Genomic DNA, 57671 nt, shown 5'->3' with positions numbered 1-57671 from the left:
TTTCTGAAACTCACCTCGATGCCCTCTAATCTTCTCTATCAAATCACCCAATCTTTGTTTATCCTGAATATAAACTATTAGTTGTTCAACATCGGAGCGTTTTGACAGAGCTTCTATATCCTGTAAGATTTCCCCTTGTCTTTCCTTAGTTAAATCAGTCTCTTTATCTGGCAAAGCATCTTCACTAAACTTGCAGGATTCAATAAAAACCTTATAGGTAATGCTTAAACTTTTGGCAGGATACGAGTTAGTATTAATCAGAGTTGAGTCAGTACCTTGAAACTTAAAATGCTCCACTGACAGAGGTAAACCTGGATGTTCAGCTTTCCGAAAATAGATTTTATCTGGTTCAGCAGAGGTATCGCTTAAGTGTTGATTAATTACAGCCTTATCAACGATAGAAGCATCTGCAACAATCACCTTTGTATTAAACCCGTGAGAATTATTTTTCAATCCATACGTGTCTAGGATCTTGTTGAGGCCATTTAAAAATTCTACGCCTCCCTCATCCCCAGTAATCTCATCGATCATGATAAACAAATGCTTGATGCGACTGGAGATGTCTTTCATGCGATCGGGAATAACGTGATTTTCGGTTTCGATGTAAGCATTCCTGAAAATCTTTTCAAAATGTTTTAACGTGTCGCCTGCATCAGTTTTCTTTAAAGCTTGGATAGAAACAGTCGCGACAATGTTGTTGGAATGTTTAGTATCAATCAGGGTAGAAATGGCTTCACAAATGCTGTTAAGTACGCCCTTAGTATTCCGTCCACCATCTTCAATCACATTTTCTGTTTGTCTCTTTAGTCGGTTCGATCGCCTATTTTGACGCTTAGTCTGTCTGCTATCTTGAAAATTAACAACCTGTAATGGAAATTCTCCCTGCTGCTGATTCGAGAGATACTGCACAGTATATTTATGGCCGCTATCTTTAATTAAGTCGCTATAAGTATTTATTGCTAATATTCTGTCATCGCATAAATCGTCAGTACCAGGTTTTTTGAACTTGTCGATAATATCCAGATTTACCTGTTTTCTGGGACTGACATAAAAGAATAGAAATCCATCGTCTACATGATCTGTGAGAAAATTGGCGATCGCAGTTGTTTTGCCAATACCCGGATTTCCAGTCAAAAAGATATAAGTAGCAGCAGATTCTAGAGCTTTTTCAATCAGTTGAGCGTGAGCATCTCGCAAACTCACGCTTCCGCTCAATCCCAACTGCTCCATCAATTCATCCGGCACAATTCCCACCGAGTTGACAAAACCCTCAAGTCGCTCTGTGTGGCGCACAACATTGATTTTATCTGCCGACATTGCGAATATGTCGTCAACAAGCTCTTTCCCGCGATCGAAGCTGTGGTAAGCACTACGCTTGATTTTATTTAAAACTAGCTTGCGAGCATCGACGATTTCTTGAGGACTCGAATCATGCTTATAAATTAGGTGGCAAGTTTTCAAAACATCTAAATTTTCGGGACGGACAGACATAGCGCTAATTCCGCGATCGCTATATCCCACCGCATTAAATATGACTGGCGAATCATCAGCAAGTATCCCCGTTTCTCGGAGAAATTCATAAAAACTATAAGCATAACCGCCAGCTTGAATTAACTTAGCACTCTCCTTATCCTCATGTTTAAAAGCAGTAAAATAACTCTTCAAACCTTCCGAAAAATGGACATCACAACTATCAGTATCTATGCGAAGTTTAGAAAACACACTTTTCGATCGCAAATAGTTCATATCTCGTCTCAAAGAACGTCTGATAATCTCTAAATAGTTTAGATCCGTAACATCCTCGGATGTCCTCATCGAAAACACCGACAAATCTACACACAGAATCCTAAATTGCCTACCACATCGCAGTAATATTAGAGTGTCAGCTCTCAGAAACTCGCCTTTCTCTTTGTAATCTCCGATATACTGAGAAACATTATCAATCTGGTCAAATTGAGATAAGACTTCTCCAAACCATTGTTTCTCACCTTTAGCGTAAGTGCCAATACTGCTCTCATCGCAAAAACAGGATTGGTAATACAAAATTTCCAAACGTCGTAGTTTATTTGGCTCATTCCAACCTGTAGATTCCAGGTATTCTCGAAAAAAGTTCAAACCTGATAGAAAGCCTTTTTGTAGGAAAAATACACTCCACTTTTCAGCCATCTTCCTTTCTAGGGGACTGGTTATTTTATCAGTGATTTTCCTCAGCATCCTCGGAAACTCTAACTTCTGTAATTCCTGAAGGTACAAATTTGCAAACTTATGCTTAATTTGCTTCTCTTTAATGCAAGCAAGAATCCCAATATTAAACCCAACTTCAAACAAACGCCCCAAATCTTCTGCTATTTTAGATTTCATGACTGCGCGCCTCCTTCCGGTGTATTTAAGACTTCTTTAACTTTGGTTAAAAATGCCAAGGCATTAAACTCCGCAATTCCTCCCATATGCTTGTACAAAGATAGTTTACCTACGGATTGATCTCCTATGAGGTTGTCGTAAGGATCTAATTTAAAACTAATTTTACCATTTTTACCGCTTTCTTTTTCGTAGCGAGAAAAGTGGAACAAAGTCAAATACTGCAAAATGTCATTTTTGAGTTGAGTATCATCAATCAATCCCTGGTAAATATGTCGATCATCCAGTATATCTTTATAGATATTCAACAAAGTAGCATAGGAAATTACACCCCTATAATTGCGTTCTGCCTCTGCGCCTACTACCAGCCCATTAAACAGGTTGAAAAATACAATCGAGCGCTTGCTTGGGTCTTTTACTAAAGCTGTCAACTCTAGCGTATCCTGAATATACAAAGAATTTACTCCCAATCTTTCTGACAATTTAACTGCATAGTATTTATCAAAAAACATCGGGTAAATTTTGATGTCGTCGTAGTTTTTTTTGAAATATTTAATCACATCTTTCGACATGAAAAATAAAGCTTCCTCTTTTTGTGTCATGTGCAATGTACTAGAATAGGGAGCTTTGGCTATGTAGAGAAAATGCCTGTATCCCATTTGGTAAATTTTCCCGATTTCATCTCGCACGACAGTAGGTTCTTTAAACATCTTTTCGTGTTCGTAGGTTTCGGAGAAGGTTTTGAGCAATTGTAGCCTGACAGAACCATCTTTCTGACGAATTGCTCCGACAATTTCTCCTTGCAAATTCGATAGTTTTTGATCGCTATTCCACCTAGCATCGCTCTCCCGACTGGAAACTATAACTATAGCGAGTTTGTCCAGTTCTTTTGGAGAATCTGACGGGTTTGCAAAAGTAAACTTTTTAGGCAACACAGAATATAGAGAACTCATCACATTGGGAGCTTTGTATTCTAAATTCCTGATATCAATACCCTGAGAATTAGAACGATGTTCTTCATTGAATAAATGCGATAACCTTTTAGATAAAGAACGCATGAACTCTTCTACGGGTGAATCAGACTGTTGGTTGCTCAGTTGCAGCCGCAGTATGGGAATGAATAATCTGCTTTGCTTTTCCAACAACAACTTGAGGCAAGTATAGGCAAGTAAGTCGAAGGTAAACCGATAGACAAAACTTTTTTTTGCCTCCCATTTATTGCTAGCTAGACTGTAGGTGAATTCGATTAGCTTGCGCTGTTGATAAAACCGATTGTATACTGTTGTACACTGCTGCTCATTTGGTCTTATCAGCACTGGCAGAGCTTTCACGCCTGTGATATCATACTCCATGCTGAAGCTTTGCAGGTCATCAGTAGCAAAATAATGAACATCACTAATTTCAATTTTAGCTGTGAGAGTACATAGGGAATTTTCAGTAGCTTTTGCTTGACCAATCGCTATATATTTTAATGCTTTTTTCTCTTTTATTCCGAAAACAGGCTGAAAAAATGTAGAAGTTTTAGAAATATTTTTAATATCCCGATCTAAAATACTGCTTTTTACTGAAATATGGAGCGGAAATTCTTTCGGTAAATGGTTTTGTTTCAGAAGTTTTTGCAGGAGATTCTTGAGCGTGTCTATTTTAGACGCGATATTATATTGTTCAAAACCTCTTTTGATCCCTCGCAACAGTTTTTGCTTTGCTGCTTGATCAGATCCGTTGAATATTTTTAATATTTTTTCTTCAAATCCTGGAATTGGATCGTATTCTAAATCTGAATTAACTGTATAATCTTTTGCTGATGCGTCTTTTCCGGCAAAAACAATGTAGTATAAAAATACTAACTTTAATAGCTTTCTCGCGAAAATTTCTTTTCTAATAGGGTCAGCAAGTTCGGCTTTGTGTTCCTCACTTTCCGGGTCAAGTAGATTCAAATAATACTCAAAGACTGTTTTGCCACCATAGGCTTGAACTGGGTTATTAAACTTGAGCTTTAGTCCAAAAATAAACTGAATATCTCCCTTGCTTTCGTCTTTTGTTTCTCCTAAATATCCTTCTATTTTGGGAATAATCGGCAGCATATCGAAGGATTCGGCACGAGCAAAAGCATCTCGGTAGTTTAAGTCAGTATCGGCATAGCTAACCGAGTAATGACCGTCGCCGTTTTCGAGATTGCCGACATATTTATCAATCAGCTTGAGACGCCGGATTAGGTCTTGTAAATAGATGATCCCCTCGGCATTTGACGGGTTATTGCTGGTGCTAAGATTGTCTTCCAGAAATTCTAAATAACATATCTGTGCCTGTTTTTTGAGTTTGCCGATTGTTTCTGTATCTACAATTTCTTTGAGTTTGTAAAAGTCTGATTTAGCATCTTCTTCTAAATCTTGAAGAATGAAATCTAAGTCTTCCCGCTGGCTGTCACTAGCGCTAGTAAACTGAGATTTGATATAATTTTCTAAGCCTTGTTTGAGTTCGGTATTAAATGTGCTAGTTTTACCAACGGTGATAGTTAGTTTATGAAATTTTAGCAGTTCTTTGCTGCTAGAATTTTTTGTGATACTCAAACGTTGCTTTTGTAACCCTGGATAGTTGCCAAAGGGATAGCTAAAGTCTAAGTTGGCAGAGGGTCTTTTAAAATCTTTCAAATCTGTGATTAAGTTAGCAACAAATTGTTCGATGTCAAGCTGTTGATTTTGTTGCTTAATTGCTGACTCTAGCCTGGTTCTTAAACTATTTTTGATTTTAGTAATTTGACCGGGAAAACGTTCTTTGAAACCGGGAGTAAAGTTGACTGTGGCGGTACGAACACCGCGTTCGGAAGCACCTAAAGGATTTTCTACTCCCAAACCTGCGACTTGTTCGGCGATGCTGTCAATGTCGATGAGTAGCCGATCGCACTTACCATGTATCTTAAAAGGATTCTGAGTCTGCGGCTTCTCTAAAATTTCTAGAATCTTGTCCAATAAGTCGCCACAGTCAACCGCAACTAAATCCCCGCCTGCCGTTTTTAGGGTATTCACTCTGCAACCTCCTCGCACCGCTGGATAATTTATGCAATTGGGCTATGATAGCAGATATTGATTTATTAGTCAAATAAATTTATTTCTGCACTAACTTATGAAATAATTCCGAAGTTCTATAGAGGTTCAAAAAGCTTGAATCCACTCTTTCACTTCGTATTCAGTCCAAACCTGATTTACCCAATAAGGATCGGTTTCAACTAATTGTCGCACAGCCGCCTCATCTTCTGCTTCGTAAATTGCAAAAACTTTGGTTAAGTCTTTGGTTGGGCCGATGGTAATCAATACTCCTGATTCTTTTTGTTTGGCAAGTCCGGCTAGGTGCGCGTCTCGAAATGGTGCGCGTTTTTCGAGAACGTCTTGGCAGTAATTTCCCCACATTACATATTTGGTCACGGTTTTGAGCCTTGGATGAATTTCTTTTAAATTTATTGTACAATAAATGTAGCAGGATTTGACGATTTTTTTTAGGATAAGATTGATTAACCGCAGAGGGCGCAGAGGGCGCAGAGGGAGAGGGGAAGAGTTAGGATTGTTAGATAGGAGGAGACAACTATGACTTTATTAGATATTCGGCTGTTGACGGTTCAAGAATATGACCTGATGACAGAAATTGGTATTCTTGATGAAGATGAACGGGTAGAATTATTGGCAGGGCAGATAGTAAAGATGGCAGCAAAAGGAACAGCCCACGGTGCCGCGATTACGCGCACGAGGATATTACTGGAAAACAGTTTAGTACAGCAGGTTTTGGTGCGGCTGCAAGACCCAGTTCGGATGAATAATTACTCGCAACCTGAGCCGGATATTTCTGTAGTTATACCAGATCCACTTTACTATGAAGACCACCATCCAACGCCATCGGAAATTTATCTAATTATTGAAGTTGCGGATACTACGCTGAGAACAGATTGCGGCATAAAAGCGAAAATTTATGCTGAGTCGGGGATTGATGATTATTGGGTTTTGGATGTGAATAATAGGCAACTTCATGTTTTTCGAGAACCGAGTCAGGATGGTTATCAAAGTCGGGTGATTCTGGCGGATGATGCGAGTATTTCTCTTTTGCGATTTCCTGATTGCTATTTTTTGGTGTCGGAGATGTTGCGGCCTTTAAATTATTGATTTTTTCAGTGAATCTAGGACTCGCTTCGCCGCAGAAACCGGGTTTCTATGAATATATTCGTTTGCTGGCGGGAAATGTTGGAAGAAACCCGGTTTCTCAATCTTTGCCGCAAATCTAGGACTCGCTTCGCCGCAGAAACCGGGTTTCTATGAATATATTGGTTTGGTGGCGGGAAATGTTGGAAGAAACCCGGTTTCTAAGTCTTTGCGTGTAAGTCGAGAGAGGGCGGGCACTCTTGACACCGCCCCTACGGTTAGCTTCTGAGGCTGACTCCGAATTTTTCAACTAGGATGTCGCGGACTTTTTGTTGGGCTGGTTCGACATCGCTTTCGCTGAGTGTCCGATCGCCCGATCGATAAATCAACCGAAATGCTAAACTACGTTGTCCCGCCGGCACGTTGTCACCACGGTATTCATCGAACAATTCCACCGAATCTAGCAAGCTACCGCCCGCCTTTTTCATCGCGCCAGCCATCTCAACCACCGGAACTTCAACCGGTGCGAAAAATGCAATGTCTCTGTCAGAAGCAGGGAAACTGGAATAAGCTGCAAATTTGCGAGTCGAATTTGTAGATCGCCCTAATTCATCCAACAGCACCGCTAAATCTAATTGAAACACATAAACCTGTTCCGGTAAACCCTTTTCCTGCTGCAATTGCGGGTGTAACTGTCCGAAGATTCCCAACCGTTTCTTTTCCCCCTTTTCTAAGGGGGGGTAGGGGGGGATCGATAACGCGGCTGTGCGGCCCGGATGCAGGCGCGGATTAGACGAATCCCCCGCATATTCCACAGCCAAACCCAACTGCTGAAACACACTTTCTAAGACACCTTTCGCCTCAAACCAAGTCAAAGGTCGATCGCGCCCACCTTGCTGCCATTTCCACACAGTCGGGTCGCCTCCAATAATCCCCGCTACGGCATCTGCTTCTTTCTTGGCATCCCCATCTTTCCAGAAAATGCGTCCGACCTCAAAACCGTTAAGCGCGCCGTTTCCTTGCTCCAAATTGTACTGGAAAGCATCAATCAAACCCGACAGCATTTCTGTCCGCAACGCCGAATACTCGACAAACAGCGGATTTGCCAGCACAACTTGATTCTCTCCTTCGGTTTTCACTAAAGAATAGTGCATTAATTCTGTCAAACCGGCCGCCCGAAAAGCCGATCGCACATTCCGTATTTGCGCGTATTCTGGAGATAGATAACCAGGTTCTGTTTCGCTGGGTAAAGTATCGCAGAAGTTGTCGTAACCGTGGAGTCTCGCGACTTCTTCAATTAAGTCTATTTCCCTTTCTAAATCCCGGTAGCGGTAAGGAGGAATTGCGATCGCAAAAACTCGTTCTTTTTCCGTCGCAGTCACTTCGCAGCCCAGGGCTGTGAGGATATTTTTTACCTCTGCCGGTTCCAGATATGCCGAACCTCCGGTTTCTCCTCTTTTCAACTGTCCTAACACCAAGTTTACTCGATCGAGACGCAATTCGAGCGATCGCGAAAAACTCAAATCTTCCCCCGAACTCGCGGTTTTCTGCACCGTTGCAGCGCCTCCAGCCAGCTCCAAAATTAGGGCGACAGCGCGATCGCAAGCCGTCGTCAAGGCCGCCTGATTCACCCCTCGTTCGTAGCGGATCGAAGCCTCGCTCCGCAGGCCTTGAGCGCGGGCAGAACGGCGAATCGTTGCCTGGTCAAAAATCGCAGCTTCCAAGACTAAATTTTCGGTGCCTTCGTGAACTTCCGTATCTTCGCCACCCATTACCCCAGCTAAGGCTACGGGTTTGTCGCTAGCAGTAATTAACAGGTTTTGTGCTTGCAGATTGCGGTTTTGTCCGTCCAAGGTTTTGAAGGATTCCCCTGGTTTGGCAAAGCGCACGCCGATGCTGATGTCAGAAGTGCCGGTGAAGGATTGCAGGCGATCGCGATCGAAAGCGTGCAGCGGTTGTCCCCATTCGAGTAAAATGTAATTAGTGACATCAACCACATTACTAATCGGCCGCACTCCCGCCGCCTGCAACCGCTGCTGCAACCAAGCTGGAGACGGTGCAATTTTCACTCCTGAAATTTCCGTACAGATGTAAATCGGGCATCCTTGTGGCTCCGATATTTCTACTGCTAAATTAACACTTGCTTCCCCTGCAATCGCCACATTATTAGCTTCAGGAATTCTCAAACTTGCGCCAGTCAGCGCCGCCACTTCCCGGGCTACGCCCACCATGCTCAAAGCATCTGCACGGTTGGCAGTTGCTGTCAAGTCTAAAATCACGTCGTCTAAACCCAAAAGCGGGCGAATATCGCTGCCCAATTCTGGATTTTCTAACTCGAAAATGTGAATTCCTGCTGACTCTTTAGATAATCCCAATTCTGCCAGAGAGCAAATCATTCCTTCAGAAGGAACGCCGCGCAATTTAGCAGGTTTAATCTTTAAATCAATCGTCGATAAAAAAGTGCCGACAACGGCGACGGGCACGTAAATATCTGCCCTGGCGTTGGGGGCGCCGCACACAATATTCAAAGCTTCTGATTTGCCGACATCCACTTGACAAACTCTCAATTTGTCGGCGTTGGGATGCTGTTCGCAGGCGACTATTTTGCCCAATACTACGCCGTCGGCCCACGGGCGGCGGTCTTCGATTTCTTCGACTTCAAATCCGGCCATTGTCAGGGTTTCGGCTAATTCTTCCGGGGATATTGCCACATCCACCAATTCCCGCAGCCAGTTTAGAGAAATACGCATAATTTTGTCAGTAGTTAGTTTTCAGTGCTCGGTAGCTATTCGTCATTGGTCTGCGCTGGCCGGCTTCGACTGTACAGTCTCAGAATTTATTCCAGAAAGCTTTTCATACCACATCAGTTGAATTTTGTCAAGACGATTGTGATACACATAAGCAAAAACGAGCGATCGCCTCAAAGGTCGATGGCTGCTGGGGGATGAGTAACATTCTCAATCTGAGAATGAGGTATGCTAGAGACATCTAACAGCGCAAAAAGTACCTAAGTTTAGAAAGACTTTACACAAAAAAGGGCAACTTTAGCAAGTCTTTAAACTATCTTCAAGGATAATCTACCGAAAAAACTCACAGCAGCGAGATAATCAAAAGAGGGAAAAGATATCGACTTAAAAGACTTAGGTGCAATTCCAATTCGCACGCCGCAGCACGGCCCCCCAGCAACTGATAGATAAGTATTTCTAGCAGAAGCGGGAACAGGGGATTTGTGCAGTCGAGCGCTCGCCAGAGCAAAATCAGAAAAACATAGGCAAACTCAATCAACATGAGCTACTGCGTAAATCCGGGCTGTCCCCATCCTCAAAATCCTCCTGACTCTATTCTCCAGTGTCAGACTTGTGGCGCGCGGCTATTGCTGCGCGCTCGCTACCAAGTCATTGAACCTTTAGGACAAGGAGGTTTTGGAGCTACATTTCTGGCAAAAGACATCTCTTTGCCCGGTCAACCGAGTTGCGTGGTCAAGCAACTGCGACCCAGTAGTTCGTCGCCGCGAGTTTTAGAAATGGCGCGGGAATTATTCAAGCGAGAGGCGAAAACCCTCGGCCAACTCGGCGACCACCCGCAAGTACCGAGGCTGTTAGACTATTTTGAAACTGAGCAGCAATTTTACTTGGTTCAAGAGTATGTAAAAGGCTCGACTTTGAAACAAGAAGTCAAGCAATCAGGGCGTTTCAACGAATCAGACGTTAAAAATTTTCTATTAGAAATTCTGCCAGTAGTGCAATACATCCACAGCCAAGGAGTAATTCACAGAGACATTAAGCCAGCAAATATTATTCGCCGAGTTCAAGACAATCACTTGGTTCTGATTGACTTCGGAGCGGTAAAAGACCAAGTTAGCCAAACAATATTATTAGACCCGGCTGACCAAAGCGCCAACACGAAATTTTCAGTCGGCACGTTTAGTTTTGCTCCCCCAGAACAAATGGCGCTGCGGCCGATATTTGCCAGCGACATCTATGCCTTGGGCATGACTTGCTTGTATTTGCTGACAGCAAAGTCTCCCAAGGATTTAGATTTTGATGCCGTAACGGGCGAAATTGTTTGGCAGCCCCACGTTCAGTTGAGTCCAAATTTTGGGCGGATTCTCAATAAAATGCTCAAGCCGATCGTCAGTCACCGCTTTCAATCGGCAGCAGATGTCGTCAAAGCTGTGAATGGCGAATTTGAAGACGCAGACCTTTGCGACGGCTTGGCAACTCAATTCAACGGCTTTAGTCATAAAGTTGAAGAACCGACGATATTTAACGGTGATGCTACTTCCTGGCCTTCGCCCCAGACTAACACCGGTCAAGATTTGCGATCGAAGCAAAGCCGCACCGGTAGAAGTTCATTCACCCAATCGGGAAACACGGGAATGCAGCCCAGAGTTGCCCGCAGTCTGGCAGAGTCTGGCAGAACTTTCGGAACTGCCGCATTTTCCAATGGCAATTTAGCAGCGACAAAGGTCACAAAAGCTGTGATTAAGTGGGACAGCAACAGTTTGCGGGCGGCATATTTTAAAGGTAAACGCGATTTTGCGGATTGCGAACTTTCGGGTTTGCAACTGCAAAAAGCGCTGTTGGCGGGGGGGAATTTTTATCAGGCTAGGTTGGTGAAGGCAAATTTGCAAGCAGCGGATTTGTCGGGGGCGAATCTCGGCCACGCGAGGTTAATTAAGGCGAATTTGCGATCGGCAAATTTGACAGAAGCTTATTGCAGCACTGCTAATTTTGAAGGCGCAGATTTCCGAGGTGCTGACTTGACGGGCGCTTATTTGAGCAAGGCGAATTTGCGGGGCGCGAATTTGTGCGGCGCGAATCTGACTGACGCTACAGTTAGCGACGAACAACTCGCTACCGCGAAGACAAATTGGCTGACTACCAAGCCCGATGGTAAGCGGGGTTTTGGATTCTAAGAAGTCAGTTGTCAGTTGTCAGTTGTTAGTTGTCAGTTGTTAGTTGTCAGTTGTCAGTTGTCAGTTGTCAGTTGTCAGTTGTCCGAGGGAAGAACAAAAATGCTCCCACTCTCCCACTCCCCCACTCCCCCAGTCAGGTGATTCCTCAGGAGGAAGTTCGATCGCCCCTGCTCCACCTAAATTAAAAAATAGCAATGGAGGATTCGATCGCACAAACAATGAAACTGCTCAACCGCCACACTCGACCTCTTCTGCACGCCGGCATCCTGGCCCTGGCCTACTTTGTTACCGGAAAACTTGCAGCGTCCATAGTGGGACTGGTGAAAGCCGAAGCCTCGCCCGTGTGGCCGCCCGCCGGCATTGCTCTGGCGGCATTGCTGCTGCAAGGGCGGCGGATGTGGCCCTTCATAGCCCTCGGTTCCGTGCTGTTAAACTCTACCGCAGGTATACCCTCGGCCGTCATTGTCACCTCGGCTTTTAGCGTCACCCTGCAAGCGCTGGCTGGGGAGGCTGCGCTCAGTCGGAGCGGATTTTCTACTAAGCTCGATCGACTGCGAGATGTTCTGGGTTTGGTGGTGGGCGCTGCGATCGGGTCTACTTTCCTCGGTTCTACCCTCGGCAACTTGGGCGCGTGCATTTTTGGTTGGGCTCCGTGGAGCAATTTCTCTCGTAACTGGTGGACTGCGTGGCTCGGAGACGGCATGGGAATCTTGATTGTGACCCCTGTCCTGCTGACTTTCAACCACGCCGTTGAAAGTTGTAAATTTCCCAGAAAACTTAAACTTAAACCCCGAATTGTTTCAATTTTTAGCGCCGTTTTTAACTGGGAAAAGTACCAATTACCAATGGCAAATTACCAATTATCAACTACTAATTGGCGGCGCACATCTAATCTGCGATTTTTAATTTCTAATTATTTAGAAATAGTGCTCTGGCTGACTCTCTTCCTCAGCGTTAGCTGGCTGGTTTTTTGCTCGAAAATACAGGCGGCGAGCGCTCTGTATCCGCTGGAGTATTTGCCTTTTCCTCTGATAGTTTGGGCCGCCCTGCGGTTTCGCCAACCAGGAGCGATTTTTGCTTATTCGATCGTCTCTTGTATCGCGATTTGGGGAACGGTGCAGGGCGGCGGCCCGTTTTTGGCTAAAAGCGATACTCTCAGACAGGCGGTTTTATTTTTACAAGCTTTTATCGGTACGATCGCCCTTGTAGCCCTGATGTTGGCTGCTGCTGTCGCTGAACGCGAGCAAGCCTTGGTAGAATTGCGCCGCACGACCGCCATGCTGCGCGACGCTCATGCTAGTTTAGCCAACGCTCAGCGCATCGCTCAGTTGGGCAATTGGGACTTACATTGCACGGCCATTGGGCCGACTGATAACTGTGAAGAATCCGCAGAACATCTTACACCCAAGATCGAATTGCAGTGGTCGGATGAGCTTTATCGCCTCTTGGGTTTGACTCCAGGAACTGTCAAACCGACACCAGAAGTGTTTTTGCAGGCGGTACATCCAGAAGACCGAGAATTGGTGGCGCGATCGCAATCTCAAGCGATGTTCGATCGCCAACCCTATTGCATTAACTACCGAATTGTGCTCAGCGACGGCTCCCTGCGAACAGTCTGCGAACAGTCGGCAATTAACTCCAACGTCATCGCCGGCACAGTCCAAGACGTTACCGAGCGCCACCGCGCGGAAGCTGCTTTGCGGGTGTCCTCTGATCGCGATCGCCTGCTCTCAGAAATGGCCCTGCGAATTCGCCAATCTCTCAACCTCGAAGCAATTCTCAACACTACTGTTGGCGAAGTCCGGCAATTTTTCAAGGCAGACCGCGCTTTCATCGGTATTATGGACGCGGGCGGGGCAAATCTTGCTAGCCCGGTGTACGGTAAAATTGTGGCTGAGTCTGTCGGTGCCCAATACCGTTCTCTTCTCGGGTGGGTGCTCGCTGACGAAAATTACCTCGAAAAGCAGAAAACTTTTTATGCTAACAACCGCGTCCGAGCTGTCTCCGATACTGCTACGGTGCAAGTCAACGATACAATTGCCCAATTATACAGCGACTATCAAATTCGGGCGACGTTAAATGTGCCGATCGTCCTGGGGGATGAATTGTTCGGGATCTTGGCAGTCAACCATTGCTCCGAGCCCCGCCAGTGGCAAGAATTTGAAATTGATTTGTTAGAAAAACTGGCTACCCAAGTCGCGATCGCCCTCCAACAAGCTCAACTTTTGCAGCAGGTAAAAGAGCTGAATGCTAACTTAGAATTTCAAGTGGAGGAACGCACTCGCCAACTACAGCAAAAAATGCACGAACTGCAAGAAAGCAACCGCCTCAAAGATTTATTTTTGCACGCAGTTTCTCACAACCTCCGCACTCCCGTGATGGGAATGTTAATCCTGCTGAAAAATTTGCTCAACAAATCGCCCTCTGAGTCTCTACAGGATGTGCCGGTTTCTCGATCGATTTTGCAGCGGATCGTTCAGGCCAGCGAACACCAGTTGACTATGATTAATTCCCTCCTCGACGCTCACGCCAGCGAGGTCAAAGGTATTGTTCTCAAGACCGAACCGCTGCACTTGCAGTCTTTGACTTCAGCAATTGTTGCCGATTTAGAACCGATGCTGGCAAAAAATCAAGCAACTTTGATTCAGGAAATCCCGGCGGATTTGCCGCCAGTCAATGCCGACAGCAAACACTTGCAGCGGGTGCTGGAAAATTTGCTAACCAATGCGATAAAACACAATCATCCGTTCGTCAATATCACTTTTAAAGCAGAGGTAATTGAAGTTGAAAAAGCGCTAATTTTTGAAGGAAATTCACAGGTTTTTACATCCCAAAATACTCTCGTAGCCCGCTGTATCCCTAACCTCCCCTCTGCTGCGGGCGTGAAGCGAAGCTATCCCGTAGGGAATCGCGCGGCGATGCTCGACACCGGTTGGGAATTGGCGGCGTTCGCTCACGACACCACCCAGAAAAATCAGGAAACCCGGGCCAAATTTCACCTCGACGGCAGTTGTCAACTGCCCCGCTATCAGGGTCGTATTGCCAATACGGGCAGCAAATTGCCCGGTGTCACCGTAAAAATGGTTCGCTGTACTGTAACAGACAATGGAGTGGGAATCAGCGCCAAACAGCGGGAATCTCTGTTTGAACTTTACGTTCAAGACCCCAATAGCCGACAATTAACAGGGCTGGGTTTGGGATTGTACCTCTCCAAGCAAATTATCAAAGCTCACGGCGGCTTCATCGGCGTCGAAAGCACTCCCGGAGGCGGCTCGACTTTTTGGTTTTCGCTACCTGCTGTCAACATCTAGGGGTAAGGTGCGCACTGCGCACCCGGAGAGTCAGTTATGAATTATATTGGCAATGCAAAATCAGTTCAGGCGTTAACGGTTTACGAGGTGTGGCGCGATCGCTTCCTTCGAGATCGGCTGCGCCCTGCTGTGCGAATTGCCATCTTTTTTGCCTTCACAATCATTGTCTATCTTCTGGGCGAAGCAATCTTCGCTCCCCGGGAGTTTAAAATTGTTTATTTGTACACGAGCGCTGCTGTAGAATTGGGTTTGCTGACTTGTTTGATGTTGCAAAAAACCTCGATCGGACAGCGCTATCCCGGTTTGCTATTTTTAGGTTTTTCGTGGTCGCTGACTGTCGTTGTACAGCTTGGCTTGGCCGCAGCAAAAGTTGGGGAATTACCAATTTTAACTTGGAGTTTAGCGTTTCTTACCCAAGCTACGCTGATCCCCGTCCGCTGGCGACTTCACCTGATTTCTCAACTCGGCGTTTTGTTCTGCCACGTCGGCATAAATTTAATTTTAAATCTGAGTCTTGCTAAGTATACTGCTTTTAGGCTGAGCGGGTTTTACTTGTATTTGTTTTGGTTTTGTTTGATCTGCGATTTGTCGGTTTATTGGTACGAATGTCTGCAACGGACAGAGTTTAGTACCAGGCGCGAATTGGAATCTGCTTATCAACAATTGGAGGTGGCGGAGGCGAAGTACCGCAGCATTTTTGAGAATGCCGGCGAGGGCATTTTTCAAAGCACTCCCGAGGGCCGCTACATTACTGCAAATCCAGCTTTGGCGCGGATTTACGGCTGCGATTCCCCGTCCGAGGTGACGGCAAAGTTTACTGATATTGAGCAGCAGTTGTATGTCGATCCGGTTCGCAGAAATGAGTTTTTGCGATCGATCGAGGAAAGCGGCACAGTGTCAGATTTTGAGTCGCAAATTTATCGCTCAGACGGCAGCATTGTCTGGATTTCCGAAAAAGCGCGGGCGGTTCGGGACAGCAGCGGTTCCGTGCTTTATTATGAGGGTTTGATTGAGGATATCACGCAGCGCAAACAGGCACAAGAATCGCTGCGGCTGTTTATTCACGCTCTTTCTCACGACTTGCGGAACCCGGTGGCGGGAATGTTAATGGTGTTGAAAAATTGGCAGACGAAAACCGGGGAATCGATCGCAATTCCCCGTTCTATTTTGGTGCGGATGATTCAAGGTAGCGAGCAGCAATTGCGATTGATCAATTCCCTGCTGGAAGTTCACGCCGGGGAATTGCGCGGTTTGATCCTGCACTGCGATCGGGTTGATTTGAGGGCAGTAGTTGAAGCTGCGGCGGCCGATTTGCAGCCTTTAATGAATGAGGCTCAAGCTACTTTTATAAATTTGGTGACCGATGATTTGCCAGCCGTGAATGCTGACACTACTCAGTTGTGGCGCGTGTTTTCTAATTTAATTGCTAATGCCTTGAAACACAATCTTCCCGGACTAAATTTAACGGTTTCCGCTCAAGTCATAAATGCGGAAAAATTAATGATAAATCAAAGGGAAGCGAAACAGGACATCGAGAAATTACCGATTACCAATTACCGATTACCAATTCCCAATTCCCAATTACCAATTACCAATTCCTCAACTAGCATGATTTGCTGTACCGTAGAAGACGACGGGGTGGGAATATTGTCGGAACAGTGCGAACATCTGTTTGACCTTTACGTTAGGGGTTATCAATCCCGACACTCCGTAGGTTTGGGTTTGGGCTTATACCTTTGTCGGCAAATTATTGAGGCTCACGGCGGGGAAATAGGGGTAATTAGCAGTCCCGGTGCTGGGGCAATTTTTTGGTTTACTTTGCCCTTGGCAGAATATAGCCGATGATTTTTCTGTATTTTTAACTACATTCGATCGTTGGGTTTTACCGTAGCAGGTGGCGCCCGTGCCGCGGCAGCAAAATCAGTCGATCGAACTATTGATTTTAATTTAAAAAAGTGGTATATTCACTTAAATATTTTACCGAAAAACTTTTTTTCCGACATTCACATTTTCTTTATAAACAGCATTTAATCTAGAAAATATCTAAAACTAAATAAAATATCGATAATTTATGTTTGTCCACAAAAGCTCAGAAAATACAGCTAAAGACGATGCAGCTAAGTACGACTCAGCTAAATATAACGAGCGGTCGTTCTCAACTTTAATCCGGGCGCTACGTCTTTCCCAAGGTTACTTTTCTTTCGTTTTAGTCAACTGCAACTCGCTGACTGTGCGGCAGGAAATACTCGATCGCCTCCAAGCAACTTGCGCCCAGAAACCGCAGCCACTGTTTTTGCCAAAATCGGCGACAACTCTCTACACCACAATCGCAGCAGAAGTAGGCAGCGAAAAGCCTCCAGCTTTAATGATCCTGGGTTTGGAGTCAGTGGAGTCGATCGATCGACTCCTGGTTTCTACCAACCTACTGTGCAGCGAATTCAGCAAAAAATTCTCCTTTCCCGTCGTCTTTTGGGTAACAGATGAACTTCTGAGAAAAATCATCCGCACCGCCCCAGACTTATACAATCGCATGACAACAATTAGATTTATCAGTGATTAGTCATGGGGCATGGGGCATGGGGCATGGGGCATGGGGCCGAAGAGCATGGGGCCGAAGAGCATGGGGCATTGGTCATTAGTCATTAGTCATAGCTATCTGGAAATTATCTGCGTTAATCCGCGTTATCTGCTTAGCATCTGCGGTTGATTTATCAACCAAAGACTTATGCAATAACTCTCTGCTATCCGTTACATCCGCTACATAATCCGCTGCCGAACTTCCTTCTTCCTTCTTATTTAAACTCTGCTTCCCAAATCAAAACTAATTCGCGCGCCGCCGCACTTCCCTCAGCCGGAAAATCCGCCAAAAAGTCTTTATCCGCCGCCACCTCATAAGGCCCTTCCTTGAACTCCAAAATCGCGGTATCCGCAGCCAAAGCTACCAATGTGTGAATAGTGCCCTCTGGAAGTTCCACGGCGCGGGTGGGCCCGACAGCACTGACTCGCAACGATCGCAAGATTTGACCGTTTTCGTTCAAAATCAGAATACCCACTTCTCCTTGAATCACCACAAAAAACTCAAAACCGTTAACAGACGGTGGGCGCAGGTGTCGGTGAGGGCGCACGTAAGTACCCGGTTGCAGCACGTTGACAAACCGCTGCACCTTTTCTGACAAATCGTGGAAATTGTAGTTTTGGCGCTGGCGGGGACTGCTGCGGGAGGAAGCTGCAACTTCGTCTAGCAATTCTTGCGTCAGACACTTAATTGGAGGGGACTGCACAACAGATATCCTGTATTTAATAGTTTTTGAACAAATCGGCTAGGCTGAGATCATCTTTACCAGCATCTCTTGACATATGAAAATCGCAAATCAGGTGCGTATCACTAAGGCAATGCGTTTGTCAAGTATTTTTAGAACAATTATTAACCCGATCGCCCTTTCGACTATTCTAGTCTGCGCCAGTAGCGTTTCTGCCTCAGAACCGAGGACGGCGGCGCTGTTGGTTCAGCAGGAATTGCCACAACAGCAACTCAAAGACGAAATTCGCGATCGAGTTCAAGAAGAAGTTGACATCGCTTTCGGGCGCACGGCAGCACTGCTCAACGGACTGGTAATTGCCTTAACATTGTTTCCGACAGCAGCCGGAGTCGGTGTTTGGTTTCTGTGGAGCAAACTGTCCCAGCAGACAACAATTGCTCGCCAAGAAATCGAAAGTCTCCACTATGATACAATCTCTCAATTAAAACTATTAATTTCCGATGCTGAAAGTATCTTAGGCGAAATTCAACACCAAAGTCACCCAGCGGATGTAGAAACAGACCTTTTATTGCCCGACGCCCAAATTCAAGAATTTGCTCCGGTTAACTACGGTAATTACCAACAGTTATTGACAGCGGGCGACTATGCCAAACAGGGAGATGCTTGCTTCTTTGAAAACCGCTATGAAGATGCGATCACCGCCTACGATCGGGCCCTGCAAATTCAGCCGGATTTAGCCGATACTTGGAACAACCGGGGAGTAGTGCTCACTCGAATGCAGCGGTATCCAGAGGCGATCGCATCCTACGAACAAGCTACCACAATTCGCCCGACTTATCCCGACGCTTGGAACAACCGAGGCGTGGTATTATTGGAGTTGCAGAAGTACCAAGAGGCGATCGGCTGTTACGAACAAGCAATCCAAGCCAAACCCGATTATGCCGACGCTTGGAACAACCGAGGCGTCGCTTTTTCCAAAATGGAGGAGTACGAACAAGCAGTAATTTCGTACAATCAAGCCCTCAAAATCAAAAATGATTATACTGACGCTTGGAACAACCGAGGTGTTGCACTCTCAAAATTGCAAAAATACGAAGCGGCGATCGATTCCTACGACAATGCTGCAAAAATTAGACCTGATTTTTACAGAATATGGTACAACAAAGCCCGATGTTATGCGCTACAAGGTAAAATTGAATTAGCAATAGAAAATTTAAAGCGCGCCCTCAACCTCCATCCGAATTTGTGCAAAGAGTTGGCAAAAACCGAAGCTGATTTAGAAAAAATCAGGGAAAATGAGGCATTCAAACAATTGATAAGTTAATTGGGGATGGGGCATTGGGCATCGGGAATTGTTAACAAATCACCAATCACCAATAACTTTCTTTCAAGTTGTAATATCGTTTCCAGTAGCACCGGAATGATTTAACCACAGAGAACGCAGAGAACACAGAGGGAGATCGGAGAGATGAATACAGGACGATGCTACCGGAAACGATATTATTAGTTACCAATGCCCTATGCCCTATGCCCAATGCCCTATTCCCTATTTGCTACAAATATTTATGCAACAACAAACCCATTTTCTCCTTAGTTGCGGCGGGCACGTTGTCAAGCCGAGTCAGAATTGCATATTTCAAAGCTGAATGTGCCTCCGAAACGGGGGGATTTTCTGTTAGCCTCCGCACAGTTTCTTGAATTGCTTTTTGGGCATTTGCTGCATTGCGGTGCAAGTTTGCAACTACCATTTCTACGGTTACGCTGTCGTGATCCTCATGCCAGCAGTCATAATCGGTGACTAATGCTAAAGTTGCGTAGGCAATTTCTGCTTCTCTGGCTAATTTTGCTTCCGGCAAATTTGTCATCCCGATGACTGTCGCCCCCCAACTGCGGTAAAGGTGGGATTCTGCTTTTGTGGAAAATGCGGGGCCTTCCATGCAGACGTAGGTGCCGCCGCGGTGCAGGGTAACGTCGGGGAGGTTCAAGGATTCGATCGCACTTCCCAACACTTTAGCCAATTCGCCGCAAACCGGATCGCCAAATGTGATGTGAGCGACAATTCCTTCTCCGAAAAAGGTAGAAGCTCGATTTTTTGTGCGATCGATAAACTGATCCGGTACTACCATATCTAAAGGTTTGGCCTCTGCTTTCAGCGAGCCCACCGCCGACGCTGAGATTAAATACTCAACTCCCAAACTCTTCATTGCATAAATATTTGCCCGATACGGCACTTCTGAGGGCAAAAAAGTGTGATTGCGGCCGTGTCTTGCCAGAAATGCCACGGGCGTACCCTCCAAAGTTCCCACAATGGCGGCATCAGATGGCGCGCCAAAAGGTGTATCGATTTTCACCTCTTCAATATCCTTGAGGGCCTCCATTTTGTACAAACCGCTACCGCCGATAATCCCGATTTTTGCCTGTGCCATTTTACCCTCTGCCTGAGTTTTACTCTTAGTGATTTTATCCGGCCATCGTTAAGTTGGCGTAAAGAGAGTTGAATATTTCATGACCACAGTCACCCGACATACACTATATTGTTACTCAAAAAGTGTGCTTTTAATCACAACATAAATTCACGCAATCTTTAAAAATAAATGTACAGAGTTATGTTATCTATTTTCAGGGTGTTAAGACCATGACAGTCAGTTCTGCTAGCGTCCCCAAAATCTCTGTGGAGGCGATCGCCCAGCGAATCTTTGCCTTCCGCCAAATCACTCCCCTCGACAGACGGCTGCTCAAGTCAGCAGTCCTCGACGGGCTCGACAAAAAGGATCATTTTCACATTGACAGAGTGTGTCAGGGCATCCAAAACGGATTGATTCTGATTGTGGAATAAGTGGGCTGTACTATCTCTTGCTAGACCAAGAGGTTGTTCTAAAATTTGTGTTTGAGTCTGTATCTGCTGGAACTAAGTTCGGGCAGTATTTTATTATGTTTGGGCGATCGACATCAGAAATAATATTATTTAAATCTTATCGATCGAAATTCAACAGCCAAAAGCCTGTATAAGTCATCCCAGTATCATCCGGTTGCACCAACAAAAAATGCAATCCTTGACTCGATTGCTTGCGCTGTTGGTAAACTTCCGCCGCCGCTTTTACTTCGCTATCTTCAAAAGTAGCCACAACCCATCTATCTGCTAATCCAGCTTCCAATATCAATCCGTCGGGAGCACCGGCGATATAATTCAATGCGAAGGGTTTGGCATCCTGAAGCCATCTAGCCAAGCGCATCGACTGGCGCCCGCCGTCAATCACCACTCCGGGCACGGGGATTGTTGAGGCTAGGCCCAAGTTCAGCGGTAACAGCGATTCGGGCATTTCTAATATGGGGAGGGGAAGCCCTGCGAAAGCTTCTGCGATGTCGCCGGCGGGTAGGGAAGCAAAACGCCAGCCGTCGCCCCAGAGGTTTTCGGGTAGGGGGATGGGTGGTGGAGTGTCAAGGGCGATCGCCCGATAAGCTTCACCAGTATAATTAGGCAGACTGGAATATTCTTGGGCGCGTTGTTGCAGCAGCAATTTCAGAGCAGCAGTGCGCCGAGTCGCTTCTACCTTGACACCCAAAACTTTGCCCGCAGCTTCGATTAAACTGAGAGACTGAGGTCTAAATACTTGAATTAAGTCTGGCAATTTCTGAGTTTGAGCTTGCTGCTGCAACTGCGCGGCTAGCCAATTAGAATTAGCTTCCGACTGGCGGCAAACAGCGCTAAATTTAAAACTTTGTGTTGCGTCGCAGATGAGGAGTTCCCACAATGGTTTGCCGGTTTCGTCTCGGAGAGGGCGGCGGTAGAAATCGGCTTGCCAAATACGCATAAATAATTAAAAATTAAAATCTACAACTCGATCATTTTAATCTGGTTTCGATCCGCGATCGGATTTTAGGTGTTTTCTTGCGAGGGCTTACGTTGTACCGTCGTTTCAAGCCCTACATCGGGAAAATGGGTTTTCCCGCCGTTGCGGGCTGCGGTTTTGGCAAAGCAAGAGTTGAGTTTCAATCCCTAGTAGGGGTTTATGGGTTTTCCCGCTTTACATCCATAAGGATTACACGAACCAAGTAAAGTGTTTCAATCCCTAGTAGGGGTTTATGGGTTTTCCCGCTCTCACGTTATTTTTGATATCAGATGAGCCAAGTGTTTCAATCCCTAGTAGGGGTTTATGGGTTTTCCCGCAATGAGGCTGAGGATAAAGCTTTTGGCTTAGTTCGTTTCAATCCCTAGTAGGGGTTTATGGGTTTTCCCGCCTATCTGCAAGAATTACAGCCCCTAGTAGTCGAAAGTTTCAATCCCTAGTAGGGGTTTATGGGTTTTCCCGCATTCCAGGATTGCTGCCACTTGCCTTTCTGCTAAGTTTCAATCCCTAGTAGGGGTTTATGGGTTTTCCCGCTCAAGCTTTCTGGGAAGGAGAAATCGATCATGTTGTTTCAATCCCTAGTAGGGGTTTATGGGTTTTCCCGCTGCGAACAGCCGCGCTATCAAAACAGGCTAATCTGTTTCAATCCCTAGTAGGGGTTTATGGGTTTTCCCGCCGCCGGTGTTTGAAGCGGTTGCTGTATTTGGTTTTCAAGGTTCATTTGCGGGACTGTGATCTCAAAGTACCATTTCAGCCTTCGGTCTGTCAATACCCTATTTTTCATATAGCCTTCAAATTCTTATGTGGTATGGGTTTTAGCGATCGCGGGAATCGTTTTTTTGACCTGTTGGCATCAAACCCTTGCAGCGTCTGTATTACAGCCTCAAAATTCAACACGCCAATTTTTACACCTACTGACTCCCGCATTTTAAACCAAAAATCTAGCCCGATCGCCCAATCCAACCAAACCCACACCCTCAATCCTAACCTTTCCTGCAAACAAACGAGGTTATCATAGATCAACCGTCAACCTCTATCATCGTCGCCGCATCATGAACCCTGCCCTGACTCAATTTGGCACCCAAATGTCCCAACTCACAGGAGTTCGGGCAATTATGAAAGATATTATTGAAACTCTCAGAGCCGGCAACGGGCAGGAATTCATCAATTTGAGCGCCGGAAATCCGGTGATATTGCCGCAAGTCGAGCAGTTGTGGCGCGATTGCACTGCGGAACTTTTGGCAAGCCCGGAATACGGCGAAGTCGTTTGTCGCTACGGTTCCAGCCAAGGCTATCAACCGTTTATCGATGCGGTATTGGCCGATTTTAACCAGCGTTACAATCTCAATTTGACCGATCGCAATATCCTAATTACTCCCGGAAGTCAATCAATCTACTTCTACGCAGCCAACGCTTTCGGAGGCTACACCGCACCACAAACAGACCTGAACGATCCCAAATCTCAAATCCGCAACCTAAAATCGATCGTCCTTCCGCTGAGCCCAGACTACACCGGTTACGGTGGCGTGAGCTTAATTCCCGAAGCAGTCATCGCCTGTAAACCAACGCTAGATATTGATGCAGCCGCCCACAGATTCAAATACCGCCCGGATTTCAGCCAACTTTCCATTGATGAAACCACCGGTTGCGTCATCTTTTCCCGTCCCTGCAACCCCACGGGAAACGTCCTCACCGACGGCGAAGTGCAGAAAATCGCCGATTTAGCAGCCGCCTTCGACGTGCCGGTGTTAGTCGATTCCGCCTACGGGCCTCCCTTCCCCGCCTTGAACTTTACCGAAATGACCCCGATTTTCGGCGGCAATATCGTCCACTGCATGAGTTTGTCGAAAGCCGGATTACCGGGTGAAAGAATCGGAATTGCGATCGGCGATGAAGGCATCATCAAAACATTAGAATCTTTTCAGACCAATATGTGCATTCACTCGCCGAGATACGGACAGGCGATCGCAGCTAGGGCCATTGCTTCCGGTGCACTAGCTGACATTTCCCTCAACGTCATTCGCCCGTACTATCAAAGCAAATTTGCAGTAGTTGAAAGCACCCTAGAACACGCAATGCCGAAGGATTTGCCGTGGTTCTTGCATCGAGGTGAAGGAGCAATCTTTGCGTGGTTGTGGCTGAAAGATTTGCCAATAACTGATTGGGAAATGTATCAAGAATTGAAGAAAGTTGGCGTAATTGTCGTGCCGGGAAGTTCTTTCTTCCCCGGTTTGCGGGAAGATTGGCAGCACAAGCACGAGTGTTTGCGTATTAGTTTGACTGCGACAAATGATGAAATTGAAACTGCGATGAAACGTTTGGCTCAACTGGTGGAAAAAGTTTATCAATCAACCATTTAGCGATACCATTTTCGACTTGAGCATGGGGCATTTTCGATTAAATAATTGGCAATAAGGTTTGTAGTGAGGACTTTAGTCCGCATCCATCCCAGGACTAAAGTTCTCACTGTCAACTGTCAACTGTCAACCATCAACTGTCAACTGTCAACTGTCAACTGTCAACTGTTAAAGAACTTTGTGAGTGTGTTCGTGCTGTTTCACATTGTCTTCTGTGCGAATCACGCGCTCGGTGTTGAGCACTCTTTTGCGTTCTAATGAATAACTAAAGTCGTTGCGAACTGTTCCTTGGGGAATGTGTACTTGAGCTTCGGGGCGGATTTTGTATGTGCGGGCTGCGGCGATCGCCCGAAAGCCGAATTCTTCGCTAAACTGAGCTTCTGCGGGGAATTCCGGCATCCTCTTGGGTGATTCGCCGTCGAGCACTGCTCCTAAAGTTGTCCCCCAAGCCATTTCATAGGATGTGGGAATTCCTTTGACAATTGCTTCCAAAGCTGCTGAGGGGATAGGTTCAATTACTTTTACTTGATGGACTTCGCCTTCTTCTTTGATGAAGCAAGTGGCCAAACCTACTGCTATGTAGTCGTCGGTGCCGAGTTCGGGTGCGTTGGGATAAACTGTTGCAGTTGTCATAAAAATCTTGTGAGTAGGAGTTAAAGATTGGGTACGAAAAATCCAGCGATTTTTAGATGTATGATTTGAGATTTTTTCTACGGATGTTTCTGGGGGATTTTACCTAAAAAATCTCAAACAGACTCTTGTAATATCTAAAATTGTTGGGTTAAGCTCCCAAAAGCCGATCGCGCCAGTTGGTCGATCGTACCACATTAAGGCAACTGCCGGATAATTCGGCAAGGATTCCCCGCAGCCACCACGTTTGCGGGAAGATCTTTGACAACAACACTGCCTGCGCCGATCGTGCTATTGTCGCCAATAGTGACTCCTGGGCAAATAATACTCCCGCCGCCAATCCAAACATTATTGCCAATATTAATCTCAGCGGCGAACTCTCGACCGGAAAGTCTAATGTCCGGGTCTGTGGGGTGAGAAGCGGTGTAAATTTGTACGTTGGGCCCGCACAGCAAATTTTCCCCGATGTTAACTCGATTGCAGTCGAGAATCACGCAGCCAAAATTTATGTACAATCCGTTTCCAGCATAAATATTGCTGCCGTAGTCGCAGTAAAAAGGCGGCTCGATTTCAACTTTTGGCCCGACTGCGCCGAACAATTCGGTAAGGATTTCTAACCGTTTGTCGGGTTCGTCTTCCTGGGTAGAATTGTAGATTCTAGCGAGGCGGCGGGCGCGCTGGCGTTCGGAAGTTAATTGCTCATTGCTAGCTAAATATAATTCGCCGGCGAGCATTTTTTGTTTTTCGGTTTTTTCCATAGTTTTTTCCACGGATAAGACGTACGGTTGAAACCGCCAGTCTACAAACTTTCGTCCTTCTTTCAGAGACTCAACGCTATAATTCGCCTGTCAAACCTTTTTTTGATGGTGCACCATATTTTTAGGGTTCTGGTTTTGACTGCAAACAAACGGCTAAATCCAGATTGGTTAATTGCTCAAAAGCGCGATCGATCGATCCTCGTCCGCGCAAAAAACCAGTATTTGCAGCGGGGCAGATATATTGCAGAGTAGACTGAGAAAATCGATCGATAATTGACTGAACGCTGTTAATTTGCCTGGGCCAGTGAAAAGTTTTTGCCGTTCTCTGCGGTACTGGAGCGCCTTCGCGGTTGGGGAGCAAGTGTCTGCCACTAAACAGCACTCCGCCACTACCACTATCATAAAGGCAAGAGGAACCCGGAGAGTGGCCGGGAGTCCACAATGCTGTGATGCGATCGCTCACAGCCAATTCTCGCTCAAAAACCGTCACCTGCAATCCCGGGAGCAAATAAGCTTCCTGTTCTTGAATCAGGATATCGCAGCCCGTAGCTTCCTGAATCTCCCGCGCCTTGGCGATAGCGCCGCGGTGGGTGAGAAACAGCAAGCGCACGCCGCCGCGCGAATCCAAAAAGGTTTGGTTGATCTCATTCCAAGCAGGACAATCCACCAGGATGTTCGATTCGTTTTCTACAATGAAATAAGCTGTCGCACCCAGGGTATCCCGGTTAGGTGCGAAAGCAAAGGTATTAGCCAGCACGAGTCTGGGCTGTTTGGACACTGAACTCTGTTGTTTCAAGGAAGTATTGAGAGGCATGGAATAAATATTATGTTCTTTTTACTATGGTTGTTTGTATTGGGACTGATATCTTACTACTTATTGCAGAGCAGCATCAGCCGCATCACGCGAACTCCGGTATGGCTGCTGTGGCTGGTAATGATGGCGCCGGCGCTGATTTGGAGCGGTTGGGTTTTAGCTAACGGCGCCAAAAAAACAGCACCGCCGGAGTTGGTAATTATACCTTTTCTCGTTTGCCCTGTTTTGTACTGGTTTTTGGTACAGTTGGGGCGCAAGGAAATAACCCCCGAAACCCAAACGCAGGTAGCAGGCGATGCGACTGAACCGACAAAGCCAAAACCGCCCCTGCGCGCGATCGATGCAGCGGAAGAAGCGAGTTTGCGCGATTGTTTTCCTTGGTCAATTTTCTGTTTGCGGGATTTGGAATTTAGGCCGCAGGCTGTCATTTGTCGCGGACAGTTGCGTACGAACCCGGAGGCGGCTTATCAGGCGATTCGGGAGAATGTGGAAAGGCATTTTGGCGATCGCTTTTTAGTGATATTTCAAAACAGTTTGAGCGGTCAACCTTTTTTTGCCATAGTTCCCAATCCCAGCCGCCAATCAGGGGAAACTCCGGTCAAAACAGCATCTGTAACTCGGCCATTTTTTGCCTTAGCTTTGGTGCTGATTACGGTGTTTACCACTACGATTGTCGGGGCAAAAATTGCCGGAGTTACTGAAAAAGCTTTGCAGTCTAACCCGTCAATCTTGCTCCAGGGTTTGCCTTATTCCCTGGCTCTCATTGCAATTTTGGGATTTCACGAATCCGGTCACTATTTAGCTGCCAAATTCTACAAAATTCGCACGACTTTGCCTTATTTTATTCCGGTTCCTTTTTTCTTGGGAACTTTTGGCGCTTTCATTCAAATGCGAAGTCCAATTCCCAACCGCCGAGCTTTATTTGACATCAGTATTGCCGGCCCGCTTGCGGGTTTAGTGGCGACAGTGCCGTTGTTGATTTGGGGTTTGGCTCGTTCGACAATTGTACCGCTGTCTGAAAAGTCGGGAATGTTGAATTTTGATTCTTTTAGTCCGAAATTTTCGCTGCTGATGACTTTGTTGAGCAAGTTAACTTTGGGCGCTGCTTTCAATGCGGAAACTGCGATTAATTTGCATCCGGTAGCAGTCGCTGGTTATTTGGGTTTGATCGTGACGGCGTTTAATTTGATGCCTGTGGGACAATTCGACGGCGGGCACATTGTACACGCGATGTTTGGTCAAAAAGCTAGTATGGCGATCGGGCAAGTTGCTAGACTTTGTATGTTGCTGCTTTCTTTTTTGGAACAGGGTTTGCTGCTGTGGGCAATTATTTTGTTTCTGACGCCGCTCAACGACGAACCGGCGTTGAATGATGTCAGCGAATTGGATAATCGCCGCGATTTTTTGGGGTTGCTGGCGATCGGGCTTTTGTTAATTATTTTATTGCCGGCGCCCAAGATACTCTTTCAGTGGTTAAATGTTTAGAAGTCATTAGTCATTAGTCATTAGTCATCAGTTATCAGTTATCAGTCATCACGAAGAAGGAAGAAGGAAGAAGCAAGAATGAAGAAGTCATTAGTTATCAGTCATAAGTTATCAGTCATCAGGAAGAAGGAAGAGGGAAGAGGGATTTAATTATCGTCGCGAGAGACGGAAGAAAAGACGGTTCACAAATTATGCAATGGTTGCTATATTAGGACTTACACAGGGGGGTGAGAAACCCGGTTTATGACTAGATACTTCGCTAGCAAACCAAGATTTATCGCAGAAACCGGGTTTCTTTGGTGTAACTTTTGCATCCAAGCGAGTTGAGCGTTTTGTAACTCGCTTGCTATCTCGGAATGATGTTTATTTCCACCGACTTATCTGAGAAATATGTCCTACAAATCCTTCACTTTCCAACAATTAAGAGATCAGTTTGGATTGCAGCCGTCACTCAGTCCTATTTTATCGAGTGCCAAGGTGATTCCTTTAGAACCCTCCCAATGGCTGTGGAGAAGTCTCGAAATTAGTTCTAACACTTCTGTGAAAACTGAAAAAGAACGTTCGGAACGGATTATTTCTCCTATTTTGTTAGAATCTAGAGAAAGAAACAACAGACAATTTTCTCTCTTTTCCGGTTGGTCATTTGATGTAGATATTTCTCGGGGATTGAATGGAAAATGCGACTTTATACTATCTGGCGTTCCGTTTGATTCGGCAATTAAAGTTCCGGTTTTTGCATTAAAAGAAACGAAAGGCGGAGACATAGAATCTTGTCTACCGCAGTGTGCCGCACAAATGGTGGCAGCTCAGCTATTTAATGAACACGAACAAAATTCAATACCTGCCGTATTTGGCTGCGTAACTACTGGCGTTGTCTGGCGGTTTATGAAATTAGAAGGAAATAATTTAATTATTGATGCTGATGTTTATTATCTGGATAATGTTCCTCTGATTTTAGGGGCTTTGCAAACAATCCTTAATTTATACAAATAATCTAATGACTATAATAAAATAGGTTTGTAGTCAGGACTTCTGTCCTCAGGAATTGAGGAGGACTGAAGTCCTGACTACGAACCTAATTAATCTTTTTGACGATAAATTAAATAATATGGCTGTACCAAAGAGCGCACTTACTCCCGAACAAACAGCGCTAATTCCACTCGATCGGCTATCGGAAAAGTTGTCAGAAATTGCCAGCAATAGAATTGGATACTTGGCAAGAATATACTTTGTGGCAAATCAATAATCAGGTTGACGTAAGTAGGTCATTGCGAAAAAACAATAGTATTTTGTAGGGCGGGTTTAGCTAAGAATCTATGATACCAGCCAGTTTTTGAAGGCAAAACCCGCCCTCCCCATCTACTGTTTATTTGTACCCACCTACTTAGAGCCAATTTATTTGTTAAAGATGACTTGTCCGAGTACGGGATACATTCACGCTTTGCGAGTGGCGCCACAAGTGCGATCTGCACTAGCAGCAATTAGCTGGGTAAACTGGGGAATCGAACCCGGAGATTTTGCAGTACAAACATGATTGTATCGGAAGCATTCGTGCGCCAGTTTTTGTACTGATATCGGCTCCGCTTGCTTGCCGATATTATCTTTGCTGTGGCGGGAATTAGCGCTCCCGCGACCAAAATATTTTCACAAAAATCAGCCACTAATATTCGTATAAATCGCTACCATTAGACCCATAGAAACAACTTTATTCCTAAAGAAATAGTCCTAATTGTATTGACCGCAGCCTGGGCTAGACCGTTATAGTATTGGACATCCTGTACTAAAATTAAAACTAGCTATGAATATTTTCATACTCTCTTCACGGGGTTTATCTTCCCATGTTTCCTGGGACCCGGTTTTTGAATTAGAAAATATTCTGATACGAACCTGCAACGCACAACTTTTGATACCATCAGCCCGCCACTGGCGGGAGCGATCGGAGAAAATGCCGCCACTTGCTAAGCGAATTGTGCATAAAGTTATGAAGTCTACTACAGGTTTCTATAAGTTAGATTCCTTACCTGAACTGTCGAACAAGCCCAATGTTTTGCTGATTGTTGGCCTCTCAGGCTCAAATCTGGAGCTGCTATCGACGATACCTAACTGGCGCCAGCGTTTTGATGTGGTGATCGGTTATGTATTCGATGCCTGGGATACAAACAGTTACTCAAAAAATGTCTATCATTTAGATCGTTTATTCGTGCCGCTGCCCGAAGTTATAGATGAACTCACCCAACAGTTTAAGATACCAGTATCGCTGCTGCCTTTTGGTGCAGATGTTCTCGCTCAAGGTTCCTGTCAAGTCAAACGTTCCATCGATCTAACCAGTTTCGGGCGGATACCCGCACAGTACCACAATGCTTTCTTCAATAAATTCAATCAACCGGGCTCTGACCAAATTTACTATAAATCGACAGCCCGCATGGGAGAAGTGTATCCCAAATTGCCTTACGAACAGCGACAAGATGAGGAGGATACTCTGCTGCTATTTCATATGCTGAGAGATAGCAAGATTACCTTAGCATTTGATACTCTCTATCCTGGTATGCGTAAGTTTCCTTACTCGTTTGTTACGTTGCGGTGGTTTTACGGGGCTGCGACTGGTGGCGCGATTGTTGGTAAACGTCCCACTACGCCTCTAATGGATGAGTTGTTTGATTGGGAAGATGCAACTATAGAATTGCCGGAAAGTCCCCAAAAAAGTGTGGAATTAATTGCAGAACTTTTACAGGATACGAAGCGCCTTCAGTCTATATACAGACGCAACTATGTCGAGAGTTTAGCTCGTCACGATTGGAGATATCGAATTCAGAGTATGCTGGAAAAAGTTGATGTTCCCCTACCTCACCAGCTACGCGAAGAATTGTTGGAACTGAAAATGCTTCATCACAAGTTGGTAGCAAAGGAGCTAGCTGTCAAAAAATAAAAGCGATAGATGTGAAGAGGATGACGCTGAACTTTGCGGTGAATCGCTCGCTGATTTTCCGTAATAGTTTATTGGCGCCGAATTACTGAACGGAGTAGAGATGACTTAGTTTTTTGTATGATGAGAAGCAAGTTGATAAGTTGAAAACCCAGCCAGTCTTTGTACGGAATTTTAGACTGATTGGTATTAATAAACAAAAAATCACAGGTATCCATGTCAGGCAACAAATATGAAAATGGGAGGCAGACAAAACCCAATCTTTTTAATCTGCTGACAATTGTGTTAACTTCTTCAGCGCTAATAGAACCGGGAACAAAATCGTTAAACTCGATAGTGATTTGCTTGGTATTGCAGAATGAATAGAGCCGATACCCGTCAACCATCAATGGTTTAATTCCCGTTATGCAACTGTCAACTGTCCACTGTCGAGCGGTCAACTGCTATATCTATTCGCTAAATTGACCGACATTTGCCCCTAAATCGATAACTAAAGACTGAGAGTCTATTAATTTGGTATAAATAGTATGAGTTTTAAGATTTGTCAATCCTGAATGCTTTTGCCAGAACTCGATAGATTTTACTAAAAAATTATAAAGTGTCATGGCTGACCCATAAATCAGAGTTTATAAATATAAGGTATGGTGTGTGCTGGAGTTTACTCGAAAAATTAATTAATTGTAACAACACCTTGGTAGGATATAGGCAGCTACAGTCCAACATCTTAAATCTAAAACCTCAAATCGACATGAGCCAGCATCCAGACCGCATTGCGCCTCACGGCGGCATCCTGGTCAACCGCATTGCCACACTAGACCAAAGACAAGATTTTTTCGACAAAGCAGAGTCCCTGCCGCGAGTCCAGCTTTCGGATCGATCGATCTCCGACCTGCAAATGATCGCCATCGGCGCCCTGAGTCCCCTCAAAGGGTTCATGGGCGAAGCTGATTATCGATCGGTAGTCAAAGAAATGCGCCTCTCCAACGGCCTCCCGTGGTCGATTCCGATCGCCCTCCCAGTCAGCGAAGCAGTCGCCGACACTCTCACCGAAGGCACTTTAGTCCGCCTCGACTCCCCGGCGGGTGAATTTGCAGGCGTATTGGAACTGACCGAAAAATACCGCTACAGCAAAGAAGAAGAAGCCCTCAACGTCTACCGCACCGACGACCTCAAACACCCCGGCGTCCAAGTATTAGACCAATCCGGGCCTGTTAACCTCGCAGGTGAAGTTTGGCTGCTGGAACGCGAACTAGATGTTCGGTTTCCCCAATACCAAATTGACCCGGCGAAATCGAGAATCCTGTTCAAAGAAAAAGGATGGAAAACCATCGTCGGTTTCCAAACCCGAAACCCCATTCACCGGGCGCACGAATACATCCAAAAATGCGCCTTAGAAACAGTAGACGGCTTGTTCCTGCACCCGCTAGTCGGGACGACTAAAGATGACGACATCCCCGCTGACGTGCGGATGCGCTGCTACGAAATTTTGCTAGAAAAATACTATCCAAAAGAACGGGTAATTTTGGCAATCAATCCGGCGGCGATGCGCTACGCCGGCCCCAGAGAAGCAATTTTTCATGCTTTGATTCGCAAAAACTACGGCTGCACTCACTTTATTGTAGGGCGCGATCATGCTGGAGTTGGCGATTATTACGGCACCTTCGATTCCCAACACATTTTTGATGAATTTGAGCCGGGAGAATTGGGAATTGTGCCGATGAAATTCGAGCACGCTTTCTATTGCACAGTGACGGAACAAATGGCTACAACTAAAACAAGTCCCAGCACTCCCGAACAGCGGGTGCATTTGTCGGGAACCAAAGTGCGGGAAATGCTGCGCGCTGGAAAATTGCCGCCGCCGCAGTTTTCTCGGCCGGAAGTCGCCGCCGAATTAGCCAAGGCTATGAATATTTTTAGTTACGAGATTTAAGTCTTGAACCTTGGTGTTGGAGACATTTTCAAGAGTTGTGAATTTTAAGTTTTGAGTTTTAAGTGAAAATTTTCAATTTAAAACTTAAAACTTAAAATTTGTCTGGGTACTAAACATTTACAATCTAATTAAATTCCCTGAAAAGATTGGGGAATTTAACTTAAAATTAAAAACAGAAAATTCACAGCTATTTAAAGATGGGACTGAAGCGGCGGGAATTTTTGCAGCAAGCTGGCCGGATGCTGGCCGCTATCGGCATCAGCGAGGCGGGTTGGCTGCGGTTGGGCGATCGCTACCTCGAAGCTTTAGCCCAGCCAACAGCCCGTAAATTGGCTTTGTTGGTGGGCGTTGACAAATATCCAGACTCGCCCCTGCACGGCTGCGTCACCGATGTCCAATTGCAGCGGGAACTGCTGATATATCGGTTTGGGTTTGCGCCGTCGGACATTCTGACTTTGACTGACGCTCAAGCTACTAGGGAAAATATCGAGACGGCTTTTGTAACTCATTTGAGCGAACAAGCAAAACCCGGTGATACGGTAGTTTTTCACTTTAGTGGCTGCGGCAGCCGAGTTAGTTCGATCGACCTTCCCGGCAAAATGCAAAATAGTTTAGTGCCGGTGGATGACGTTTTGCCGCCCACCGCAAACGGATCTGTGAATGATATTTTAGAGGAAACGCTACTGCATTTGGTGCGATCGCTCGCCACAGAAAATGCGATCGCCATCCTCGACACCAGCTATTCCTATCCGGGTTTCCCAAAAAACGGCAACTTTCGCATTCGCTGCCGCCCCCGCCTCACCGTCGGGCAGCCAAGCCTCGCAGAATTAACGTTTGCTGAAGGTCTCAAATCCAGCCCAAATCTGCGATCGGCGGCCGCCGTACTTACCGCGGCCGCAAGTTCCCAATTCGCCGCCGAACAAGAGTGGAACGGATTTAGCGCAGGTTTGTTTACCTATGCCCTCACTCAAACTCTGTGGTGGGCAACTCCCGCTAGCAGCTTCAGCATCAGTTTCAGTCGCGCCGCCGGTCAAGTCCAGCAAATAGCGGGGTTATCGCAGCAACCGCAAATTCGCAATTACGATTTAACAGCCGCGCCGGCGGTGAATTTTGCCAGTTTAATCTTGAATTCCCCTAGTGCTGACGGCGCTGTGACGGCGGTGGAAGACGGCGGCAAAACTGTGCAGTTGTGGCTGGGCGGGTTGTCGCCCGGGGTTTTGGAGTCCGCAGGGGGCTCGGTGTTTGCTGTGGATTCCTCTGAGGGCGTGAAGCTGTTGCTGCGGGGACGCACTGGCCTCTCTGCTAAAGCCCAAGTTTTGGACGGGTTCGATCGCACAGAAGGGCAACTAACAGCCGGCGAACTGGTGAGGGAAGAAATTCGGGTATTGCCGCGAAACATCGGTTTGACAGTAGCTTTGGACTCGGGTTTGGAACGCATCGAGCGGGTGGACGCCACCAGTGCCTTCGCGACTGTGCCCCAAGTTTCGGCTGTAGGGAAGGAGCAAGCTGCTGACTTTCGGTTCGGCAGAGTCCCGGAAACGATTGTGGCTCAAACTCCTTCGGCCCCTCAGCCTGCTTTGTATCAAGGCCGCTACGGTTTGTTTTCTTTGGGTCAAATACTGATTCCCGATACCCAGGGCGACGGGGGAGAAGCAGTCAAGATGGCGGTGCAGCGGTTGACTCCGCAGTTGAAAGCGCTGCTGGCGGCGAAGTTGCTGCGGCTGACTGCTAATGAGGAGTCTTCGCGGCTGAAGGTGCGGGCTGTTTTGGCAACTCTGGCGCCACAAGCTCGGGCGGTGGCGCAGCGGAAGCCGGTGCGGGCCGGCGGTGATTACCGCCTCGAACCCCTGAGCGTGGAAAGCGAGAAGTCGGCAAAGTTCGATCTACTAAGTGTCCAGAACGGGAGCCGAATTCAGTACCGTTTGTATAACGATGGCGATCGCCCGGTTTACTTTGCGGTGTTTTGCTCGGACAGCGCGGGACGGCTATCTGCGATCGGCTCTGAGGGCAAAGACTCTGAGTCCTGGAAGTCGCGGGCGATCGCCCCTGGGGAGAATTTGAGCGTGCCGGCGGCTGGGGCTTTGGGATGGGCGGTATCTGGGGCGATCGGACTGACGGCCGCTCGAATTATATTTAGTGAGAGTCCCTTCGATCGAACTCTGGCTGCAATGGAAATGCAGCCAGCAAGGGATGCCGTGTCCGTGGTGCTGTCGAATCCTTTAAATGTAGCGCGGGCAGTGCTGGAAGATTTGCACGCGGCTAGCATACCCGTGCAGAAAGTGGGGATATCGACGGACGATTTGGCTTTGGATGTACGTGTTTGGGCAACTTTAAGTTTTGTTTATCGAGTAGTTTAATTTGAGGAGCGCCAAGGTTTTATGCAGCCTATAATCCGCCTCTCTCCTATTCCGAAATCGAGCTTCAATTCCAACTCCGTAAATGCCAAACTTCTGATATTGGCGATCGATCGTAAATAGGAACTTTTACAGGATTGATGAAATCTCAAATGCCGAGGGAGGCATGATGATGGCGATTTTCTTGGAAAACAGAAGTATTTTTGCTGATTTCGCTTGGCAACAACTATAGCAGTGGACAGTGGACAGTGGACAGTGGACAGTTGCATAACCCGAATCAAATCATTGATGCAGTACGGGTATTGACAGTGGATAGTTGACAGTGCTGTCAACTGTCAACTGAATGAACGTCATCTACCCTCAAACGCCAGCCTTTGAGCTTTGGTTAGAAAGTCACCCCAGACAGGGCTAGCAGTGTGTGTGTACCTTAGCCGATCGGACAAAAGCCAAACATCTCAACCTAGGGCGGGCAAAGAGCACCTCACCTAATTCACATAATTCACATAAATTATTGACGGCTCTTAACAAAAGGCTTAAGTTGTTGATAAAATGTTTTAATTTATCAAAAACATGGTAGAATATTTTTCGAGTTTAACAAGGTGAGCCAGCCAGCGGGAAAAATCCCAAAATCCCCGCAATTATTGAATGCTAGTAGTTTCAGACTAATGGCAGGCGGGCGAGTTCATCGCAGGTGAGCTGATAATTTCAATCTCACAAATTGGTCAAACCATGCGAAGCTTTGCGAAAGTGAAGTTGTGGAAATTAACTGGAATATGGCCAGCGGGATTTAAGGGCGAACCCCATCTTCGCTATAAAGCTGCGCTGTTAATTTTGGGCGTAACAATTTTGGTGGCTAGCATCGCTGCTTGTATCAGCTATCAAGGCGTGCGCCGCTTGATTGTCGGCAATTTAGAGCGAAATGCTTTGTTAGAAGTTAAGGAGCGCGGTAACAATATTGATCGCTGGATTGGCACTAGAAAGGCTGAGATAGAAATCCTCGCCAACACTCCTCCGGTGCGATCGATGAAATGGTCGGTGGCAGAGCCTTATTTAAAATCGGAAGTAATTCGACTGCAAGAGTTCAAGCATTTCGCATTAATTGAGCCCGACGGTTCTTATTTTACTACAAAAGTCGGCAGAGCTTTAATAAATGTCAGCGATCGCCAACACTTCCAAAAGGCAATGGCTGGACAAGTCTATGTTTCAGATCCTACCATTTCTCGCACGCTCAAACAACAACATATTGTTCCCATTTCGGCTCCGGTGTGGTCAAATTCGGCAAAGTCTATGGATAAAACAGTCAAAAAGCCGATCGGAGTAATGAACGGCGTCATTAGCATCGATCGAATTGCCGAAGTAGTAGGAAAGCTGGAATATGGGGCGGGAACTTACGCTTTTGTGCTGAATTCTCAAGGAGTGCCGATTGTCCATCCCGACGCTCGGTTAATGGGAAATATCGACAAAGCAGCTCCCAGTCTTTTAGAGTCCGCAGATACTAATTTGGCGAATGTAGCCCGGGAGATGGTTTATCAAAAAACGGGCATTTTGCTGACTCAAATCAACGACGCCAGAGTTTATGTGGCCTATCTTCCTTTAGAACAAGCTGAATGGTCGATCGCCCTGGTAATTCCCCGCGACAATATCGAGAAAGAACTGCTCCCCTTAAATATATTAGCAGCCACCGCCGCCGTACTTGCCGCCACAGCTATTTTGGCAGCAATTCTGGCACTGAAGCTGTTTGCCCAAAGCTGCATTCGCACTCGCACAGAAGCCCTTCTGCACCGCTTGACCGGTCGCATTCGCGCTTGCTTGGGGCTCGATCGCATCCTGCAAACTACAGTAGACGAACTCGGTACTTTGCTCAAGCTCGATCGAGCAATTTTCGGGTGGTACGATCCCCGACAAGATACTGTAGAATTTTGCTGGGAATATTGCCGGCAAGGTTTACCGGGGCGCTTGGGAATCTTCGGCGCCCAAACAGGGCCCTGTGGAGATTTAGCTGCACGGCTTCATCGGTGCGAAACGATACTTCTCAAGAAAATCTCCGCCCCCGATGCCACAGCGTCTCAGGAAGCAGCGCATCTCGAACTCACAGACAGCCACTACGCAGCAGTACCCGTACTGACTCAGACTAATCGGTTGGGATATCTGTTCGCCAGTGCAAATCGGCGGTTTGCGACTCCCGACGAAGTGGAAGTTTTGGAAGCAATTGCAGACTCGCTGGCGATCGCAATTTCCCAATCCCAACTCCAGGGACAAATTCAAGAAGAACTCAAACTTTTGGAAGAAGTATTAGCCCAACTCAGAAGAACCGAAGAGCATTTAGTACAAAGCGAAAAAATGACAATTGTCGGTCAACTCGCCGCCGGAATTTCCCAGGAAATTAACAACCCGATCAACTTTATTTACGCCCGCCTGATTCACGTCAACGATTATATCAAAGATTTGCTCAATATACTTCACCTCTATCGCCAACAATATCCCCAGCCTGTGTCGCAAATTGCCCAAAAATTAGAGAGCTTCGACCTAGATTTTATCAGCCAAGACTTGCCGCAAATTCTCAACTCTTTGAAAATAGGAACCGATCGCATTCGCCAGATCGTCCTGGCTTTGCGGAAAATTTCACTTCCTGACGAAGCCAACAAAGAACGCGCCAACCTTCACGAAAGCATCGACAATATTCTGCTACTGCTCGCTCACCGGCTGGAGCAAGAAATAGTAGTAGTCAAGGAATACAGTAACCTGCCGCTAATTTTGTGTTATCCCAGTCAACTGAGCCAGGTATTCGCGAATATCCTCCGCAATGCGATTGATGCTGTTAAGAGTGTGGACAAATCAGAGCAAATTATTACAATTAAAACACATATTGTCGAGCATTCTACAGGCAGGTTTATTGCAGTATCGATCGCCCACAACGGCTCCCGAATTCCGCCGGAAGTTCAACAGAGAATCTTTGACCCGTTTTACCAGACTAAATCCTTGAAAAATTTTACAGGATTGGGGCTGTCGGTTTGCTATAAAATTATTGTAGAGTTGCACGGCGGCCGCCTGACAGTTCAATCTCCAATGCAATCTCAAAGTGAATCTCAAACTGGGGGCGGTGCTGAGTTTGTAGTAGAATTGCCGATATTTTGAACTGCCTTCGCTAATACCATTTACAAAAAAGCTTGCTAAAACAAAAATGTTTTTTTCTCGTCCCTTGAAAAGAACAGGTGCGTCGCCCTTAGATTGTTGCTTTTTATTGAGGATTGTCGATGGCGACGCACCCTACGGCTAACCCTCTATGCAACAAATTCAAAGAGTCTTCCGTAGGGTGTGTCGCTTCCACCATCTTTAAGAAAGACCGACAATCTAATAGTGACGCACCTGGGAGCTTCAATAAACCTATAAGCAAGCCCCAAAAAAATATTGTAGCAAGCTTTTTTATAAATGATATTACCTATTACCCATTGTGACAGGTTCCTGATAATTAGAAGTGTAACCGGGTAAAATTTTTATACTCGGTTGGGCAACTCGTAATGTTAAAGAAAGACGCACTTTACCGCTCCTATTATAAATAGAACGATGTACAAGTTGATCGGTAAATAAAATAAATTCACCCGGTTTTAAAACTACCGTGTTCGAGTTCTCTTCTACTTCCTTGGGAACTTCAAAAAAATGATTCCCACTAAAGGGATCGGTGATTTTGACTTCACACTTTTCGAGTTCACTTTTCGGGATATATTCAAACCCGTTTGTCTCCGTTACTTCCGTTAAAGCAATATAAATATTAATCGTTTTTCCCTCCCCAGTCAGTAAATTAGGATAAATATCTCGATGCCAAAAAGGAATCAATTGACGTGAGGGATAATTCACCCATAATTCCGATCGCCATAATCTTAAATTCTCCCCTAAATAAGCTGTCAGTATTTTTAATAAATTCTCATCTTGACACAGGTGCAACACCGCGGCAGAATCTAAATGTCTTTCCATATAAAATTGACGTTGGTAACATTGAATAAGCAGCAACATAATTGAACCGAATTGTAACCTAAAAAGGGCTTTTAATGCCTGAGTTAATAAAATTTTAATGGGCGGTTTTGGTAAAACATTCTTAAAGATATGCTCGCAAATAGTCGCGAGTTCATCCTGATTTAACTTGAGAGCATAAGGCCCCAGTATCCCATCATTAGCATCATAATTAATTCTCTCTTTCTCGACGGCTTGAGTGCAGCCAGTCCACAATAAACTTTTTTCCCATAACTCTTGACAGAAGTCATTATCTTGTGCTAAAACAGGCAATGTTATTTCTTGTCCTGTTAGACCTAAAAATTTACCTGTTGTTGACTCAAATTCTGGAGAAGTTGCACATAAGAGACTGCTATAAGCTCCCTTTTCTGGACTAATTCCTAAACCGAGATATTTACTCAAACGATGACCGATGGTAATATTAGATTGTACAAAACCCGGATGAACTGCGTTAACTGTGACATTCGTTAATTTTTGGGCAAGTTGTCTGGTTAAGAGCAATAGAGCAAGTTTTGACTGGTTATATGATTCGATAAAATTTAAGGGTGTTTCTTTAACGAATAAATCCCACTTAATTCGAGTGGGTTTCAATGCTAAATCTGAGGATACCATAATCACGCGACTAGGGGCGGATTCTTGTATTTTATCTAACAATAAATAAGTGAGGAGAAAATGACCTAAATAATTGATGCCCCAAATTAACTCAAATCCCTCTTGAGTCATTCCTCTTCCGTCGAATATTCCGGCATTATTGACGAGGATATGTAAGGGTAAATTTCGGTCTTTAAATAGTTTAACACAGTGACGCACTGACTCTAAGGAGGCCAGATTTAAGGGTAAATATTCTATCTTGTGATTTCCGGTAGTTTCACGAATATATGCGATCGCGTTTGTAGCTTTTTTCTGGGATCGACAAGCAATAAAGACATGATATTCCAATTTAGCTAAACCTAAAGATGTCATTAAACCCACACCTGAATTACCACCAGTAACGAGACAAACTTGCATAAATTAATTTATTTTTTGATGTTCTTGAGAGTTATTATAGCCTTTATTACACAAATATCCAAACCTTTGTTAAGAAGAAGCAAGAAGGAAGAAGGCGATAACGGCTTCGCGAGCGGGTAAAAAGAAGGAAGAAGGGAAGAAGACATACACAGTAATCTTTTTAGCGAGCCGTATTTTACGTTTAATCTGATGGATTTACTTAAACGCGGATTTTTTCGACAATAGCTAATTGTGAAACAAATGTGATTTAAAAATGAATGAATTATGAGAGAATAGCATTTTTCTCATGGTTTAGTGTACAGTAAAACTGTCGAGAAGAACACTTTACGATTGACATCTCACAGTTTACAAAAATGGATGCAGCCACTACCATCTTTCTTTCCTTGGGACTAGCAGCAGATGCTTTTGCTGTTGCTGTTTCTAGCGGTTTAGCAATCAAACACATGAAGGTCAATAAAGCTTTAAAAATCGCCTTATTTTTCGGCGGCTTTCAAGCTGTGATGCCCATAATCGGATGGTTGATCGGTCTGAGTTTTAGTTCTTGGATAACACCGATCGACCATTGGATCGCTTTCGGGCTGTTGAGCTTCATTGGCGGTAGAATGATTTACGAATCGCTGCAAGGCGAAGAATGCGAGAAAAAGTTCAATCCCTTACATACGGGGACTTTGATAACGCTGTCGGTGGCGACGAGCATCGATGCCCTCGCGGTTGGCATCGGATTTGCCGTCCTCAAAGATGCGATCGCTCCGGCGGTGACTGCGATCGGATTTATTACTTTCTTTTTAGCTTTTGCAGGCGTGTTTATCGGGCACAAGTGCGGCAACTTGTTCGCGAACAAAATTGAAATTCTGGGCGGAGCAATTTTGATTTTTATTGGCAGCAGAATCTTGTTTTTACACTTAACGGAAGTGCCATTAGTTATGGGTAATTAGTCAGTTGACACTTGACAGTTGACAGTTGACAGTGGGCAGTGGGCAGTAGTCAGTAGTCATTAGATACTGACTAACAACTAATAACTAACAACCAACAACCAACAACTGACAACCAACAACTGACAACCAACAACTGACAACTGACCAAACAATGCTATAACAGCAATATTGCGTTAAAGGATAAAAATTCAGTGCTGAAACTTTACGGCGGAGTCCGCAGTCGGGCCTCAATTGTCAAGTGGTATCTCGAAGAAATAGGGGTTCCCTACGAATTCGTGATGCTGGATATGCAAGCAGGAGCACACTTGCAGCCAGAGTTTCTCGAAATTAACCCGATCGGCAAAGTACCGGCAATTGTTGATGGAGATTTTAAACTTTGGGAATCCGGGGCAATTCTGCTGTATTTAGCTCAAAAATATGGTAAAATGCCGGAGAGTTTGGAGCAGCAAGCCGAAATCGCGCAGTGGGTGATCTTTGCTAACGCCACTCTCTGGCCGGGAATATTTGTCGAAGCAAGTCGCGATCGCGAAACCCCGCAAATGCTAGAACCCTTAAATCGCATCTTCGAGAAACAGCCGTTTTTAATGGGCGATGAGTTCGGTGTCGCTGACGCAGCAGTCGGTTCAATGTTGATTTACATTCCGATGCTGCTACAAGTAGACCTCAGTCCTTATCCGGCTGTTTTAGATTACATGAAGCGGATTTCGGAAAGACCGGCATTCAAAAGTGCGATGGGCAGCGGTAGCTGAAGGAAGTTCGGCAGCGGATTTTTTAACGGATGTAACCGATAGAAGGCAGAAGCTAGAAAGAAGAACGAAATAAAACTTAACTGGTAAAATCAGGGGCAATTGGTGAATTGCCCCTGATTTTTAATTAAATCAGACTTATCTGAACCCGACAGCCGCTTGCCAGACAAAAGCCAGCAGCAAGAAAAACACCGGAATCACTGGCAAAACATTAATCAAAGGATCAAAGATCGCATAAGCCTCGGGCAGTTTAGCCAACAGTAATGCAGCTTCCATGAATCAACCTACCTATCCAACACAATTTTCATAATTGTCGCATATCTTAAACCAAGGCAATCAAGATCGATCGACACTCGGTGTCAGCCAGTGCGCAAACTCTTCGGTAAATCGATCGGCCAAAATCGCCTCCCGCATCCTCCCAGTAAACCGAATCAACTCCGTCACGTTGTGCAGCGCCAGCAAAGTATAGCTGAGTGCTTCCTTCGCCCGCGCCAAATGGGCCAAATAAGCCCGACTGAAATTTTGGCAGGTATAGCAAGGACAAGACTCATCCAGCGGAGCAAAATCCTCCCGAAACCGAGCATTTTTCAAATTCCAGCGTTCCCCGCGCACAAAAGCTGTCCCGTGACGCCCCAGCCGAGTCGGAATCACGCAGTCAAACATATCTACGCCACTCGCCACAGCCAGCGCCATTTCCCGATAGGTGCCAATTCCCATCAAATAACGGGGCTTATTTGCAGGTAACAGGGGCGCAGTTACTCTCACAATCTCTGCGATCAAATCCCCCGATTCCCCGACGCTAACCCCGCCGATCGCATAACCGGGCAAATCTAAGTCTACCAACTGGTTAGCAGCGCGCGATCGCAAATCGGGGAAAACGCCCCCCTGCACGATGCCGAACAAAGCTTGATCCGGGCGCGAGTGAGCCTGCATACAGCGTTGCAGCCAGCGGTAGGTGCGATCTGTTGCCGCCTCCACCTCGTCCCGCGTAGCGGGGTAGGGCGGACACTCGTCAAAGGCCATAATCACGTCAGCGCCCAACTCGTTCTGAATCTCGATCGATTTTTCCGGCGTCAAATTAATGATGCGGCCGTCGCGGGGAGCTCGAAAAGTCACCCCATTCTCCGAAATAGTCCGCATTTGGCTCAAGCTAAACACCTGAAAGCCGCCCGAATCCGTGAGAATCGGGCCCGGCCAAGCCATAAATTTGTGCAATCCGCCAGCGCCGGCGACAATCCGTTCCCCCGGCTGCAAGTGCAAGTGATAAGTATTTGCCAAAACCATTTGAGAACCCGCGTCCTCAAGATGTGCCGGGGTCAACGTTTTGACATTAGCCAGCGTCCCCACCGGCATAAATTTAGGGGTTTCCACAATACCGTGGGGAGTGCTAAAAACCCCTGCACGCGCTTGGGTATGGCTGCAATTAGCCTCACACTTAAAAGAAAATCTCGCGTTGTCTTCAGTCATTAGTCTCCGACGATCGTTAACCGCTACTCGGCAGTCCGTGTTATCTAATCTATTGTTGATGACATCGCGACAAAAAACTCACAACGGTTGACTAATCAGTGACGATTAAAATAGGGAATCATCCTCATCCAATTGCAGATCCCAGTTTCCTGAGAGTACCTGATCGACCACTGCATCCAAAGCCGCAGCATTTAAATTTCGGGCGACTTGCTCTTGCAAAGGGGTGGAGAGGGGAATTAACCGCAACAGCCGTCCGTCTTGGATCAGGTCAAAATAAGCACCATCCTCGGGGGACTGTTTCAGTTCTAGGTAATCAAAACTATACACGTTCAAATAAAGCGCGTGGTTGGCAATCAGGGTAGAACGATCGGGGTTGGCGAAGACTTCGATCACATAACCTTCCCCTTCGCTGTAAATCTTGCCATCTTGGATGTGAAGGTAGCGGACACGTCCTAAATCAAACAGCAATCTTTTGATATCGCGCTTGTTGACGACAATGCCTGTATCGATGATGCAAGGAGCAACTACCCTGTTATTAAATTGGTCACTCATGGAGCAAAAGCCTCTGTTGTAGTATGTTCCCGTCTTGGAAATCAGGGAGTTAGCTAGAATTCTTGGTTTGGGAAACGCGGATCTTCAGTTTAGCCTTTTTAGATAGGGATATTGGGGATCGCTGCCGGCAGAGGTTTTCCGGGGAAAACAGCGAGCGGCAGGAGGAATGCCCGATCCAAAGGACTAGGGTGTTACAGTTCCAATTCTGGCACACGCTAATGAATTAGCAACTACATAAAAAATGAAAAATTTTCTATCTTATGGTGGGTGATAAATTGGTTCGCTCTACGATCGACTTTTTCCGGAATCAAGGCGCTGCCATCGCAGCCGCGGTCGCTTTTTATACTTGCTTGCCGGTGCCGATGTCTTGGACTTTGGAGTTTCGGGGCATTGCTCGCTTGGCACCGGCGATCGGGCTTTTGATTGGCGGGATGCTGGGACTGGCGGATCTTGGCTTGCAGTTGTTAGGTATGCCAGCTCTGACTCGATCGGCCTTAGTAGTAGTTTTGGGCATCGCCATCACTGGCGGGCTGCACCTAGATGGAGCAATGGACGCGGCGGACGGGCTGGCCGTCCCCGACCCGGTACGCAGGCTGGAAGTGATGCGGGACAGCGTGACAGGGGCTTTTGGAGCCATGGCTGCGATCGCCCTCATACTGCTGAAAACTGCGGCTCTATCGGACTTGAGTAACTATCGGTGGCTGGCTTTGATGGGTGTGGCGGGTTGGGGGCGGTGGGCGCAACTGGTGGCGATCGCCCGCTATCCCTATCTCCGGGCCGAAGGTAAGGGAGCTTTTCACAAAGAATCGATTTATTCACCTTTTGATTTTATCCCGGGAGTTCTGTTGTTGCTGAGTTTGAGCGTGCTGCAAGTTGTCTTAGAGGGCGATCGGTGGCTGTTGGCGGTGGGGATGGCTTTGGGGGGAAGTGCGATCGGAATTTTTGCCGGAGCCTGGTTTAACCACCGTTTGGGCGGCCACACGGGTGATACTTACGGTGCTGTAGTCGAGTGGACGGAGGCTTTGTTGCTGTGTCTTTTGGCGGCATTGCAAGGGTGAAGATAATTCGGCGATTGAAATCGCTACTACACAAACGAAGTCTGCCTCCGCAGACTAAGAGGTGGAAATCGGAACTCGACTTTGATATTTTCTATCCTGTCTGCCTTGAATTGCCACGCTAGATTAGACACAGCAAACCTCAACTTTTAAGAAAACTATGGGATACTTTATTGCTGCGATCGTACTCGGAATGCTAATTTGGGCTGGGATCGAGATTGTGCAAACAGTCCGCAACTGGGAACTCAATCGCTCCGAAATCAACCAAAAAATTCAAGCTGAAATGGTCAAAGAGACATATTGCTGTCAATTTTGGGATTCTGAATAAGCACAGCAAGTATAATAGACCTCTTGCAAAAGTCCTTTTAATCAAATTTTGGAACGGGTAAGATGCCCATTCCACAAGAAAAAATTTTTTTGTGGGATGGGCATCTTGCCCGTCCTAGCTATTTTTGCAATCTTGTCTAATGAATCGTTCTGACGCACCATTTATTGGCTGGTGCGTCAGCTTAGAAATTGTTAGTTTTTGGCAAAAATAATGCGAACTGACGCACCCTACAAAATGAATGGAAAATGCAGCAGCAACTTTTCCATTCATTCTCAATTTTTACACTTTCGGCTCAACCCAAACCATCATCCCCTCAACCCTCAAACCTTTGCCGCGAGTGCCGCAATATTGACCGTTAGAAGTAACAGGAGTATCGCCCACATTTTGAATATGAGCGGTGTAAGATACATCGTACTTATCAGCTTCCTGCCCAGTCAGGCGCGCGGCAAATCCTTCAATACGCTTGGCTTTGCCCCGGAAACCGGCCAACTCCCCTTCATCAATCCAAGCAGTATCGCCAACTCCTTCAACGTGAGCCATGTACTCCAAATTTAAACCGGGAACGGGAGGCTCTATTTTAATTTGAAATCCTTCGACGCGGAGGCCTTTAGCTTTCGTACCGGCATATTCTTTATCGCTAAAAGTTCGATCGCCAATTCCTTGAATATGCGCCAACACTTTTAAACCTACAGCCGCCGCAACTTGGGAACTCGCAGACGGCGCGATCCAAACTTTAATGCCCTCAATTCTCAAACCTTTGCCGCGAGTGCCGCAATATTCGCCGTTGGAGGACACATCGGTGTCGCCGATATTCTGAATGTGAGCGCTATAAAATACGTCGTACTTATCAGCTTGCGGCCCAGTCAGGCGCGCGGCAAATCCTTCAATTCGTTTCGCTTGACCTCGAAAACCCGCCAATTCTCCTTCGCTGAGCCAAGGAGTATCGCCAACACCTTCGACGTGGGCCATGTACTCGACTGTTAAGCCGGGAATTTGTGGCTCGATATTGATTTGAAATCCTTCAACGCGCCGGCCTTGAGCTTTCGTACCCGCGTATTCTTGAGCACCGAAAGTTCGATCGCCAATTCCCTGAATATGCGCCAAAACTTTCAATCCCAAACCGCCTTCTACAGGCACTTGTTGAATCTCGCGAGGTGCTCCAAAGACAATGTTGCCAGAGCCCTTTGCTTGAAGGGACTTAGGTACTTCCATGCTAGGAACGATAATCACCTCGTGCATCGGGGCGGAAGGTGCGGGGGATTCCAAAATTTGGATTTGTGGCGCAACTGTAACTTGTTTCGGTGCGACATTTCCCGACGGGATGATAATCACTTCGGGCAAGGGTTCGGCGCTGATTTTTGCTTCGGTTGCTGCTTTAACTGCGGGTTCGACTTTAGGCGGTGCTGCTTTTACCATCTGGGCAACGGTTAATTTGCCTCTGGAAATGGCGACGGCTATTTGTTTGCCAAAAGCGGCGCTGACTGTTTCTTCGAGGATTACCCACTCATCGTCGTCTAGTTTGTCTTGCTGTTCCACCAGGGCGAGGACTGCTGCAACTGGGTGTTTGCCGCCCAATAAGGATTCTGCGTCGGAATGCAGTTGAGTTGCGGTTGATTCGGAAATGGCGCGGTGGAGTTCGCGGGCTTTGCCATGTACTGATTGTAAGGGCGCGAAGTCGCTTTGTTCGCGGTGGGCGATCGCCAATACTCGATCGAGAACTTTCAAAGCTGCGTCGCGAATTTCTGCTTTACCTTCGGAAGCTGCGGCAGTTTCGACTAAGTTTTGAATGTCTTTGAGGGAAGTAATTTCCCCTGGGGCGATCGCAGATTTATTCTGTTCGAGAGCTTTTTTTTGGACTTCTGCAAAGTTGCGGCTGTAGGTAGCAATTTCTTGCAGTAAGCTGTCCGAGGGAGGAAGGCCGGAGTCTTGCAGTTGTTTGGCTGCTCTTGACAGGCGATCGGCTAAATTACCATAAGTTTCCGATAATCTGGCTATTTGTTGTAGCAAATCGTTATGTGCTGCTTCCATAGGTGTTGCGTAAATATTTAACTTGCTGATTATAGACGGTGAGCGTCTTCTGAAGGTAGAAAGCGGTAGTCATTGGTCATTAGTCATTAGTCATTAGTCATTAGTCCAGAACTTACGCATTTCCGACTCCTCGAAACCGGGTTTTTTACCTTTTCGGCGGGCTGTAACCAAGTAGAGGCGTAAAAAAACCCGGTTTCTCGCCACCTGTGCGTCAGTCAGAAGGAAAATTTTCCCCATCTCCCGCACTCCCCATCTCCCCCTCTTCCACTCCCCCGCGTGATCCTCGTCACACCCGTGCAAATACTTAGTCACACTCTGCGAGTCCGGCTGTCACGGCTGGCCCCTAAAAATGTCACACAAATTGAGCAATAGCCGTCACTGCGGAGTCAGTTAAAACCGTTGATACTGAGGCTATTCAACCAATAAAACCCACAACTGTTATGGTACTGATTCGCGATCTCGCCCAACAAGCTATGACTCTAGGTTATCTAACTGTTGAATCCGAAAATCAACTGCGGCAGATGTTAACTAATACCAAGTATGACTTAGAAGACTTAAATGCTTTTATGACTTTGCAACTAGCAGCCATGTCCGGTTTGGTGAAACAAGAGTCTCGCGAACTCAAGCATTTTAAATCTTTGGCGAGACCGCCTCGCAAACTTCCTGGTAGTAATTAGTTGGTTTTTGATACATTTAATTTTAGTAAGGAAGATTTCGACCGTGATGATTCGTGAAGTTGTACAACAAGCTATTGCCGCTGGATATCTGAGTTGGGAAGCGGAAAATGAAATGCAGCAGATTTTTTCTTCATCCAACTGTGATTTGGCAGATTTGGATGCTTTTATGAGCTTGCAGTTAGCTGCGATGGCCGGTCGCGTCAGGCAAGAGTCTTTGGAATCGATAAATTTGCCAAAATCTCCTGGACAAAGTTAATCAACTTCATTCAGTCCTCGGACTGGATAGATATTAACTTTCTGCCACAAAAACCGACTTAAGTGATAATTTAATTTACCGCTAATTTATTTAAATTGATGATAAGTGATTAACCATGATTGCTAATAAACAGCTAATGTTATGTCACATCGATCGACCGCAATCAAATTTGTTTGTAGTGAGGACTAAAGTCCTCCCTCATAAAACTTTGAGGACTGAAGTCCTCACTACAAACGTTATAACCGTTATTTTACCAGACATTAGACCTCTTGCAAAAGTCTTTTTTATCAAATTGTGGGACGATGCTCAGAGCAACGTCCCACAATTTTTTTTTCTTGTGGGATGGGCTTTGAGCATCGTCCTAATTATTTTTGCAAGAGGTCTATTATATAATCGAGACTATTTCCGACGACTCCGACGCTCCAATAGTTTAATTACTCTCAGAACAAACAGCGACATGAAAGCACCAATTAAGGCAAGTTGCCACAACCCGCATCCTGCCGCAGTTCCTAACGCTGCTGACACCCAAATAGCAGCGGCAGACGTGAGTCCGTGAACTTCAGCTTTGCCTACTTCCTGCTGACATTCGCGCAGGATTTCTCCGCCTCCCAAAAACCCAACTCCGGCAGCAATGCCTTGAATTACCCGCTCTACAGCATCTCGTGCATTTTCATTGTTATCTATTGCTAGCGGTATTAAAACAAACAGTGCAGCACCCATACTTACTAGCATATGAGTTCTCAAACCCGCTGGTTTGTGTCTGAGTTGGCGCTCCCATCCAATAATTCCGCCCACAAACAAGGCTAGACACAACCTTAATAGTATGCCTAGCCAATTATCGGGAGACCATAAGTTAGCGATCGACAATGTTTTACTGCAAATAACTCATCGGAAGATTCCCATGCTAGCGCAGCACGATGTCCGATCGCAATCTCACTGCCAAATCTTCTTCCGGGCGAATCACCAGCACGTCAACGCTGCGCCGCCCCAACAATACGCCAGCTAATGCGCCGATGCCAGCGCCTCCCAATACTTCCTCAGTGGCGATCGCCTTGTCGCCAGTAATGCCTGCTAGGGCTGCTGCTGCTGCTGCGCCCAATGCTGCACCTTGCGCTAGTGAACCTGTACCGGCACCTTTTTGAACTCTTTCGGTTCTGGTAATAACTCCCGAATTTCCGTCAATCCGATAGCGTTGGCGGCGGCTGACAATTAACTCTGTGGCCACAAATTGAGTACCTCTTTGATTAGCCCTTCTGACAGGTCGCAATTCCCCGACAATCTGGCTACCTGCGGGGATTAATACTCTGCCTTGAGCTGTGCGGATGTCTCGCGCTACTGTTAATGTTAAAGGTGCAGTTTCATCGGGGGTAACAACAATTTTGTCTTTTTCATAGCTGACTGGAATTACACTGCCCGCTGGAATTCGGATGCTATCAAATTGTGAAATTCGTTGTTGAGCTGATGCGGGAGCAGCTACCACTAACGGCGCGCTGGTTGCAACTGTAATGCCCAGTGCGAGGATTGCTGCTGTTGCCGTTAGCGCAGCCCTCGGAGAGGATCGCCATTTTTGAGAAGTAATCATATAATTTGTGTCCTTGGTTTTGTTTTGGTTTTACTTAGAAACGCACTAATGCTAAATTTTTTTGTGGTTTCGCATTCATTTGATGTTTTGATTATGGCAGGCGGGAATTCTGCCAGTTGGGAAGATAAGGTAGATAATCAAGAATTTTAAAATTTGGTAAAATTGAGAAAATCCGGCTGAGTGGGGCGATCGGGAAGATAAGGAAGATAAACAGGATATAGCCTTTCGAGCTCTCATATCAGGTACGCGAACGGCATAGGGCATAGGGCATAGGGCTATGGGCATAGGGCTATGGGCTATGGGCTATGGGCTATGGGCTATGGGCATACCTCACCACCCTTGAGAACCGCTATAATACGGCGGTTGAAACCGCGTCTACACAAACGAAGATGGGACGTACGGTTGAAACCGCGTCTACACAAACAATGTCCGAGCGAGCGAGGGACTCAAGATAAGATTAGACGTACGGTTGAAACCGCCGGGTCTTCTTAATTTTTGAGAGCGTTTAAGGCTAACAATCCAGCACCGAAAGCTGGTTCGTATCGGGGCGAAATTACCTGGGCTTTGGGCGCGATCGCACTTATGGCACTTTCAAACCTACCCCAGCAATTTGCCTCGCCGCCCCACACACCTCCTATCATAACAATTTCAAATTCTTCTGTTGGCTCAAATAGCGCTGCAATGGCTGTTTTGGTGGAAAATGTTAATTCTGCCACAGCACGCTCAATAATGCCGTCAGCGACGCGATCGCCCAATGCTGCGGCTCGATCGACAATCGGCGCTAAAGCTGAAATTTCTGTGACTCCCCAACCGCTTCGGTAAACGAGTTCTACCAATTCTTCGAGGTTATTGAGGCGTAAATGCTGTTGAAATTTTTCCGCCAGCACGGTAAACTCGGAGCGCCCGTCATAGAACTTCAAAGCAGCTTGCAAACCTTGAACAGCGATGTCATATCCGCTACCTTCATCACCTAAAATATATCCCCAACCGCCGACTCGTTTAGTTTTTCCTTGACGGTTTTGCCCGAAAACAATTGAACCCGTTCCTGAAATAACGGTGATACCTACTGAATGGCCCGTGCCGCCCACAAGTGCGATCGCGCAGTCGCTGCAAATTACGATATTTCTCGGTAAGAGCGATCGGGTAACAGGCAAAGTATTCGTCAACTGCAAATTCTGCACTACAAACTGTACGATTTCAATATCTTTTGGACGCCCGACGCCTGCTAGTCCCAGACAAATTGCTTGTATATTGAGATTAATTCTTGGCTCAATATTAGCAGAGAGAACTGCTCGTTCGATCGCCAATTGAATTGATTCTTTTACTTTCTCAATTCCCTGCGTTTGATAATTTGACGGCCCTGCTTCCCCGCGTCCCAAAACAACGGTGTTTTCGTCCATTAAGACGCAGATAGTTTTAGTTCCGCCGCCGTCGATGCCAAATACGTAATTCATTTAAAAAAATTTAATTTATCTTTTCAAGTAACATCTTGACGGCTGGGACGCAATGCGGCTATGCTCTGTGGTATGGGTTGCTTTGCTTAAAGGAAGCACCCGGCGGCCCGAAAATCTAGTTGCACTGCCCGAAGCTGCTACCAACAGCAACGGACAGCTCACCGCCAAACTGATGACACCAGTATGGAGGCTTAATGGAGAATCTTAGCATTCGCTGTGGCCGCCCTGCTTTTCGTTACTGCGCGGGGCGGCTGGGTTTTTGGGTTTTCCTAGCCCAAAAACAAAGAGAGAATATCATGGCACAAGAGTTTTTACCTAATTCTGACGACTCCGATCGTCCAAATGACGGCTGTGCAGTGGCAGAACAAGAGATCTTGCGGGTAGCGGTGACAGGTTCCCGCGATGGAGTTTTGCAAACTATCAGCACCTTGCACCAATTGGGATTTGCCAAAATCGGCGATTGGAGTCGCTTGCAGCGAGGAGCAAAGTCTGGTGAGGTGGTGAGCGTTTTGATCATCCGCCGAAAGCGAAAAGTTATCGCTATTCCGGGCGAATAGACATCAATCCGCTGTGAGGCGAGTTCAACTGGATTCGCCTCTGTCTAACAGGGTATTGTACGATCGCACTTTTCCAGTCCTGGACGCACTGTGACTAAAGAAACCGGGTTTTTTGCAGAATCTCGTGACTCCAACGAATTACTTTCGTGAAAAACCCGGTTTCTGGACACCCGCGCGTCCAGGACTGTTTTCCATAAAAAACCTCGGTTTCTGTAGCGTCGGTGCCAGAGTGTCCGCCCTACAGAAACCGGATTTCTCGGCATTGAGAATCGATTTTTAGAGATTGTCAGGGTCGATTCCTGCTGCTCGCAGTCGATCGAGCAATCGCTGTTTTTCCAGCCGCTCCTGTTCTAGTTGAGTCTCAGCTAGAGCTAACTGAGTCTCAGCTTGCTCTAACTGAGTCTCAACTTGTTCTAACTGAGTTTCAGCTTGCTCTAACTGAGTCTCAGCTTGCTCTGCCCGGTGTTTTTCGATTTCAGCTCGCTCCGAACCAATCAGCAGCAAATTACCATCCAAATCCCACCACCGCAACCAGATTTGTGTTTGATTCTGATAGCTGCCTTCCCACAATCCCAACTCCACTCCTAAAGGCCCAATCGGATAATGCCCGCGCTCATTGGGAGCTATTTCTTGATAGCAGCCATCTGCCAAGTGATAAACTTCTAACTTGTTAGTTTTTATCTCGAAGATGCCGTAGAAAAGTATGTGGATGATGCGCTCATAAACCCAGAACTTGCCCGGGTTTTGTACTTCTCCAGCTTCATTGTACAAAGGAGTTTTGTCTCTTTCCTCAGAGCCGTTGCCGGAGGCAAATTCGATCGCGATTAACGGAGCTAAATGCTCTTTCCATAGGACGTAGGAGCGGCGAGTTTGACCGTTTACTTTCGCTGGTACGCCGGGAACATAGAACCAGTCTGGGGCTTCAGCGCCCTTTTCTGCGGGTTCGGTTTCTCGCCAGTAGATGCCGCAATCTTGACCGATCGCATATCGTCCGTCGGGATGTCTCTGCTCCAAAAGTGGCCCGATCGAATCTGTGAGAATTATGCTCTGAGGGTGTTCTTGAAAGTTCTTCACAAATGTTCCGTCTGACTCTGGTAATTGGGTGTGATCGGGAAGGGGTTTTTGTAAATCTGGGATGATTGTAGAAGTCATGGGATTTTAGATTTTAGATTGTTAAGCGCAGATGCAATATTTTTGGGGGATATCAACCAAAAAGCTTGTTACTGAGCTTTGTGTGATGTATCTATTCTAGACTTGGTACAATTAGATCAAATGGACAGGGCAATGCTAATAACAATTAAACCAAATAAAGCTAACCAAACGAGATTTCGCTGACACCAATTTTTGATTGATTGTGGCCAGCCACCACTGATGTAACGGCTCGTCTGTGGCACGAGCGGCTCGGCTTTGTCGTGATAAAGCGTGCATTCTTTGGCGAAGGGACGCTGCGGGTAGTTGCAGGTGTCGTCTTCGTGGTAGATACACGTAGTGCACAAAAATTCTGCGGATGCCGATCGATAAAGCGGGATACCCGGATGACCGAAAGCTTTGAGAGGGGCTTTGCAGTGCGCGCAGGCGATCGATCTGGCGTCTACAGGTTTGTGACAGCGGGGACACTCAGGCATTGACGGCAGGGTGATAGGGTAGTGTTGTCGGTCAGCAAATTAGCGGGTTTTCCGAACGCCTATGGGCGGGTTAGACTCGCCAGCAGGCTGCTGGATGCTCCAAAATAGAAAGGTAGGTCAGTGCTGTTGTAACTTAAATTGTACAAACGGTTTCGCAGCGACAGCAGGCGACCTGAGCCGATCGGGTATAAAGGGGCAAACAGTAGGAAAAATCTATGGATAACAATAGCAACTTACTCAAACAACTTGTCATGCTGGGCATTGGTACTACCTCTCTGATGGCGGAGAAATTGCAGGAAGCCAGCGAGCAATGGGTCAAAGATGGCAAAATCAATCCCGAGCAAGCCAAAACCTTTGTCGATGACATGACTGAGCACCTCAAGTCCGAGCAGGGCAATTGGGATACGCAGTTGCAGCGCCAACTTCGGAATATGCTGCAAGATATGGGCGTTCCCCGACAGTCGGAAATGGATGAGTTGCGCGGCAGGCTCGATCGCCTCGAACGTCAGATGCGGGATTTAGAAAACCGTAACTGGCGCTGAGTGCGATCCTCTGCGTTGGCTTTCCTAGGGATCGCGAAAGCTAACGCACTCCGGGCGATCGCGCTTCGCTCCTATCTTGTGATAAGATTGTCACCCGAAGGCAGAAGGCTCAAGAAAGCAGAAGGTAAAATTACAAACATTCTGACTTGATACTTTTGCCTTTTAAATTAACTGGCACCTGCCATTTTTGGGCGGAAAAGTTCAGATAAAATTTTGTAGTTCTTGTTGTAATAGATGTCTTAGATATCTGAGATGTCGCGGTTAAAAGTATCAGGAGGATTAATTTTGCGAGGAATTCTGGTCAGCTTGGGGGTAATGCTGGTTTGTTTTGTGTTTTTGATAGTCGCTCAAATGAGCGGTTATGTACCTACAGCAGTTGCCTCTGAAGTGAATAATCCTTTAACCGATGTTGCGCTTGAGATCCTCTCAGCGAAGTCTTTCACGGAAGATAGCTTGTTAGTAGCTGATGCTAATTTACCGAAGGAACCAGCTACTATCGCTGGCAATAACATGACTGATAATACTGAGAAAACTGTCACCACAGATTCCGGTCTGAAATATGTTGAATTGAAAGAGGGTGATGGGGCGACTCCAAAAACCGGCCAGACGGTTGTGGTGCACTACACTGGCACTTTGGAGGATGGCACGAAATTTGACAGTTCGCGCGATCGGAATTCTCCTTTTCAGTTTAAAATTGGCGTCGGCCAAGTAATTAAGGGTTGGGATGAAGGTGTCGGTACAATGAAAGTTGGAGAACGCCGCAAGTTGATTATTCCCCCTGAACTAGGTTATGGTGCTCGCGGTGCGGGCGGGGTGATTCCTCCTAATGCTACGCTGATTTTTGATGTGGAATTGTTGAAAATCGCTGGCTAGGTAGCTCAACCTAATTAAACGTAAAACTTTGACGGTGTTCAGAAACCCGGTTTTTTTATTAAGAAACCGGGTTTCTGTTATGAAAGTTCGATCGTTCGGACTTCAGTCCTCTCATGAGGCTATTAGTCAATAAGGACTAAAGTTCGATCGATCGAACATATTTTACCGCCTTCGTTTGAGTTGATTTAAGAGCGCTTCGGAGATGCCAAATTGCGGAATGAGGTATATTGGGCATCGAATAATAGTTTGATGATGCCTGTGGGGCCGTTTCTGTGTTTGGTGATGATTACTTCGGCAATTCCGCGATCGGGCGAATCAGGGTTATAGTATTCGTCGCGGTAGAGCATAATGACTAAATCGGCGTCCTGCTCGATCGATCCAGAGTTATGACTGACAATGCCATCAGCTAACCAAGATTCGACACCAGGAACAGTCAAGTCAAAGACTTCTTCTTCTCCCGCTGCTGAGATATTAATCACTTCATCCCAGAACAAGTCAGAAGATGCTTTTTTAAGCAAGGCATCACTATCCAGAAGTTTGCCATAGTCTAAAACCGTTTCTCGTGAAGGAGCAAAACTGAAGTGGGAAGAACCACCGTAGGCTGTTTCTCTCAGTTTAGACATCTGGCGTGTCGTGACATTACATTCCCGCATACGCTCACGAATAGTCTGAAATACTTCTTTAGGCAAAGTATCTCGGTTAGGATTAGCATTGATTCCGGCAAGTCTCATCTTCAAGCGCCCAGCATCTGCTACTTTGCAGCCTGCGGAACCAATTTGTTCGAGGAAATTGTCCTGCATGGCTTTGCCAGAAATATCTACATGGTAAACACAACGATGACTTTTTTGTTGAACAGTCCTAATTCTGGCTACTATGTTGAACCTGAATAACAGCGCAGCCACTCCTTGCGCCAGATGACTGCTGCAAGTCGCAAGGCTGATTTTCGTGGCGCTTTTCTCAGATTTAGGGACGTGGTAAGTGCCATCAGTAGCCCACAGGTGGGCAAGAAAACTCGCAACTTGCTGATTATCAAGTTGAAATACTTCTGGGGGAATATGTTTCTCATGGGATCGTTGGTCAAAAATACCCAGATTACGCAGCCACAAATTGATTCCTTTGGGTTGCCAACGGTTTCCATTACCACTGAAAACTAACTGATGCCAGTTGCCTTTACTTTCGTGTCGATTGACTTGGACACCAAAATACTCAGCAGCGGTCTTTACGATTTCACTATTTTCCTCGGATGCAGTAGTATACCTGAGTGGCTGACCTTTCAGATAGCTACCATCTCCCATCAAGTGAGCTAGAAAAGAAATTTCATGTTCCTTCCAGTTAATTGGCTTCTGAGGCTCAGGAATAAATCTAGCGATCGCCACCCGACTTCCCACTTGAACCGACTTTAACTCTTGCCAACCTTGCTCTGTGTAGATTCGATGTTGAGCCGTAGCCTTGAGGCTTCTGCCACTGGCTAACTTAAGGATAAAGACAGGCTTGACTCCTACTCGCCAAACCTTGTCACTTTTCGCCACCGCAATCTTTTCTAGGTGATTCATCGCCAACACCATTGGCTCTTGGCCTACTAGATCGCGAATTGGAACTCGGCGACCATCCGCTAACAGCACGGGCGTATCACCAGTAACACATTCCCGTAAATCCGACATCATCGGCCGCTTATTTGTCCTCGCTTCTACACTCCGACTCAACTGAGATAAGGCAATAATCGGCACGTTGAGTTCCCGGGCTAAACCTTTAAGGCCTCTAGTAATTCGAGATAACTCTTGCACGCGGTTGTCGCTGCTACCTTCCATTAATTGCAGATAATCTAGCAAGATTAATCCTAATGATCCGCCTTGTTCTGCTTGGAGGCGACGGGCTTTCGATCGGATCTCCATAACGGTAATATTGGGAGTATCGTCAATAAATAGGGGCAATTCTGATAAGTTACCTATGGCTGTACTGATTGGTTCCCATTCGTTTTGACTGATTCTGCCCGATCGCAAACGGTTACTTTCTATTTTAGCTTCACTGGACAGAATACGCTGCACTAGCTGTTCTTTCGACATTTCTAAGCTAAAAACGGCAACCGGCAATTTTTGCTGTCCGGCGGCGATGTGGTGGGCGATGTTAGTACAAAAGGCCGTCTTCCCCATCGCCGGTCTAGCCGCAACGATGATTAAATCCGATCGCTGAAAGCCACCTGTCATCGCATCTAAGTCGTAAAAACCGCAGGGAATACCGGGAAGTGTCAGCCCTTCATTGCGATTTTCGAGGTCTTGAAATGTTTGGTTTAGTGTTTCGCCGATCGATACTAAATCTTGTTGCGGACGTTCTTGAGTGATGCTAAAAATTTGTTGTTCGGCGCGGTCTAAGACTGTTTCTAGCGGTACTGCTGTCTCGTAACCTAATTGTACTATGTTGTTGCCAGCTTCGATTAATTTACGGCGCTGATATTTGTCTTCAACTAAGCCTGCATATTGGTCGATGTTGACTGCTGAAACTGTGCGATCGACTAATTGTGCTAATTTAGTTAATCCTCCGACTTGTTCTAACTGGTTGCGATCGGTCAGCCAAGTTGTCACCGTCATTAAATCGGTGGGTTCCCCCTGCAAAAATAGCCCTAATGCCGATCGATAAATGACTTGATGAGCGGTGATGGCAAAAAACTCTGGTCGCAAAATTTCAGCAATTCGGGAAATAGCTTCGGGGTCAATTAAAATCCCGCCCAAAATTGCTTCCTCCGCCTCTATGTTTGTCGGCATCAAGTCGCTCATTAGTCAATAGTCCTCAGTCATTGGTCATTGGTTATTGGTTATTGGTTATTGGTTATGGGTTATTGGTTATTGGTTATTGGTTATTGGTTATTGGTTATTGGTTATTGGTTATTGGTTATTGGTTATTGGTTATT

General features: G+C 46.2%; 44 protein-coding genes, 1 pseudogene and 1 CRISPR repeat array (1 of these 46 running past the window's edge). Of the genes and pseudogenes, 24 read left to right on the top strand and 21 right to left on the bottom strand.

All coding sequences use genetic code 11. The features are described from left to right. The 3 genes from QUB68_RS19820 to QUB68_RS19810 all read right to left on the bottom strand — a co-directional run. Nucleotides 1-2361: the 5' portion of an ATP-binding protein gene (locus QUB68_RS19820; RefSeq protein ID WP_332995659.1), read on the bottom strand. The gene continues 1269 nt to the left of window position 1, outside the view; the window shows 2361 of its 3630 coding nt (coding positions 1-2361); the start codon lies at nt 2359-2361; its stop codon lies off the left edge, out of view. Then, nucleotides 2358-5384 carry a hypothetical protein gene (locus tag QUB68_RS19815; RefSeq protein WP_332995657.1) on the bottom strand — a complete coding sequence of 1009 codons (3027 nt, stop codon included), beginning with the start codon at nt 5382-5384 and terminating at the stop codon, nt 2358-2360. Before QUB68_RS19815 ends, QUB68_RS19820 begins: the two co-directional genes overlap by 4 nt. Nucleotides 5385-5510: 126 nt before the next feature. Next, nucleotides 5511-5780 (bottom strand): YciI family protein, encoded by a 270-nt coding sequence (locus QUB68_RS19810; RefSeq protein ID WP_332995655.1) that lies wholly within the window; start codon nt 5778-5780, stop codon nt 5511-5513. Between the two features lie 159 nt (nt 5781-5939). On the opposite strand from QUB68_RS19810, the gene QUB68_RS19805 reads away from it, so the two are divergent. Continuing rightward, nucleotides 5940-6509, top strand: coding sequence for a Uma2 family endonuclease (locus QUB68_RS19805; RefSeq protein WP_332995653.1), 570 nt, complete (start codon nt 5940-5942; stop codon nt 6507-6509). Nucleotides 6510-6763: 254 nt separating this feature from the next. On the opposite strand, the gene pheT is transcribed toward QUB68_RS19805, so the two are convergent. After that, the gene (gene pheT / locus QUB68_RS19800; RefSeq protein ID WP_332995651.1) at nt 6764-9235 is read right to left on the bottom strand and encodes a phenylalanine--tRNA ligase subunit beta; all 2472 of its coding nucleotides are present in this window, start codon (nt 9233-9235) and stop codon (nt 6764-6766) included. A gap of 536 nt (nt 9236-9771) precedes the next feature. On the opposite strand from pheT, the gene QUB68_RS19795 reads away from it, so the two are divergent. The 4 genes from QUB68_RS19795 to QUB68_RS19780 all read left to right on the top strand — a co-directional run bounded on the left by QUB68_RS19795 (nt 9772) and on the right by QUB68_RS19780 (nt 17274). After that, a complete protein-coding gene (locus tag QUB68_RS19795) occupies nt 9772-11403 on the top strand; it encodes a serine/threonine-protein kinase (protein ID WP_332995650.1) in 1632 nt (543 codons plus the stop codon). Nucleotides 11404-11597: 194 nt separating this feature from the next. Further along, nucleotides 11598-14714 (top strand): sensor histidine kinase, encoded by a 3117-nt coding sequence (locus QUB68_RS19790; RefSeq protein ID WP_332995649.1) that lies wholly within the window; start codon nt 11598-11600, stop codon nt 14712-14714. A 36-nt stretch (nt 14715-14750) separates the two neighbouring features. Next, nucleotides 14751-16559, top strand: a complete 1809-nt coding sequence (locus QUB68_RS19785; RefSeq protein ID WP_332995647.1) for a sensor histidine kinase — start codon at nt 14751-14753, stop codon at nt 16557-16559. Nucleotides 16560-16785: 226 nt separating this feature from the next. Beyond that, complete coding sequence (locus QUB68_RS19780; RefSeq protein WP_332995645.1) at nt 16786-17274, top strand: hypothetical protein; 489 nt, start codon at nt 16786-16788, stop codon at nt 17272-17274. Nucleotides 17275-17506: 232 nt separating this feature from the next. Here QUB68_RS19780 and QUB68_RS19775 read toward each other — a convergent pair whose 3' ends face one another. Beyond that, nucleotides 17507-17995 carry a WbuC family cupin fold metalloprotein gene (locus QUB68_RS19775; RefSeq protein WP_332995643.1) on the bottom strand — a complete coding sequence of 163 codons (489 nt, stop codon included), beginning with the start codon at nt 17993-17995 and terminating at the stop codon, nt 17507-17509. A gap of 76 nt (nt 17996-18071) precedes the next feature. Here QUB68_RS19775 and QUB68_RS19770 point away from each other — a divergent pair, with 76 nt between their 5' ends. Further along, entirely contained in the window at nt 18072-19298 is a 1227-nt protein-coding gene (locus QUB68_RS19770; protein WP_332995642.1) for a tetratricopeptide repeat protein, read from the top strand. Nucleotides 19299-19527: 229 nt separating this feature from the next. On the opposite strand, the gene QUB68_RS19765 is transcribed toward QUB68_RS19770, so the two are convergent. After that, nucleotides 19528-20400 (bottom strand): S-methyl-5'-thioadenosine phosphorylase, encoded by an 873-nt coding sequence (locus tag QUB68_RS19765; protein ID WP_332995640.1) that lies wholly within the window; start codon nt 20398-20400, stop codon nt 19528-19530. 209 nt (nt 20401-20609) lie between these two features. Here QUB68_RS19765 and QUB68_RS19760 point away from each other — a divergent pair, with 209 nt between their 5' ends. Further along, nucleotides 20610-20810 carry a hypothetical protein gene (locus tag QUB68_RS19760; RefSeq protein WP_332995638.1) on the top strand — a complete coding sequence of 67 codons (201 nt, stop codon included), beginning with the start codon at nt 20610-20612 and terminating at the stop codon, nt 20808-20810. A gap of 136 nt (nt 20811-20946) precedes the next feature. On the opposite strand, the gene QUB68_RS19755 is transcribed toward QUB68_RS19760, so the two are convergent. Further along, a complete protein-coding gene (locus tag QUB68_RS19755) occupies nt 20947-21786 on the bottom strand; it encodes a Tab2/Atab2 family RNA-binding protein (protein WP_332995636.1) in 840 nt (279 codons plus the stop codon). 175 nt (nt 21787-21961) lie between these two features. After that, a CRISPR array of direct repeats spans nt 21962-22498; the repeat unit is 37 nt; unit sequence GTTTCAATCCCTAGTAGGGGTTTATGGGTTTTCCCGC. 376 nt (nt 22499-22874) lie between these two features. Here QUB68_RS19755 and QUB68_RS19750 point away from each other — a divergent pair. Further along, nucleotides 22875-24182 (top strand): valine--pyruvate transaminase, encoded by a 1308-nt coding sequence (locus QUB68_RS19750; RefSeq protein ID WP_332995634.1) that lies wholly within the window; start codon nt 22875-22877, stop codon nt 24180-24182. Between the two features lie 165 nt (nt 24183-24347). Here QUB68_RS19750 and QUB68_RS19745 read toward each other — a convergent pair whose 3' ends face one another. From QUB68_RS19745 to QUB68_RS19735, 3 genes are all read right to left on the bottom strand, one after another. Further along, on the bottom strand, nt 24348-24812 hold the full coding sequence (locus QUB68_RS19745; protein WP_332995633.1) for a hypothetical protein: 465 nt from the start codon (nt 24810-24812) through the stop codon (nt 24348-24350). A 194-nt stretch (nt 24813-25006) separates the two neighbouring features. Further along, the gene (locus tag QUB68_RS19740) at nt 25007-25567 is read right to left on the bottom strand and encodes a sugar O-acetyltransferase (protein ID WP_332995632.1); all 561 of its coding nucleotides are present in this window, start codon (nt 25565-25567) and stop codon (nt 25007-25009) included. A gap of 121 nt (nt 25568-25688) precedes the next feature. Next, the gene (locus tag QUB68_RS19735; protein WP_332995837.1) at nt 25689-26363 is read right to left on the bottom strand and encodes an MBL fold metallo-hydrolase; all 675 of its coding nucleotides are present in this window, start codon (nt 26361-26363) and stop codon (nt 25689-25691) included. Between the two features lie 30 nt (nt 26364-26393). Between QUB68_RS19735 and QUB68_RS19730 the strand changes: the two genes are divergently transcribed. From QUB68_RS19730 to QUB68_RS19695, 7 genes and pseudogenes are all read left to right on the top strand, one after another. Continuing rightward, the gene (locus QUB68_RS19730; RefSeq protein WP_332995631.1) at nt 26394-27866 is read left to right on the top strand and encodes a site-2 protease family protein; all 1473 of its coding nucleotides are present in this window, start codon (nt 26394-26396) and stop codon (nt 27864-27866) included. A 540-nt stretch (nt 27867-28406) separates the two neighbouring features. Then, nucleotides 28407-28859: a hypothetical protein gene (locus QUB68_RS19725; protein WP_332995630.1), complete on the top strand. Its 453-nt coding sequence runs from the start codon at nt 28407-28409 to the stop codon at nt 28857-28859. A gap of 170 nt (nt 28860-29029) precedes the next feature. Beyond that, a pseudogene (locus QUB68_RS29985) lies at nt 29030-29400 on the top strand (hypothetical protein); the annotation flags it as partial. A 264-nt stretch (nt 29401-29664) separates the two neighbouring features. Then, on the top strand, nt 29665-30792 hold the full coding sequence (locus QUB68_RS19710) for a glycosyltransferase (RefSeq protein ID WP_332995627.1): 1128 nt from the start codon (nt 29665-29667) through the stop codon (nt 30790-30792). Between the two features lie 745 nt (nt 30793-31537). Next, entirely contained in the window at nt 31538-32719 is a 1182-nt protein-coding gene (gene sat / locus QUB68_RS19705) for a sulfate adenylyltransferase (RefSeq protein ID WP_332995626.1), read from the top strand. 197 nt (nt 32720-32916) lie between these two features. Beyond that, nucleotides 32917-35076: a caspase family protein gene (locus tag QUB68_RS19700; protein ID WP_332995624.1), complete on the top strand. Its 2160-nt coding sequence runs from the start codon at nt 32917-32919 to the stop codon at nt 35074-35076. Between the two features lie 726 nt (nt 35077-35802). Then, nucleotides 35803-38208, top strand: a complete 2406-nt coding sequence (locus QUB68_RS19695; protein WP_332995622.1) for a sensor histidine kinase — start codon at nt 35803-35805, stop codon at nt 38206-38208. A 300-nt stretch (nt 38209-38508) separates the two neighbouring features. On the opposite strand, the gene QUB68_RS19690 is transcribed toward QUB68_RS19695, so the two are convergent. Beyond that, the gene (locus tag QUB68_RS19690) at nt 38509-40089 is read right to left on the bottom strand and encodes an SDR family NAD(P)-dependent oxidoreductase (protein ID WP_332995620.1); all 1581 of its coding nucleotides are present in this window, start codon (nt 40087-40089) and stop codon (nt 38509-38511) included. A gap of 353 nt (nt 40090-40442) precedes the next feature. Between QUB68_RS19690 and QUB68_RS19685 the strand changes: the two genes are divergently transcribed. Continuing rightward, nucleotides 40443-41024 carry a manganese efflux pump MntP gene (locus QUB68_RS19685; RefSeq protein WP_332995619.1) on the top strand — a complete coding sequence of 194 codons (582 nt, stop codon included), beginning with the start codon at nt 40443-40445 and terminating at the stop codon, nt 41022-41024. Between the two features lie 191 nt (nt 41025-41215). Further along, the gene (locus QUB68_RS19680) at nt 41216-41773 is read left to right on the top strand and encodes a glutathione S-transferase family protein (protein ID WP_332995617.1); all 558 of its coding nucleotides are present in this window, start codon (nt 41216-41218) and stop codon (nt 41771-41773) included. Between the two features lie 135 nt (nt 41774-41908). On the opposite strand, the gene QUB68_RS19675 is transcribed toward QUB68_RS19680, so the two are convergent. The 3 genes from QUB68_RS19675 to QUB68_RS19665 form a co-directional block, all read right to left on the bottom strand. After that, nucleotides 41909-42046, bottom strand: coding sequence for a photosystem II reaction center protein K (locus QUB68_RS19675; protein WP_293149949.1), 138 nt, complete (start codon nt 42044-42046; stop codon nt 41909-41911). Between the two features lie 60 nt (nt 42047-42106). Then, nucleotides 42107-43237 (bottom strand): tRNA guanosine(34) transglycosylase Tgt, encoded by a 1131-nt coding sequence (gene tgt, locus QUB68_RS19670; RefSeq protein WP_332995615.1) that lies wholly within the window; start codon nt 43235-43237, stop codon nt 42107-42109. Between the two features lie 105 nt (nt 43238-43342). Next, entirely contained in the window at nt 43343-43789 is a 447-nt protein-coding gene (locus tag QUB68_RS19665; RefSeq protein WP_332995613.1) for a hypothetical protein, read from the bottom strand. Between the two features lie 260 nt (nt 43790-44049). On the opposite strand from QUB68_RS19665, the gene cobS reads away from it, so the two are divergent. Both cobS and QUB68_RS19655 read left to right on the top strand, forming a co-directional pair. Next, nucleotides 44050-44847: an adenosylcobinamide-GDP ribazoletransferase gene (gene cobS, locus QUB68_RS19660; RefSeq protein WP_332995611.1), complete on the top strand. Its 798-nt coding sequence runs from the start codon at nt 44050-44052 to the stop codon at nt 44845-44847. Between the two features lie 157 nt (nt 44848-45004). Next, nucleotides 45005-45172 (top strand): hypothetical protein, encoded by a 168-nt coding sequence (locus QUB68_RS19655; RefSeq protein WP_332995609.1) that lies wholly within the window; start codon nt 45005-45007, stop codon nt 45170-45172. Nucleotides 45173-45451: 279 nt separating this feature from the next. On the opposite strand, the gene QUB68_RS19650 is transcribed toward QUB68_RS19655, so the two are convergent. After that, nucleotides 45452-47200, bottom strand: coding sequence for a hypothetical protein (locus QUB68_RS19650; protein WP_332995607.1), 1749 nt, complete (start codon nt 47198-47200; stop codon nt 45452-45454). Between the two features lie 440 nt (nt 47201-47640). Here QUB68_RS19650 and QUB68_RS19645 point away from each other — a divergent pair, with 440 nt between their 5' ends. Both QUB68_RS19645 and QUB68_RS19640 read left to right on the top strand, forming a co-directional pair. Next, nucleotides 47641-47877: a hypothetical protein gene (locus QUB68_RS19645; RefSeq protein ID WP_332995605.1), complete on the top strand. Its 237-nt coding sequence runs from the start codon at nt 47641-47643 to the stop codon at nt 47875-47877. A 46-nt stretch (nt 47878-47923) separates the two neighbouring features. Then, nucleotides 47924-48133 carry a hypothetical protein gene (locus tag QUB68_RS19640; RefSeq protein ID WP_332995603.1) on the top strand — a complete coding sequence of 70 codons (210 nt, stop codon included), beginning with the start codon at nt 47924-47926 and terminating at the stop codon, nt 48131-48133. Nucleotides 48134-48532: 399 nt separating this feature from the next. On the opposite strand, the gene QUB68_RS19635 is transcribed toward QUB68_RS19640, so the two are convergent. The 3 genes from QUB68_RS19635 to QUB68_RS19625 all read right to left on the bottom strand — a co-directional run bounded on the left by QUB68_RS19635 (nt 48533) and on the right by QUB68_RS19625 (nt 51169). After that, nucleotides 48533-48946 (bottom strand): MgtC/SapB family protein, encoded by a 414-nt coding sequence (locus QUB68_RS19635; protein ID WP_332995835.1) that lies wholly within the window; start codon nt 48944-48946, stop codon nt 48533-48535. 91 nt (nt 48947-49037) lie between these two features. Continuing rightward, a complete protein-coding gene (locus QUB68_RS19630) occupies nt 49038-49715 on the bottom strand; it encodes a hypothetical protein (RefSeq protein WP_332995601.1) in 678 nt (225 codons plus the stop codon). A gap of 488 nt (nt 49716-50203) precedes the next feature. After that, on the bottom strand, nt 50204-51169 hold the full coding sequence (locus QUB68_RS19625; protein WP_332995599.1) for an N-acetylglucosamine kinase: 966 nt from the start codon (nt 51167-51169) through the stop codon (nt 50204-50206). A 296-nt stretch (nt 51170-51465) separates the two neighbouring features. On the opposite strand from QUB68_RS19625, the gene QUB68_RS19620 reads away from it, so the two are divergent. Then, nucleotides 51466-51726, top strand: coding sequence for a hypothetical protein (locus QUB68_RS19620; protein ID WP_332995597.1), 261 nt, complete (start codon nt 51466-51468; stop codon nt 51724-51726). A gap of 276 nt (nt 51727-52002) precedes the next feature. Here QUB68_RS19620 and QUB68_RS19615 read toward each other — a convergent pair whose 3' ends face one another. Further along, nucleotides 52003-52878, bottom strand: a complete 876-nt coding sequence (locus QUB68_RS19615; protein ID WP_332995596.1) for a Uma2 family endonuclease — start codon at nt 52876-52878, stop codon at nt 52003-52005. A gap of 116 nt (nt 52879-52994) precedes the next feature. Next, the gene (locus tag QUB68_RS19610; protein WP_332995594.1) at nt 52995-53351 is read right to left on the bottom strand and encodes a zinc ribbon domain-containing protein; all 357 of its coding nucleotides are present in this window, start codon (nt 53349-53351) and stop codon (nt 52995-52997) included. Nucleotides 53352-53566: 215 nt separating this feature from the next. Here QUB68_RS19610 and QUB68_RS19605 point away from each other — a divergent pair, with 215 nt between their 5' ends. Together QUB68_RS19605 and QUB68_RS19600 are read left to right on the top strand one after the other, a co-directional pair. Continuing rightward, a complete protein-coding gene (locus tag QUB68_RS19605; protein ID WP_332995592.1) occupies nt 53567-53893 on the top strand; it encodes a phasin family protein in 327 nt (108 codons plus the stop codon). Nucleotides 53894-54178: 285 nt separating this feature from the next. Then, entirely contained in the window at nt 54179-54766 is a 588-nt protein-coding gene (locus QUB68_RS19600; RefSeq protein WP_332995589.1) for an FKBP-type peptidyl-prolyl cis-trans isomerase, read from the top strand. A gap of 185 nt (nt 54767-54951) precedes the next feature. Here QUB68_RS19600 and QUB68_RS19595 read toward each other — a convergent pair whose 3' ends face one another. Beyond that, nucleotides 54952-57537 (bottom strand): replicative DNA helicase, encoded by a 2586-nt coding sequence (locus QUB68_RS19595; RefSeq protein WP_332995588.1) that lies wholly within the window; start codon nt 57535-57537, stop codon nt 54952-54954. Nucleotides 57538-57671: the final 134 nt, after the last annotated feature.

The sequence above is a fragment of the Microcoleus sp. A006_D1 genome (assembly GCF_036702805.1).
In the GTDB taxonomy this organism is placed as follows: domain Bacteria; phylum Cyanobacteriota; class Cyanobacteriia; order Cyanobacteriales; family Microcoleaceae; genus Microcoleus.
Note: the sequence above shows the minus strand (reverse complement) of the source record. Positions and strands in the feature narration are given on the sequence as shown.

Bases quoted from the DNA above. Each gene is read 5' to 3' on its own strand.
- QUB68_RS19805 (WP_332995653.1), top strand. From the start codon at position 5,940: ATGACTTTATTAGATATTCGGCTGTTGACGGTTCAAGAATATGACCTG.
- pheT (WP_332995651.1), bottom strand. From the start codon at position 9,235: ATGCGTATTTCTCTAAACTGGCTGCGGGAATTGGTGGATGTGGCAATA.
- QUB68_RS19795 (WP_332995650.1), top strand. From the start codon at position 9,772: ATGAGCTACTGCGTAAATCCGGGCTGTCCCCATCCTCAAAATCCTCCT.
- QUB68_RS19790 (WP_332995649.1), top strand. From the start codon at position 11,598: ATGGAGGATTCGATCGCACAAACAATGAAACTGCTCAACCGCCACACT.
- QUB68_RS19785 (WP_332995647.1), top strand. From the start codon at position 14,751: ATGAATTATATTGGCAATGCAAAATCAGTTCAGGCGTTAACGGTTTAC.
- QUB68_RS19780 (WP_332995645.1), top strand. From the start codon at position 16,786: ATGTTTGTCCACAAAAGCTCAGAAAATACAGCTAAAGACGATGCAGCT.
- QUB68_RS19770 (WP_332995642.1), top strand. From the start codon at position 18,072: ATGAAAATCGCAAATCAGGTGCGTATCACTAAGGCAATGCGTTTGTCA.
- QUB68_RS19765 (WP_332995640.1), bottom strand. From the start codon at position 20,400: ATGGCACAGGCAAAAATCGGGATTATCGGCGGTAGCGGTTTGTACAAA.
- QUB68_RS19760 (WP_332995638.1), top strand. From the start codon at position 20,610: ATGACAGTCAGTTCTGCTAGCGTCCCCAAAATCTCTGTGGAGGCGATC.
- QUB68_RS19755 (WP_332995636.1), bottom strand. From the start codon at position 21,786: ATGCGTATTTGGCAAGCCGATTTCTACCGCCGCCCTCTCCGAGACGAA.
- QUB68_RS19750 (WP_332995634.1), top strand. From the start codon at position 22,875: ATGAACCCTGCCCTGACTCAATTTGGCACCCAAATGTCCCAACTCACA.
- QUB68_RS19745 (WP_332995633.1), bottom strand. From the start codon at position 24,812: ATGACAACTGCAACAGTTTATCCCAACGCACCCGAACTCGGCACCGAC.
- QUB68_RS19740 (WP_332995632.1), bottom strand. From the start codon at position 25,567: ATGGAAAAAACCGAAAAACAAAAAATGCTCGCCGGCGAATTATATTTA.
- QUB68_RS19730 (WP_332995631.1), top strand. From the start codon at position 26,394: ATGTTCTTTTTACTATGGTTGTTTGTATTGGGACTGATATCTTACTAC.
- QUB68_RS19710 (WP_332995627.1), top strand. From the start codon at position 29,665: ATGAATATTTTCATACTCTCTTCACGGGGTTTATCTTCCCATGTTTCC.
- sat (WP_332995626.1), top strand. From the start codon at position 31,538: ATGAGCCAGCATCCAGACCGCATTGCGCCTCACGGCGGCATCCTGGTC.
- QUB68_RS19700 (WP_332995624.1), top strand. From the start codon at position 32,917: ATGGGACTGAAGCGGCGGGAATTTTTGCAGCAAGCTGGCCGGATGCTG.
- QUB68_RS19695 (WP_332995622.1), top strand. From the start codon at position 35,803: ATGCGAAGCTTTGCGAAAGTGAAGTTGTGGAAATTAACTGGAATATGG.
- QUB68_RS19690 (WP_332995620.1), bottom strand. From the start codon at position 40,089: ATGCAAGTTTGTCTCGTTACTGGTGGTAATTCAGGTGTGGGTTTAATG.
- QUB68_RS19685 (WP_332995619.1), top strand. From the start codon at position 40,443: ATGGATGCAGCCACTACCATCTTTCTTTCCTTGGGACTAGCAGCAGAT.
- QUB68_RS19675 (WP_293149949.1), bottom strand. From the start codon at position 42,046: ATGGAAGCTGCATTACTGTTGGCTAAACTGCCCGAGGCTTATGCGATC.
- tgt (WP_332995615.1), bottom strand. From the start codon at position 43,237: ATGACTGAAGACAACGCGAGATTTTCTTTTAAGTGTGAGGCTAATTGC.
- QUB68_RS19665 (WP_332995613.1), bottom strand. From the start codon at position 43,789: ATGAGTGACCAATTTAATAACAGGGTAGTTGCTCCTTGCATCATCGAT.
- cobS (WP_332995611.1), top strand. From the start codon at position 44,050: ATGGTGGGTGATAAATTGGTTCGCTCTACGATCGACTTTTTCCGGAAT.
- QUB68_RS19655 (WP_332995609.1), top strand. From the start codon at position 45,005: ATGGGATACTTTATTGCTGCGATCGTACTCGGAATGCTAATTTGGGCT.
- QUB68_RS19650 (WP_332995607.1), bottom strand. From the start codon at position 47,200: ATGGAAGCAGCACATAACGATTTGCTACAACAAATAGCCAGATTATCG.
- QUB68_RS19645 (WP_332995605.1), top strand. From the start codon at position 47,641: ATGGTACTGATTCGCGATCTCGCCCAACAAGCTATGACTCTAGGTTAT.
- QUB68_RS19640 (WP_332995603.1), top strand. From the start codon at position 47,924: ATGATTCGTGAAGTTGTACAACAAGCTATTGCCGCTGGATATCTGAGT.
- QUB68_RS19630 (WP_332995601.1), bottom strand. From the start codon at position 49,715: ATGATTACTTCTCAAAAATGGCGATCCTCTCCGAGGGCTGCGCTAACG.
- QUB68_RS19625 (WP_332995599.1), bottom strand. From the start codon at position 51,169: ATGAATTACGTATTTGGCATCGACGGCGGCGGAACTAAAACTATCTGC.
- QUB68_RS19620 (WP_332995597.1), top strand. From the start codon at position 51,466: ATGGCACAAGAGTTTTTACCTAATTCTGACGACTCCGATCGTCCAAAT.
- QUB68_RS19615 (WP_332995596.1), bottom strand. From the start codon at position 52,878: ATGACTTCTACAATCATCCCAGATTTACAAAAACCCCTTCCCGATCAC.
- QUB68_RS19610 (WP_332995594.1), bottom strand. From the start codon at position 53,351: ATGCCTGAGTGTCCCCGCTGTCACAAACCTGTAGACGCCAGATCGATC.
- QUB68_RS19605 (WP_332995592.1), top strand. From the start codon at position 53,567: ATGGATAACAATAGCAACTTACTCAAACAACTTGTCATGCTGGGCATT.
- QUB68_RS19595 (WP_332995588.1), bottom strand. From the start codon at position 57,537: ATGAGCGACTTGATGCCGACAAACATAGAGGCGGAGGAAGCAATTTTG.